Raw genomic sequence first — 57,671 nt, forward strand, 5'->3', positions numbered from 1 at the left:
GACATCACCACCCCGCTGAAAAACTGTTAATGTTTATTGAACCGCCGTATGCCGAACGGCACGTACGGTGGTGTGAGAGGACAGTAAGGGAAATAATCCCTTACTTCCTACTCGATTGCTGAAAAATTCAGTGTATCAGCTGATTAGTATGCAATTAATAATTTTCCAAATCATTTTTAACTATATCATCTGCTATTCCACGGCCTGCTGCCGGTATATTTACTATCGGCCTGGTTGGATTTAACGTTTCCTTTATCCTCGCCTGCAAATCGATATAGTGCGCTGTGGTTATTGCATCTCCGCCTTTTGGCAGTTTGGCTTGTATAACTTTCAGTTCGGCACGTACCATCGGGCGAATATCCGACAGCGTCATGTTAATGGGAGTTAAGCCAAAATTTGCCATGGCACTCGCCGGAAAGCCGGGGATACCCCTGAAATCGTCGTTCAACAGGCTTTTTAGATCTTCGATGTATGCCCTTTGCAGGTTACGTTTAAATGCGTCAGGGCGGCCGGCAGTAAAAATGCCATCGCGCAGATCATTAAATAAATCAGCTACCGAATAAGCCTTGCTCCCATTCCTGGTTTCGTTATCATACATACGCGATATCCTTGATTGCGACAGCACGTTTGCCAATGTATTGGTTTGCACGCTTTTAATCCGGTTTAGCATTACACCGTTGTCAAATTTTGATAATTCCTGGCTTTCAATCAACCACATTGGCGTTGTAAATACTTCTTTGTTAAAAAACGCTACGGCATCATGCTGTAAGCCTTTGGCAACAAAGTCGTAAACAGGTCCTTTCTGGTCGTACGTTTTAAAGTTCTCGTTCATCCCACCTATGTTTGTTGCCACATGGCCCATATAACGGCTAAACTGGTTTAACACCTCACCGTATAAACTTTGCAGATCATCATAGTCTTCGCCGGGCTGATAGGTCCACTTTTCAATGTTCGGCAAAATGCGTTTCAGGTTGGCAATGCCGTATGTGCTTGCTTTCATGGCGTTATCGCCTAAGTCTTCATTTTGCAGGCGAGGGTCGATACTTGTTCCCTGGCGGCCGTAATAATAAAGCGGGTTGCCTGCTTTTTCTTTTGTCCATACGTCGAGCATTTCTTTTTCCTGTTTAATGCTCTTTTTGCCGGGGAACCATGTATAGCCCCATTTTATTGCCCAAAGGTCATATTCGCCTATTTGTGGGTACAAATGCGTTACCCCATCGCCTGGCTGGGCAATGTAGTTAAACCGCGCATAATCCATAATTGAAGGGGCTGTGCCATGCTTGTCTGTAAATGCTTTCGAACGAAGCGAATCAACGGGGTAGGCGTAGCTTGAGCCAAAATTGTGTGGCAGGCCCAGCGTGTGGCCAATTTCGTGCGATGAAACAAAACGTATCAGCTCACCCATCTGCTCGTCGGTGAATTTAGCCTTACGCGCTTCAGGATTTACCGCGGCAGTTTGTACAAAATACCAATCGCGCAGCAATTGCATTACGTTGTGGTACCAGCCCACATGGCTTTCCAGTATTTCGCCGGTGCGCGGGTCAGATATATGCGGACCGTAAGCATTCTCAACATTAGATGCGAAATATCTGATTGCACTGTAACGGGCATCTTCTGTACTAAACTCGGGGTCTTCTTTTGCTGTCGGCGCTGCTTTACCGACAATGGCATTTTTAAAACCGGCTGCCTCAAATGCTTTTTGCCAGTCGTTTATTCCCTGTATCAGATACGGAACCCATTTTTTTGGTGTTGCAGGGTCAATGTAGTACACAATTTGCTTCTTGGGCTCAACCAGTTCCCCGCGGGCATAGGCCGCTTCGTCCTTTGGCTCCAGTTTCCAGCGATGTATGTACGCCGTTACTTCCGATTTTTGGGCATCTGTTCCGTAATCCGTTTGGCTTTGTCCAAAATAACCAACCCGTGGGTCCCGCAAACGTGCCTTTGTCGGTGTTTTTGGCAATAATAACATCGATGTATTTAATTCAAATGTTATCGCTGCGTTGGTATTATCGGTTGGAGATTCGGCGGAACGATATGTTTTTAAAGTACGCGCCTCGATATTTATCGGGAAACTTTTTATAGAATCGATGTATGAGCGCGTATTGTCAATAGCCGATATCTTATATGCCTTTTTCAATTCGTCAGAGATACCTATCGCCGCTATATCGCCGTTATAAAAGTCTGTTACGTCAATTACAACACCGGTTGTGTCTTTATTATAGGCTTTTATGTCAAACGAGGCAAGTACCACATCGAGGTTGGAATTTTTTACGGACTGGTACATGTCACTTGTGCTGTCGGCCCGGATAGAATAGCTTGGCACACGTATATAAACCTGTTTATCATGGCGTTCCCATTTCCAAACCTGGTCGTTCGCTTCTTCTCCGCCATATTGCTGATTGGATACCTTAATATTAGCGGGAGTTTTTGCAAAGCGGGTAACAACCAGCATTTCGCGGTTCGATAATGAATCGGGGATTTCATAATAATATTTACCGTCAACTTTATAAGTGTTAAAAAGCCCGTTATCAACTTTGGTTTTTGACGGGATAAGGTCGCCGAATTTTTTGATGCCCTCTTTTTTACCAGGGCCAATTGTAGCAGTAGCAGTCGAGCCGGCGGCTGTGGAAGTTGTTTTAACGGTTACAGTTTGTGCGGCAGCTTCCTTCTTGGTTTTGCACGAACCTGCTATTACGGCAATGGTAATAGCAGTTAAGCATAACCACGCGTTTTTACGTAATGGTTTAATCATATAGTTAATTATTAAATTTAGTCAGTTAAAGTGTAAACTTATGCAAAATACAAACCATTTGGGAATAGCAACATTTTTGTTACAAATATGGGTTTAAAATCGCCCCATACGGGGGATGCTTAAATGTCAAAAGCTGATTTGATGAAAGATTATATACGGCGCTTTAAGGTTAAAACAACCTCGTCCTTCTTTTTGTCGTGGTAAACCTCCAAAAGCAAGCTGCGGTCATTTTGCGATTTAAAAAGGTTGTCAATTTGTTCAAGGGTCATGTTTTTAACTGGCTTTAAGTTTATCGCCAGTATTTCGTCGTCCTTTTCAAGCCCTATTTCATCAGCGGGCGAGCCTGGTTCAACCCTGCTGATAACAATGCGGTTTAAGTCTTCGCCCGCACCATAGTACTCCAGGCCGCTCATATCGTGTTCAAAAGGGCGGGTAAAATCAGGCCCCTGCTTTAAATATACAGCGCTGTCGGGGTAGTCAATTATAACGCTAAACCGCTTAAGTATACCTATACCCAGGTTGCCATCGCGTTTTACAGCCAAGCCTTTATATTGGTCGCCCTGCGGAAATGAGGTAATGACATTGGGTATTTTAAACTTCCCTATGTCGAGCTCTTTTACGCGGCCTAAAAAGCCGCTAACCGGCCCGGTAAGCCCCAAGCCCAGGTTAGCTGCGATAAATTTTGATGGAAGGCCATGTTTTACGATAGCGTTTTCCAGCGATAGTGCATGGCCGGCGCCCAGGTCGAGCACTAGTTTTGCATCCACCTTGCTGCCATCGGTATAGGTAACCTTTGTATGTATATAAGGCTTCCGGTCTTGAACAGTCATTGGTATTTTTGTCCCCTTTTTATACAGCCGGATATCTTTTGCTTTAGAAACAGAAAGGGTGCTGTCAGAAAATTCAATCTTAACAGCCAGGTTATTAAAAAACTCGTAGCCCAGCAACCCGTGTATAGGTATACCCGCATAGTTGGAGAGGCCAAAATGGTCGGTCTTTAATATAGCCGCCGCAACATCATAACTTTTCAGGCCGCGAATTTGTATGTCTAAGGCAGATGTAACATAGGCTTCGTAAGCCTCGCCGTCGCCAATGCCATTTATTTTTAAGGTACGTTTGTTAACTATGTTTATCGAGTCGACCAATTTGGGGTCGGTTATCAGCATCAGACCGACGCCGGTGTCTAAAATAAAATTAAAAGGGCCCTTATTATTAATGTTAACCTGGATGACGATCATGTCCCTTATCATTTTAAAAGGAACGGTAACATGTTTTCTGTTATCTTTCAAGTCGAAATATTGGGCATTTGCAATTGAATGCCAACAGCAAAGCGACAACAGCAGCACAGTAAAATACAACGCTGCCCTAATTTGGATGGCGCGTTTTATGGTATGGAATAGCCTAATCAACAAACGTTTATATTTGGTTATCAAACGTACAAATTAATCATATAAAATTAACATCAATGCAGCGGAATGTATTTAAAATAATAACGCTTGGTTTCTGCCTTTTAATGTGTTTTGGCTATAGCTGTGCTGATAAAATACGTAAACGACCAATAAAAAGGCAGTTTGCGCATACCCCGGGAACAAGCGGCCATTTTACCGGCTTTGCATTGTACGACCTGGACAATAAGAAGATGGTGTATGAGCTTAACAGCGATAAATATTTTAACCCGGCATCAAACACCAAGCTGTTTACCTTTTATACCTGTTTGAAGATGTTGGGCGACTCGGTTCCCGCACTTAAATATATTACCAAAGGCGACTCGCTGATTTTTTGGGGTACCGGCGATCCTTCATTTTTGCATAGCGATTTAAAGGGGATAAACGGGTTTAATTTATTAAAGAACAGCGGAAAAAAACTATTCTTTTCGCCCGGTAATTATACCGGTCAGTTTTTTGGCCCGGGCTGGGCCTGGGATGATTATAACGACTATTACCAAGCCGAAATAAACGAGCTGCCGGTTGAAGATAATGTGGCCCTTATTTATGCCGATAAAAACGATTCGTTGCAAATAAAACCGGCTTACCTGAAGAAATATTTAAAATGCGATACACTTTATCGCCCCGCAACATACAGGGTAAAACGCGACCTTTTAAGCAACACGTTTGTTTACCCTTTTATGGCCTTGCCTAAAAACTTTAAGCAGGAGGTGCCCTGGAAGGTAAGTGCTGAACTGACGGCCGAACTATTACAGGACACGCTTAAGCAAACCGTTACCATAGTACACATCTCCTTGCCTGCCAATACCAAAACTGTTTATAATGCCAATGCCGATTCGGTTTACCGGCGCATGCTGCAACCGAGCGACAATTTTATTGCCGAGCAATTGCTGCTGCTTTGTTCGTCGGCTAAATTCCAGGTACTTAATACCGATTCAGTAATAAATTATTCGAAATCGGCCCTTTTAAGTGATTTGCCCGATGCGCCGCAATGGGTTGACGGATCGGGGTTGTCGCGTTATAACCTGTTTACGCCACGCAGCATTGTAGCCCTGTTATGTATGATATTGGAAGAGAAAAAAAACGACGACCTGGTGCATAGCCTCTTCCCGGCAGGCGGTTCAACAGGGAGCATCCGTAAGATTTACAAAACCGAAAACGGGCGACCTTTTGTTTGGGCCAAAACCGGCTCATTTTCCAATAATTATAACCAATGCGGTTATCTGATTACTAAAAAAGGGAAGAGGTTGGCATTCGCGTTCATGAACAACAATTTTACCCGTCCCGTTGCCGAAATTAGGGACGAAATAGTAAGGATAATTACATTTATACACGATGAATATTAGCCTATCGTTCATAGTTGATAGTTCATGGCCGCGGCAGTTTCCTTTTTTCGGCTATGAACTATCCCGCACGTGCGGGATCAACTTGTGCTTTCTTTCTTCTCCGGCTTCAACGTTCCTTTAAGCTGGGGGTTTTGAGCCGGCAGGGTGGCTACTTCTTTTAGCACCTCGGTTTGTTGCACGCTTACGGCGTAGTCTGCAGGTTCAATATGGCTGCCTATGGCTTCGGCATAAACCTGGGTAAACTCGGCGCCTATGTACAAAATTGCCGCAGTGTAATATATCCAGACAAGGATAATCAAAATGGATCCTGCAGCCCCGTAAGCAGAACTTTTAGCGTAATACTGTATATATAAAGTGATGAGCGATTGCCCTACCATAAACAGGATTGCTGTAAAAAATGCCCCCGAACGCACATCCCTCCACTTAATTTTTACGTCCGGCAAAAATTTGAATATTATACCAAACAGCACCGAAATAATTATCAGCGTAATACCAAGATTAACCAGGTTTAAAAGCACTGTGGTTAATGCCGGTAAAAAATGAGTAATCCATTGGCTTACCGCGTTCATTACAACACTTATCACCAACGACACCAGCATTAAGAACCCGAGACTGATAATCAGTGAAAAAGAAATAAACCGGTTTTGAATAAGCTTAAGCCACCCCTTTTTTGGTTTAGCCTTAACCCGCCATATGATGTTAAGCGAATCCTGTATCTCGATAAAAATACTGCTGGCGCCAACGAGTAAGGTTATTATTCCGATAGTTACTGCCGTATTTGATTTACCGGACAGCTGCAGTTTTGCTAATACATCCTGTATTTGCATCGCTGCGTCCTTGCCAACGTAATGAGCAATTTGCGGGTACAATTTGTTTGATGCGGCATCCTGCCCCCAAACTACACCCGCTATCGAAATAATCAGGATTAGAAGCGGGGCTATTGAAAAAATGGTATAGTAGGCTAATGACGCGCTTAATTTAAGGCCGTTATCACTGATGAACCCCATAAAGGTAGCCGCCAGTATTTTCCAGAGCTCTTTTACATACGCTAAGCTAAAAACTTTCATGCCTGCTTTAAATGCCATTGTGAATTAAATTCTGTTCCTGTTTATTAACTATTATATACTGAATATTTAATAGCCAAAAATGTTTGCCCCGAAATTTTAAATCGTCATTATTAAATTGTTGAGAAGGGGATATCAAGCAGCGGATATTTTGCCCATCCGTTAAAATCGTAATGCCACCATTCTGTAGCAATCACCTTAAAACCGTGGGCCTGCATAACGCCTTTTAGCAACTCACGGTTGGCTATTTGTAGCGGGGTTAAATCGGGGTAATTGGCTGCAGCTTTGCGGCTAAAGCTGTCAAAGCCAGTAGGCATGTCCAGTTCTTTCCCGGTTTTTAAGTCGATCAAGCTGAGGTCGATAGCGCAGCCCCTATTGTGTTTTGAACCTTTACGCGGGTCGGCAACAAAATTGGTATCGGCTGCTATCTCGTAAAATTTTTCGGTTATAGAGTAGGGGCGGTAACCATCGTATATTTTAAGACCGAGGCCTTTTGCTTTCAACTCGTCCTGCACATCCTTTAACGCCAATACTACCGGCAGCCGGGCAAAAGCCCGTGCCTGCGGGTACATGCGGTGGTTGGTAAAGTTATTGGTAGTTGCATATCGTATATCAAGCGCAATGCCCGGGATGTATTTTTTTATTTCAACCAGCCTGGTTTCCGGATTCCGTTTAATATCGGCTGCGTATTTTGCAGGGCCCATTACTTTCGCGCTGTCGATATATTTATAATGCTGACCGAATGTACTACTCATGATTAATGTAAAAATTGCGGGCAGAATAATATGTTTCATATTTAGCGGTGTGAAACAATCAGCAAGTCGAGGTCTTTGCAGGGAATTGAAAAACGCTCGCCGATATGTTTGTTGGTAAGCTGGCCTTTGTATATATAAACCGCATCGCGCATACCCGATTTTGCCCATATTAAATCTTTTAAACTGCCATGCTCACCTATATCAAGCAGTATCGGTGCGAAAATATTGGTAAGGGCATAAGTAGCAGTGCGTGCAACCCGCGACGCGATGTTTGGCACGCAATAATGTATAACATCGTGCTTGCGAAAAACCGGGTGGGTGTGGTTGGTTACCTCTGATGTTTCAAAACAACCTCCCTGGTCAATACTTACATCAATAATCACCGAGTTTGGTTTCATGCGGCTAACTGTAGCCTCTGATACAATGCATGGACTGCGGCCGTCTTCGGCGCGCATGGCGCCTATGGCAACATCACAAGTTGTAACAGCTTTTTGTAAAACAATTGGTTGTACAACTGATGTGAATACCCGTGTACCAATATTGTTTTGCAAACGGCGCAATTTATAAATAGAAGGGTCGAAGACCTTCACCTCAGCGCCAAGCGCAATAGCCGTGCGAGCAGCATATTCTCCAACCGTTCCGGCACCTAATATTACAATTTCTGTTGGCGGTACACCGGTGATGCCGCCGAGCATTAAGCCCTTGCCATCAAAAACATTGCTCAGGTATTCGCCCGCAATTAATATAGATGTGGCACCAACAATTTCGCTCATCGCCCGCACCACGCTTAACGAGCCGCCCTCGTCGCGCAGGTGCTCAAAGCAAAGTGCCGTAATTTTTTTGTTGATTAACGCATTTACAATTTCGGCCTTAAGGGTCGACATTTGCAAGGCTGATATAAGCGTTTGGCCGGGCTTCATCAATTCGATTTCGGCCAGTGTTGGCGGGGCAATTTTTATAATGAGGTCGGCTTCGTATACTTTTTTAGTATCGTAAACAATATGGGCGCCCTGCTCGCTGTAGTCCTTATCCGAAAAATTGGCGGCCTGTCCGGCATTGCTTTCCAGCATTACCTCGTGACCATTATTTATCAGCAAAGCCACAGATAATGGAGTAAGCGGGATCCTGTTTTCCTGGAAAGAAACCTCTTTTGGTATACCTATATAAAGTTTGTTTTTTTTGTTTTTAACCTCCAGCATCGATTCCTGGGGTTGCATCAACGCTTGTTTGGCAAGGTCCGAAAATCCACTATATTTCCCTAAGCTCATTGTGTATTATTTTCTGGCTGATGAAGTTAAACAAAAATCGCTTTAAGTGTAAATTAAATTTGCTCAATAGTTACCTGCCGCGAATTGTCGGCCTGTACATTTATGGTAACCCGGTTATAATGCACCGGCAATAGATCGGGTATTTTTTCGGGCCACTCAATAAAACAGTACGCATCCGAGTAAAAATACTCCTCATAGCCCATATCCAGCGCCTCAGTTTGATTTTTAAGGCGATAGAAATCAAAATGGTAAATTTTATTTTTCGTGCCGATGTATTCGTTCACAATTGAGAATGTGGGACTGGTAACCGCTTCGGTAGTTCCTAAACATTCACATAGCGATTTAATCAGCGTGGTTTTACCCGCCCCCATATCGCCATAAAAAAGAAAAATACGGGAGTTGGTTGCAAATGAAATTATTTCGGATGCAATGGCGGGGAGTTGAGCTGGAGTAGTTGCGGTCAGATGCATAAAATATTATTTACTTTTTATCTGAACCACAATACGTGATTCAGATAAAAAGCAATGGCAAATAGATGCCAAATTTAATAAATTTTACTTAGGCCCGTATACCGCAATAGGTATCAGCATCTCCTCTAACGAAATACCCCCATGCTGGAATGTCTCGTTATAAAAGTTAACAAAGTGATTGTAATTGTTTGGGTAAACAAAGTAACTGTCTTCCTTGGCAAATACAAAACTGCTGCTTACATGTAGTTTGGGTAGCATTGCGTCGTGCGGGTTGCGCACATGGAATACTTCTTTTGGGTTAAAATTCAAATTTTTACCCTGTTTGTAACGCAGGTTAGTATTGGTATTCCTGTCGCCGACAATTTTACTGGGGTTACGTACCCTTATGGTGCCATGGTCGGTTGTGATAACTACCCGTACTTGTTTCGACGCCAAAAACTTCAGCAAATCAAATAGCGGCGAATGCTCAAACCACGACAGTGTTAATGAGCGGTAGGCGGCATCGTCGCTGGCCAGCTCGCGTATCATTTGCATATCGGTACGGGCGTGGCTCAGCATATCAACAAAGTTGTAAACCACCACATTCAGCTCGTTTTGCATCAGGTTACTCACAGATTCGTTAAGTGCGCGGCCCTCGTCAATATTTAATATTTTATGATAGGAGTGTTTTACGTCCCTTCGCAGAACGCGTTTTATCTGGTCAGTTATAAAATCGCCTTCATACAGGTTTTTTCCACCTTCATCCTCGTCGTTCTGCCACATTTCTGGATAGCGTTTTTCCATATCCAAAGGCATCAAACCCGAGAAGATAGAGTTACGTGCGTATTGGGTAGCTGTAGGTAAAATGCTGTAATAGGCATCTTCCTCTTCCAGTCTGAAGTATTCGGTTAAAATTGGGTTGATGATTTTAAACTGGTCGTACCGTAAATTATCAATCAGGATAAAAAACACCGGGCCTTTTCCATCCAGCAAAGGGAAAACCTTCTTTTTAAATAATTGCGATGAATTGGTTGGGGCATTTTCCGGCTCTTTAAGCCAGCGCACATAATTACGTTCAACAAACTTACAGAACTGTACGTTCGCCTCAGCTTTTTGCAGGGTCAGTATTTCATGCATACCGGCGTCCTCCAGTTTCTCGAGGCTAAGCTCCCAGAAAATTAATTTCTTATATACATCAATCCATTCCTGGTAGCTTAAGTTTTCGTTAAGCGTCATCCCAAGGTTGCGGAAATCCTGCTGATAGGCCATGGTGGTTTTTTCGGTAACCAGGCGCTTGTTTTCAGTAAGTTTTTTTATGGTTAGCAGTATTTGTTTCGGGTTTACCGGCTTAATAAGGTAATCGTCTATTTTTGAGCCTATGGCATCCTCCATCAAATACTCTTCCTCGTTTTTGGTAATCAAAACAATAGGTACATCGTTATTGATGTTTTTTATCTGCGACAGCGTTTCCAGCCCCGTTAACCCCGGCATATTTTCATCCAAAAAAACCAAATCGAAATGGTTATTTTTGAAAGCCTCAACAGCATCGTTGCCATTGGTTACCGTTGTAAGTTTGTAACCTTTTTCGGTTAAAAACAATACATGGGGTTTTAAAAGGTCAATTTCGTCATCGGCCCATAATATGGTGGTATCCTGCATGGTATGTATATTTTGACCGGGATTAAAAGATTTTACTGATTTAATGGGATTAAGTCAGCTGATCATTGCCCAATCGGTGTAATATTTCAATCGGTGAAATCCCCTTGTAATCGGTGAAATCAGAGAAGTAATAACCGCAAAGCACGGCTTTTGTTATTAATTATTAAAGGTATTAACATAAATTAACAAATAGACGACACTGCTATTACCTTTATTTAACATTTTTGCACAGCTTATATCCAAATTGAATAAAAAGAAAATAATCAACGACCCGGTTTACGGTTTTATCAGCATCCCAACGGAACTGATATTCGATCTTATTGAACACCCCTATTTTCAGCGGCTGCGCTATATTAAGCAGGTGGGGATGACGCATTTGGTTTATCCCGGCGCACTGCATACCCGCTTTCATCATGCCCTGGGCGCAATGCATTTAATGAGTATGGCTATTGAAACGTTGCGCAATAAGGGCCATGCAATCAGCGATGACGAAGAGGAAGCGGTTACTATAGCCATAGTATTGCATGATATAGGCCACGGCCCATTTTCGCACGCGCTGGAAGAAAGCATAGTTGAACAAATTTCGCACGAGGATATTTCAACTATGATAATGCAGAGGCTTAACCGGCAGTTCAACGGTCAGCTAAGCATGGCTATTGAAATATTTGAGGATAAATACCCGCGACGCTTTTTGCATCAGCTGGTATCGAGCCAGCTGGATATGGACAGGATGGATTACCTTAACCGGGACAGTTTTTTTACCGGCGTATCCGAAGGTGTCATCAGTTCCGACCGTATCATTAAGATGCTCAACGTTGTTGACGATGCGATTGTGGTGGAAGAAAAGGGCATTTATTCAATCGAAAAGTTCCTCATCGCCCGCCGGCTGATGTACTGGCAGGTTTACCTGCATAAAACGGTAATTGCCGCTGAGCAGTTGCTGGTAAAAATATTAAAACGCAGCCGAGAACTGGCCCTGCGGGGTGAAGAGGTTTTTACAACGCCCGCATTGAGCATGTTTTTAAAGAAACCGATAAGCCGCGAGGCATTTATGCGCGAAGATCATTACCTGGAAACTTTTGCCAGTCTTGACGATACTGATATTATGGCAGCTGTAAAAATATGGGCTACGCACAAAGATTTTGTATTGTCGAAATTGTGTACCGACCTTGTTCAGCGCGATTTATATAAGGTTGATATCACCAACGAACCGCCTGACGCGGCATTTGTACGCAGCTTGATACAAAAAGCTATTAAAAAATACAATATCAGCGAGCACGAAGCATCATACTTTGTTTTTACGGATTCCATCCGCAATAAAGCGTACCGCTCCGACGATGGAAATATCTGCATCCTGATGAAGGACGGCTCGATAAAAGATATTACCCAAGCCAGCGATAATTCCAACCTCGAAGCGCTGGCAAAAACGGTGAAGAAGTATATTGTTTGCTATAAAAAAGAATTGGTGAACGGTTGATTAGGTTAGACTAAGTTGATTAGTTGTAGCTGAAAACCCATCACAATGAGGGTTTTCAGCCAAATTGAACACCCGCATAATCAACCAAATCAACTACTTGCTTGCTTGAATATTAACACATAAATTTGCCGGATGCAATTTACCGCACAGCAACTAGCTTTAATGCTTAATGGAACAGTTGAAGGTGATCCCTCGGTGCAGGTAAATCAACTGGGAAAAATAGAAGAGGCCCAGGCAGGCTCACTCTCATTTTTGGCTAATCCCAAATACGAGCAATACCTTTATACCACCGGAGCCTCAATTGTTATTGTAAATAACGACCAGGCGCTTGCCGAGCCAGTTAATACTACACTTATCCGTGTGGAGAACGCTTACATGGCTATATCCATGCTGCTTGATGTGTATAACAAGCTGAAGCTCGATAAATCAGGCATTGAACAACCCAGCTTTATCCACCCATCGGCAAAGCTCGGCGAGAATGTTTATGTAGGGGCATTTGCCTATATAGGGCCAAACGTAACTATAGGTAACAATTGCAAAATATACCCGCAAACTTATATTGCAGATGATGTGGTACTGGCAGATAATGTTACCTTGTTTGCAGGTGTAAAAGTTTATTTTGATTGCAAAATAGGGAACAATGTCATCATCCATTCAGGTACCATTATCGGCGCCGATGGTTTTGGCTTTGCGCCGGTTGGCGACGGCACCTACAGCAAAATACCGCAGATAGGGAATGTAGTTATCGAAGATGATGTTGAAATAGGCTCAAACACCACTATCGACAGGGCAACAATGGGCTCCACCATTATCCGCAAAGGGGTAAAGCTCGATAACCTGATACAGGTGGCCCACAATGTGGAAATCATGAGCAACACGGTAGTGGCAGCACAAACCGGTATTTCAGGCAGTACCAAGGTTGGCGAAAATTGCATTATCGGCGGGCAGGTTGGCATTGTTGGTCATATCAGCATTGCAAAAGGCACGCAAGTACAGGCGCAATCGGGCATAAGCCGCACGCTGGCCGAAGAAAATAAAAAATGGATGGGCTCACCGGCGCAGCCATACTCCAATCACATGCGATCGCAAATTGTAATAAATCGCCTGCCTGAGTTGGAAAAGAAAGTTAACGAGCTTGAAAAAATAATTGCAGAACTTAGGAAAAGTCACTAGGTCATTGAATCATTGTTCATTGGCTGTTTAATAGTAATATGCCAGGGCTAATGACCGAATGACTTAATGACCGAATGACAACTATAAGATGAACGTAAAACAAAAAACTATTAAAGCACCGGTTTCGGTTTCGGGTACCGGTTTACATACCGGGCAAAGTGTTACGCTTACTTTTAACCCGGCGCCAGAAAATCACGGCTATAAGTTCAGACGGGTTGATTTGGAAGGGTCGCCGATAATTGATGCCGATTGTGACAACGTTACCGATACTTCGCGCGGTACTACCATTACGCAAAATGGCGCGAGTGTAAGCACTATAGAACACGTGCTGGCCGCGTTGGTTGGACTTGAAGTGGATAACGTACTGATAGATATGGATGCCCAGGAAACCCCAATAATGGACGGCAGCTCGATTCAGTTTGTTGATGCTATCAAAGATATGGGGCTTGTTGAGCAGGAAGCCGACCGCGAATATTACCACATTCCCTATAACATACATTACTCAGAACCCGACCGTAAGGTTGAAATGGTAGCTATGCCTTTGGATGATGACTACCGCTTTACCTGCATGGTCGACTATAACTCGCAGGTATTAGGCAGCCAGCACGCCAGTATTTCAACTATTGCCGAATTTAACAAAGAAATAGCATCGTGCCGCACCTTCTGCTTTTTGCACGAGCTGGAAATGCTGTTACAACATAACCTTATAAAAGGTGGCGATCTTAATAACGCCATAGTAGTGGTTGACAAGGAAGTTGATGAAGAAGAACTGGCACACCTGGCAAGGGTATTTAACCGTAAAGATATTAAGGTTGCCCCGCAGGGTATATTGAATAATATAGAGCTTCGTCACCAAAACGAGCCCGCAAGACACAAACTGCTAGATATGATTGGCGATTTGGCGCTGGTTGGGGTTCCGTTGCGCGGGCATATTATGGCCGCAAGGCCGGGACATGCCGCTAACGTGGCATTTGCTAAAAAGATTAAGTCGTTAATTAAAAAGGAACGTAGCCGCAAGCATATAAAAATTTACGACCCGAATGCTAAACCGGTGTATGATACCGTTGATATCATGAAAATATTGCCGCACCGGCAGCCGATGTTGATGATAGACAAGATACTTGATTTAACAAAGAGCCACGTGGTAGGGTTGAAGAATGTAACCATGAACGAGGATATATTCCGCGGGCATTTTCCTGGTACGCCGCTGTTCCCCGGGGTGTTACAGATTGAGGCGATGGCACAAACCGGTGGTATATTGGTACTGAATACAGTGCCCGACCCGGAAAATTATATTACCTTGTTCCTTAAAATAGAAAATGCACGCTTTAAATCGCCGGTAGTACCTGGTGATACGATTATATTCCACTGCAATTTAATAGCACCGATAAGGCGCGGAATTGCACAAATGAAGGGGATAGGCATGGTTGGTGAACGTGTGGTTGTTGAGGCCGAATTAATGGCGCAAATAGTTAAAAAAACAAAAACTGAAGAAGCATGATTCAGCCTTTAGCATACATACATCCACAGGCTAAAATAGCCGATAATGTGGTAATTGAGCCATTTGTTACCATACACAAGGATGTTGAAATTGGCGAAGGCACGTGGGTGGGCTCAAACAGCACCATTATGGATGGCGCCAGGATAGGAAAAAACTGCCGTATTTTTCCGGGAGCCGTTATATCAGCCCCGCCGCAGGATTTAAAATATAAAGGTGAACAAAGTACCGTTTCGGTAGGCGATAATACGGTTATCCGCGAATGCGTAACCCTTAACCGTGGAACGGCGCTCGACAAAAACACTACTACTATCGGCAGCAACTGCCTGTTAATGGCCTACGTACACGTAGCGCACGACTGCGTAATTGGCGATAATGTTATTATTGCAAACTCGGTACAGCTGGCAGGTCATATTAACGTATACGACTATGCCTTCATCGGCGGTACATCTGCCGTACACCAGTTTGTTGAGATTGGCGCACACAGCATGATATCCGGCGGTTCACTGGTTCGTAAGGACGTTCCGCCTTTCACCAAGGCAGGTCGCGAACCATTGTCGTACATCGGCATCAACTCGGTAGGCCTGCGCCGCCGTGGTTTTTCGGCAGCTACAATTAACGAGATCCAGGAAATTTACCGGATCATTTTCCTTAAAAAGTATAACATGACCAAAGCCCTTGATATCATCGAGGCCGAATTTAACCCAACTATTGAGCGCGACGAGATCATTAACTTTGTGCAAAACTCACAACGGGGCATCATGAAGGGGTTTGGGAATTCTTAAGAAGTTCATAGTTGACGGTTCATAGTTCATGGTGGCTTCGCTCATCTTTAACTTACCGTCAATAAGCTATCAGCCAAATCGCTTCCGGCTATGAACCATGAACTATGAACTATGAACTCAATCTCCATCTCCCTCCAAAACATTGGCCGCCGCTTTAACCGCGACTGGATTTTCCGGGGGGTTGACTATACGTTTACCGGCACTAATTCGTATGCTATTCTGGGGCCCAACGGCTCGGGTAAGTCGACTTTGCTGCAGGTTTTAAATGGCAGTTTAGCGCCGTCTGTCGGGCAACTTAACTACACATTTAACGATGCTGAAGTTGAGGCAGGTGAGATTTACCAACACTTAAGCCTCGCTGCGCCATATCTTGAACTGATCGAGGAATTTACCCTTACCGAGGTAATTGATTTCCACTTTAAATTTAAAGGCTATAAAGCAGGAATTGACAAAAATGGGGTGATTGAGTTGCTGGGTATGCAAAGCAGCAAAAACAAAATGATACGCTACTTTTCTTCCGGCATGAAGCAGCGGCTTAAACTGGCGCTCGCATTTTGTTCGAATACCCCCATGCTGATGCTTGATGAGCCAACTTCGAACCTCGATACCCAGGGTGTTGACTGGTATTTAAGCCTGGTGCAAAAATTCGCTGCCGACCGTTTAACTATCGTCTGCTCAAACCAAGTGCACGAATATGGTTTTTGTAAAGAGCAATTGAATATATCGGATTACAAGAAAGAGGGTAAAGGCTAAAGGTAAAAGACGTCAAACCAAACAAAAAAGACTTGCAAAACTTTTAAATTTTGCAAGTCTTTTTTATATCCGGTAAAACCTATTACCTCAAAAAGCTATAGATATGTTTCTCTCAATCTTATCAGCCGTATCCAGTGCATAAATTTCATTACCGGGTAAACGGGGTCGAACTCAAACCACCTGGCGGCAAAGTTGGCATTGTTGGGGCGCTTGTGGTGGTTGTTCTGGAACAATTCGCCAAGCATAAAGAAATCAAGTGGCGTTGAATTTTTTGATTTGTCGCCGTTGTCAAAATTAGCGTAACCATATTTGTGGCCGCACCAGTTAACAATAGCGCCATGAATAGGCCCCATCATAAAATGGATTGGCAATAGTAAAAACATCCACCAATGAGTAGCGAAAAAAATATAAAATGTCACATATAACAAGCCGAATACAATGCGGGATAAAATAGTTGAACCCCAGTAATCCAGCAATTTCCACTCAGGATAGTTACCTTTAAATTGTGCTTCCGGTTCTTTTAAACGTTTTTCGTAAAGCTTATAACTCTGTGCGGTGCGCCACATCATCTGGAAAACGTCGCGGAAAAAATATGGCGAATGCGGATCTTTTTCAGTGTCGCTGAATGCATGATGTTCGCGGTGCATAATCGCATAAGCACGTGGGTTTAAAAACGACGATCCCTGGCAAATGAAGGTTAACAGGTGAAAAATACGTTCGTTAATTTTATGAGTGCTAAACATTTTATGAGATGCATAACGGTGCAGGAAAAATGTTTGAAAAAATAATGAGAGGAACCAATGGGCCAGGAAAAATATTAGAATAACCACAAGTATATAATATAATTGGTAATAAATTGTTTTTGTAACCAGCTGCAAAGATACGATTAATATAATTTGACATACATTATATTAGCGTGACCTTCGTCATTAATTACGTAGTAATTGCCCGGATGGATTTCGACCAGGCGCGGAGGTCGCTGATCTGCAGTTTTTTGAAAGCGTAAAGTTGAGTAAACAGAATCGTTTTTCTACAGGTCTTATGCCTGCCCCTGGTGGTATTTATAATGCAATTGTTTCAGGGTCTCCTCAGATGCCTCATCGGTTGAAATGCCATAGCCTGATACAAATATCCCCTTTACACCTGCGGGAGATGCCAGCGCATAAACTGTAGCTTCATCGCCGGGATCCGACGCACCTTCGTAGCGGTATAGATCAACTATTTCAAATTCATCGGCAGGGTATTGCTGTTCGCCCGCTACAAAATGATTTTCCTTTAAATTTAAATCGAGCGTGAAGCCTTGTTTTTTAAGCTCGTCGATAGCTTCGGTAACGGTGGCGTAATGGAATTTTTGTTTCATGGCGGTAAGTTTTGATGCGTTGTAAAATTAAGCATAAATTTTTACCGCTGCTTATTATTGTCAGCCAAGTGTTTCGCATATCAGCTTGTCTAAACTTCTCACGTCAACAAAATCATCCCCATTCAGGGAACCTGCGTTTACATGCGAATCGGTACAAATAAGCTTTTTAATGACACCGCAGTTTTTTAATTTTTGCAACCCGTCGTTTACAAATAAGCCGTGTGTTGTTATTACAAAAATATCGGCGGCTCCGGCGGCTTTATAAGTTTTAGCTGCATTGATTATGCTGCCGCCCGAGCGTATCATATCATCGTATATTATTACTGTTTTGCCGGCTACATCTGCATTTATCGCGCTAACTTCAGTCTGATCGCCTTTTAACCGCCGTTTTAGTATAAACGCTGCATTTACCCCCAGTTCATTGGCTAATGATTCAACCCATTTCGCCCTGCCCGCATCGGTACTGGCCATCACAAAATTATCGCCACCATACTGTAGCGCGGCTTGTATAACAATGCTTTTGCAATAAATATGAACGGGATAAAGTCCGTTTTCAAAGTAGTAAGGAATACCTTCGGAATGAATATCGAAAAGGTAAACGCGGTTGCCCCTGTTGCTGCGTGGTATGGCCGATAGCAGCATTGCCCTGGCCTTCGCGGTAACAATTTCGCCCGGTAAAACGGCCCTTTCCATTGTGGAGTAGCCGAAATATGGAATAACGAGTGACAGTGAACCTGCGCCGTAGCTAACCAATGATGATGCTAGGTCAAACAGCTCGAGCGTCGACTCATCGTTCACGGTTCCGCCGATAATCACCACATCCCGGTTGTTAACATTGGTAAGGATACGCTGGTAGCGTTCGCCATCGGTAAAATTATCCGTTTCAAGCAGACCTTGTTCAAACTGCCCGCAGGCCATAACTTTTTCGGCCAGGTATTTATATTGTTTTATGTTGAAGAGTATTTTTTTCATACAGAATGTTACCTGTTTAAATTGGCCTTCACCTCTTCAAACGTTAATTGTTTCACTATTTCGCCATTTTCAAAAACCGTATGCAGTTCATCCGCTAAATTTTCATTGCCGGCTTCCGTAACAGTAGTAAAATCACCGTTAATTTTAACCAGCTTTAAACGGCCGCTTTTGCTCTTTTTGAAACTGGAGGTAATATCGCCATTTACGTTCATTTCGGTTGGGCTTTTTGATACATTTACCTCTATGCCGTTTATTACGGCGCTGCTGCATTTTAACGCGAAACGCTGCGTATCCCTGTCGACTTTTTGTAATAGCGCCCCGCCCATCCCCAGTACCAGATTTTCGGCGCTGATGCTGGCTTGTTTAAGTGCGGCGTAAATTATTTTTATGGATTCATAATTTACACCATCGCCTTGTATCACCCTTAATTGGGGCGGCAAAACTTTGTATCCTTTTGAGTTTACTATATAACCGAATTTATTAAAAAGTATTTCGAATATTGCCAGGAGCGTCATTACCGGGTCACCGCTATCCGGGCGGATAACAAGTGTGCCGTCCCTTTTTAGTATCTCTTCTTTAAGGTCTTCACCCCAATACTCTTCACACGCCCTGAAAATATTGTAACTGTCGCTCACGCAGGCTATAATGCCGGTTGGGAAAGTCTTTAATACATGTTTAAATACTTCCAACTCACCCTCCTTACCCAATAAGGTGCAAATGCTATGCTCGGTGGCGGGTATACTCAGCCCGTATACTTTTTGAGCATCATAATAATTGATTGCCATTGCTGATCCTGCCAAATTATCGCTGCCGTTAAAATTTAACAAGTGTGCTGCACCGCCAATTTTGGCGCTTTCAACACTGCTAACCCCACGAAAACCGAAATCGTTAAGCACAAAATCGATCCCGGCCTCGGCCCCGTCAGTGGCAGTTTCTGCATAATAGCCGGTAACTAATTTTTTTACCTGGTTGCTTAATGTTGCTACGGTGCAGGGGTACCAAACCTGCATCAGCAGGGTTTCTAAAAAATTAGTCAACCAATAGCATTCCGGATCGGTGTTTTCAATAGTCATTAACACGTTGCCAAAGGGCACCCGGGTGCCTTCAGCTACTGCCTTAATTTTAACCGGCAGCCTGCCCTTGTACTTATCCAGGATGTATTGGAATTTACTTTTATCAAAAACATCGTTGCGACCAAAAACCTGTAATAAGAAACCTTCAGCCTCATCGAGGTCGGCCTGGGTAAAAGCTTCGCCGGCCAGGTATTCTTTCAAGAAATATTGCAGGCCAAAAAATACGGTTTCGTCAAACATACCGCCCCGGCTCTCCAAATAGCTGTATATTTCTGTGGTGCCCGGGTAATATAGTTTATGATGAGCATATTTATAAGCATCGGCCAGCAGGACCAAATTTTCGCGTTTCATAGTTTTACTTTAAGTATTTTTCAATTAATAAATTAAATAGCCCGGCATGCTCATCGCTAACTAGCCCTTTATTTATCATTTCAGTGAGGTCATGCAATGTAAACCAGGCAAGTTCGGCAATATCATCCTGTGCAACAGGTTCGCCGTTTATATAGTCACAGCTAAACAACAAGGTAATAATTTTGTCTGCCTCATTTCGATAGCGCCAGTCGTTAATTTTAGCCGATGTTTCATAAACCATTCCGGTAGTTTCCAACTCACCACATTCTTCCATAAGCTCGCGTTTGGCAGCACTTTCATAATCTGCATCTTCGGGATCGGCAAAACCGCCAACGAGGCGCCATTTATTATTGATAGCTTTTTTACCTAATAATATTTCTGTTTTTTCATTCCTGAAAAGCGCGATATCAACGGTGGGGTATACTTTGGTATACTGGTTATATAATGCATATAAAATCCCGGCCCTAAAGTCGGTTGAGTCGAACACTTTATCGGCATATTGCTTGCGTAATTCGGTTGCGTTATAATCACCATGATTCGGTAACTCTATCGTTTCAAACTTACCTTGATAATAAGGGATAAAGCTATCCCGGCTGCCATATAAGCTAAATTGCTCGTTGGGAAAAACGCCCTTTAATAAGTTGTCTAAATTCTCCGACCATATTTTGTCGCTTGGATGGTCGCTCACCGGCAAAACAATAATTTCAGGATAACTTGCCTTTATCATTTTTTCGCGGGTATAATAATCGTATGGGTTTTTCCGGCTGCCGGTAATGGGGCTAACGCCCAACAATATAATTACTCTTGAGTGGGTCTCTTTTACCTGGCTTATTAAACTTTTATGCCCCTCGTGCAGGTAAGGTGTCTGGAAGCGGGCGATAACAACTGCGGTTTTCAAAATAATTTGTGTTAATTATACGCAAATATAAATATGTGTCTTTAATACGCAAATTATTTTTTACTTTTTTTAAATTAAATTTCAAAATTGATGCCCTGCTTTTTGAGCTGGAAATATTTGGCTTCGTTAAAACAGAATAAATTGCCTGGTCGGCCGGCGCCGTCGAGCTGCTGTTTTTCGTTAGTTTCCTCCAGGAAACCGAACTTCAATACTTTCTTTTTAAAGTTGCGGCGATCTATTTCCCTGTCCAGCACAGCTGTATAGAGTTTTTCGAGTTCTGAGAATGGAAATTTTTCATCAAGCAATTCAAAGCCTACTGGTTCGTAAAGAATTTTGTTTTTTAACCGCTCGTGCGCAAGTGCTATAATTTCATGGTGGTCAAAAGCCAGGGTCGGGATTTTTTTTATATTAAACCAGGCTACATCGACAGCATCGGTGTCTGCCTGTAAATGAAACGCCCCGGGCTTTACAAGGCCGTAATAGGTTACGGAAACAACACGGTTGCGTGGGTCGCGACCGGGCTTTCCAAAGCTATAAAGCTGTTCAAGATAATTTATGTTGACGCCCGTCTCTTCTGTTAACTCTCTTTGAACTGCATCTTCGAGCGATTCGTCGTTACCCACTAACCCACCGGGCAGTGCCCAGCTATTTTTATAGGGATCGATATTTCGTTTAATAAGCAAAACCGACAGTCCTTCCTTCGAAGTGTATCCAAATACAACAGCGTCGACGGCTACTTTGATATTTTGAGAAACAGGCATATGCACAAAGGTATTAAATACGGGGAAATTTGTTTTGTCATTAACCTGCAGATAAATATGGACTCCCAAGAATGATAAAGCGGTTTTTGGTGCATGGCATAGGATTCCTGTTTTGCTGTCGCGATGGTGTCGTTGTAAAAAAATGCTATATTCCCTTCGGCAAAAAACAAATGAAAATATACCGGGTTTAAAATTAAGCACAACCAGTTTATTATGAACATTAAGCGCGGAGTAGTGATAGCGGCCATAGCAGTTATGGTAACAGCCGGCTGCACCTTCAATAAGCCTGACCCCACGAAAGCGGATAATGTAGTTACCGATGCCAAACAGCAGGTTAAACTGCCGCCGCCGTACCAAACAAAATCCACCCGGAATTTTTGCGAGGTTATTGGCTGGCCGAAGGGCAAAACGCCAGTTGCGCCCGCAGGGTTTAAGGTAAATTTATTTGCAGATGGACTGGATAACCCGAGGAATATTTTGGTCGCAGCCAATGGCGACATTTTTGTGTCTGAAGCCAATACCGAAATATCGGGTATTAAACGCGTAGGAGCCAACATTATCGGTGCAAGCGCATCGCAAAACTTTAACAAAAGCGCTAATCGTATTACTTTGCTGCGCGATACCAATGGCGATGGAACCGCAGATATTAAAAGCGTCTTTTTAAGCGGTCTAAACCAACCATACGGCATGCTGATTTTATACAATTGGTTTTACGTAGCCAACACCGATGCGTTATGGCGATATCCTTATAAAGCTGGTCAAACCCAAATAACCGGTGTCGGCCAAAAGCTGATGGATTTGCCTGCGGGAGGGTATAATAATCACTGGACGCGCAATTTAAGGGCAAGTAAAGATGGTAGTAAAATATACATCTCAGTAGGCTCGGGCACCAACGATGCTGAACATGGCACGGAGGTAGAGGCCCGCCGTGCAGACATTTTGGAAGTTGACCCGGAAGGCAAGCGCGAACGTATTTATGCCAGTGGTCTGCGCAACCCTGCGGGGATAGATTTTGAACCGCAAACCCAAGTTTTATTTACAACGGTAAACGAGCGCGATGATTTAGGCGATAACCTGGTACCCGATTATCTGACCAGCGTAAAACAAGGCTGCTTTTATGGCTGGCCATATGCTTATTTCGGCCAGCATGAGGACCCAAACCATGCGGGCGAAAATCCGAAGATGGTAAAAAAATCTATCGTGCCTGATTTAGCGCTGGGCTCTCACACGGCATCGTTGGGTCTGGCATTTTACACCGGCAACAAATTCCCGGCAAAATACCGGGGTGGTGCGTTTATTGGCCAGCATGGCTCGTGGAACAGTTCGAAAATAGTGGGTTATAAAGTGGTTTTCGCACCGTTTGTTGATGGTAAGCCGACCGGCGCCATCGAAGATTTCTTAACAGGCTTCATTGCCGACCAGGCCAGGGGGAAAGTTTATGGCCGCCCGGTGGGAATAGCAGTGTTGCCAGATGGATCAATATTAGTGGCTGATGATACCAGCAATAAAATTTGGCGGGTAGCGATGAAGTAGGGGCGAATTGCATTCGCCCTCGCCAGCCGATAATAAATACAATTATTATTGATCCGCAAATTCGCTAGTCTGAATTTGACATAAGTCTGCCCGTAAAGCGTTCCATTTTTACACGCGGAACACCCGGAACGCTGTGAAACACACTGTCTCGGGTCTTATACAGGTATAGGTTTACAGTTTTACCCCTCCAAAACTGTAAACCAAAAAGCGGACAAGACCATGTGTAAACCTATTTCAGGACGATACAATAATTCAAAATATCAATTTATAACCCACCCCCCGCATATTGATAATTTCAACCGCTGGATCATGTTGCAGGTGTTTGCGCAGTTTGGTTATAAAAACGTCCATAGTGCGGGTGTTGAAAAAGTTGTCATCGCCCCAAAGCTTTAGCAGCACGGCTTTACGGTCGAGCACCTCGTTTTTATGTTGAATAAGAAGAGACAACAGCTCGTTTTCGCGGTGGGACAGTTTGGCGGATAATTGTCCGTTAAACCAAAGTTCCTGTTTGGCGGTGTAAAAAGTGTACTGCCCAATGGCTACGCTGGCCGGGGCTGGGCTTGACGTTGAGCGGCGCAATAGCTCGTTCAGGCGTAGTATTAATTCCTCCAGACTGAAGGGTTTTTTAAGATAGTCGTTACCGCCGCTTTGGTAACCCTTTATTACATCCTCTGTTTGCGATTTTGCTGTCAAGAACAAAACCGGTAGCTGCTTATCTGTTTTACGCAGCTGTTCAACAAAGCTAAAGCCATCCATAAAAGGCATCATTACATCCACTATGCAAACATCGTATTCGCTTTTGCGGATGGCCTCCATGCCCAAAACACCGTTAGCCAGGTGGTTAACATTAAAGCCACGCGTTCGCATCGTTTCGCTTACAATTTTTGCAAGCTGCAATTCATCCTCCAACAACAGTACCCGTGCTTGCTTCATGATAAATTAGAGGTATGCTGATAATAAATTCCGTTCCGTTGCCGGGATTGCTCATTAAAGTAAGAGTGCCGTAGTGCCGCTCAATAATGCTTTTGGCATAGTTTAGGCCCAGGCCATAACCTTTAACGTTATGGATATCGCCCGAGGGAACGCGGAAAAAGCGGTCGAACACTTTATCCTGGTATTGTTGCGGGATGCCCGATCCGCTATCTGCAACCGATATGATAATATTGCCATTTTCCACCGATTGATTGATGTTGATTACCGAGCCGTTCCCGCTGTATTTTATGGCATTATCAAGCAAATTGGCTATTGCATTTTTAAGCAGGGATTCATCTGCCATGGTCGTTAACTCTTTATCCGCAATTTCACAATTTATGCTGACTCCGGCAGCGTCTGACTGTGGTTTATAATCCGTTATTATTTTATTTATTACTTGGCCGGTGTTTACCGCAACCAAATTAAGGCTGACGTTTTCCTGTTCGGATATTACATTCTTTAAAATCTGGTCAACAAGGTTAGCCAGGTTGCCTGCCTGTTGGCGTATAATGCCCACGTACTCGTCAGTCGAAACCTTGCTTAAATTAAAACCCTGTATCGCCTCGGCTGCTATATTAATAGTGGCTATGGGTGTTTTAAGCTCATGCGTCATGTTGTTTACAAAATCGTTTTTAAGCTCTGCCAGTTTTTGCTGCGATAGCAGGGTTTTAACGGTGTAGGCGTAGCAAAATATGGTGATGCCAATTAACAGGAAAGAAGAAACAAGCAGCCATTTCATCTCGCGTAAAAAAAATGAATCAGGGCTTTCAAAGCCGGCAAAAACCAGATCTTTTTGATGAGGCCTTTGCAGCCCGGCATTTATTGTACGGGTTAGAAATGAATTTTTGTTAGTTAGTTTGGCAGGGGCGATAACAAAAGGGGCATCAATCCCTTTTAACAGAAGCTCTTCTTTATAAAACCTATCCAGCGTGGCCCTATTGAGCCGGCTTTTATCAACTACTTTTTGCAGGCTGTCGCCAAGCCTTTGGGTGTAAAAATATACTATCCCATCTTTTAAATGATGCCGGAGGGTGGAATCGCCCATGTGATTGATAAATAGCTTTTTTGCTTCCGGGGTTACCTGGTGTAATTTCTCTTTAAAATCAGTTATCCCAAAATTTACTTCTCTATCTCCACCGGGGTATGGATGCGAGTCCTTCATGCGAAAAACAGTTGCGCTGTCCCTGTTTTGAACGTTACAGGTAATGGTAATGAATGCGGTATCCGCCAGCCAACCTTTAAACCGGGTTACTATCTTTTGCTCCCGTGCATCCATTTCCCGGTCAATAGCAACATTCAAAGCCTCGTTAATGTCATGCTTAAAAGCTATAACCGTACGGTTATAGTTCTGATAATTCCAGTACAGCTGCAATCCGGTAATGCCGGTAACACATACCGACATTAGTATCAAAATCAACTTGATGCGTTTTTTCACTGCTATAAAAGTACCACCTGTTTGTTTTATTAACGAAAACGTTAACACTAATTAACTGTGCTTAACTCGCGTTAACTTTTCTACCAGCATATTATACCGTTTTTTGAAAGAAAAACAACATGAAGAAGCTTACCCTGCTGCTAACTATAGTAACCAACCTCGCCCTTGCCCAGGTAAAAAATGGCGAAGCCGTTCCTGATATTGATTTCAAAACCGTTTTAAACGCGCCCCTTAAAACGGCTAACTTAAGTAACCTTAAAGGAAAGATTGTATTAATTGATTTTTGGGCAACCTGGTGCGGCTCGTGTATTGTGGCAATGCCGCATTTGCAGCAATTACAGAAAAAATATTCCGGCAAATTGCAAATCATTACAGTAACCGACGAAACAGTTAAGCGTACCGGGCAGTTTTTAACCAGCCGGCCATCAAACCTTTGGTTTGCTGTGGATACTGCCCGCGCAATAGCACAAGTCTTCCCGCACCAGTTGATTCCCCACGACGTGCTCATTTCGGCAGATGGCAAGCTCATTGCCAACACCAGTCCTGAATCAGTAACAGACAAAGTGATTGATAGCCTGCTGAACAACCAGGAGGTACACCTAGCTGAAAAGAAAGACAACACGATGGACTATGAGGAAATTATAAAAAAATACTTTTTTGCCGCCGATACGGTAAAAACCCGTTTCAATATGATGCCGGAAATAAAAGGTGCGCCGGGACTAAGCACAACGTGGATGCAGGATAGTACTTTTAAGGGCCGCAGGCTTACCTGTTTAAATTTAGGATTAACTACCCTTTACAGGCTGGCGAATGGTGATTTTCCATATTCAAGAATGGTAGACAAAACCGAAAAGGTGAAAAACCAGCCGGTATATTGCCTGGATATAATTGCAGCAAACAAAGCCGACCTTTTGCCAATGCTGCGAAAAGAACTTGCGAGGCGCTTTGATTTGCAGGCACGCGTTGAACAGCAAACCAAAGAGGTGTATGTGCTGAAAATAAACGACCCGGAGAAATTCAAAAGCATCCCCTTAAATACCTCGGGTAACCGAACTTACTACAGCCGGCATGGCGAAATTGACCAGCAGGACATGACAATGGCCGATTTTGCCGAATACCTGGAAAGCTATGGCATTGCGAAGTTGATACCTGTTATTGATGAGACTAAAAGCACCGGCAAGTTTGATATCAAATTTTCCTTTCAGCCGGAAAATTCGGCAAGCCTTACACAAATATTAACCAATATGGGGCTTAGCCTTGAAAAACAGCAGCGTAAGGTTGATATGCTGGTGGTGTATAAGGCAGGGGTGTGATTAGTGCCCATTCGTTTTTAACCACTGAGATACTGAGTAGCCACAGAGAGCACAAAGCCTTTTAATTTAAATAACGCAGATCAGCTAATCGCTTTTTTCTTCTCTGTGTACTCTGTGCCTTCTCTGTGACCTCTGTGGTTAAATTTTTACGCGCTGGTATTGTTATGATACACGAACAAACATTTTTCGTTAATTTTGCAGTAGCATGGGAGATTACCGCTTACAAGTTTCTATTGACCAGGATTCGGGCTTTTGCTTTGGCGTGGTATACGCCATTGATATGGCCGAAGAAATACTTGCCGAAGATGGTTACTTATATTGCCTTGGCGATATTGTGCATAATGACGAAGAAGTAGAACGCCTGAAAGCCAAAGGCCTGCGTATAATTGAGCACGCCGACCTGGTTAACCTGAAAAACGAAAAGGTGCTGATACGCGCCCACGGCGAAGCGCCGGATACCTATCGTACGGCATTAGAGAATAACATAACGCTGATTGATGCTTCGTGCCCGGTAGTGTTAAAGCTGCAAAACCGCATCAAAACCTCGTTCGACGCAAATGAGAAGATATTGATTTTTGGGAAACACGGCCATGCTGAAGTAGTGGGCCTGCAAGGGCAAACCAACAACGAGGCCCTGGTTTTCCAGGATATTGCCGAGTTGGACAATGTGGAGCTGCCGGAAAATATTACTCTTTATAGCCAGACCACCAAAAGCATGGAGAAGTTTTATAACATTAAAGACCAGCTTTTACAACGCGGCTACAACCTTAAAGCCAACGATACCATTTGCCGCCAGGTGTCAAATCGTGATAAAGATCTGCCGAAATTCGCTACAAAATTCAATAAGATTGTATTCGTATCGGGTCAAAAATCGTCGAACGGTAAGGTTTTGTTCGAGGTTTGCCGAAAGCATAACCCCGATACTTATTTTGTTTCGTCGGTTGGCGAGTTGCAAAGCTCCATGTTTTCGCCGGGTGATACAATTGGTATAGCCGGCGCTACCTCAACACCCATGTGGCTGATGCAGGATGTGAAGGCAGCCCTCGAAGCGTTTTAATTTTACTTCCTCATTCCAAATGCGGTGTTCATTATTAATATCAAATGATGAATGTTGAATATCCAATATCGAAGTGAACGAAATTATGTCTTCATCATCCTAAAGCTTCATTCAATTGTAACTAATTGCATAGCCATCAGCTCTATTTTCAACTAACCTCTAATCTCTAACCTCTAATCACTATTTTTGCTATGCAAAATAGATTATGATTAAAAAGGGAATTTTACTGGTTAATTTAGGTACGCCTGATAGCCCCGAAACAAAGGATGTTCGCAAGTATTTGAATGAATTTTTGATGGACCCGCGGGTTATCGATATCAACCCGATATCAAGGGCGTTGCTGGTGAAAGGAATAATTGCCCCGTTCAGGGCGCCAAAATCGGGCAAGCTTTATAAGCATATCTGGGACGATAAAACAGGCTCTCCACTGTTGCACTACAGCAAACTGCAGCACCAGGCATTACAGCAGCGTTTGGGCGACGAATACCAGGTTGAACTGGCGATGCGCTACCAAACCCCTTCCATCGAATCGGCATTAAACCGGCTAAAAACGGCGTTGGTTGAAAGTATACAGGTTATTGCCTTGTTCCCGCAATATGCATCAGCAAGCACCGGTTCGGTTTACGATAAGGTGATGGATATTGTACGCAAATGGCAAACCATCCCTACAATTTCATTCGTCAACTCGTTTCATAATAACCCGCTGATGATTGAAACCTTTGCCAATAACGGTAAAAAGCACAAGCCTGAAACCTATGACCATATCCTGTTCAGCTTTCACGGCCTGCCTCAAAGACAATTGATAAAATGCGATCATACGGGTAATCACTGCTTAAAATCTGCCGATTGCTGCCAAACACTTAGCAATGTAAATAAGTACTGCTATTCGGCGCAATCATACGATACCGCCCGTTTAATTGCCGAAAAATTAAATCTTCCGAAAGAAAAATATACCGTTTGCTTTCAATCACGCCTGGGCAGCGATCCATGGGTACAGCCATACACAAGCCAGGTAGTGGCTCAATTGGCCAAAGAAGGTAAAAAGCGCCTGCTGGTATTTTGCCCCGCTTTTGTTGCCGATTGTTTGGAGACTGTTTACGAAGTAACCGAAGAATACGGTGCCGAATTTAAGGCCCTTGGCGGTGAACACGTGCAATTGGTAGAAAGCCTCAACGATTCGCCAACCTGGATTGACGCACTGGAGGAAATGGTGCGGGGGAAGAAGTAGGCTGGGGTTCGTAGTAACAGCTTTCTTTTCGTCAATTGCGAGGAACGAAGCAACCTCTGCTAAGGACATTCAAGGTACGTTATGTTTGTGTAGAACTAAATGCGGCCAATAGATTGCCACAGCGCTTTTGCTTCGTTGATTGGCACGCGTAGAGGTTGCTTCGTTCCTCGCAATGACGCGTGGTGAGGCCAGTCCTGTCTATAATCGGTTTGAAAATCGGCTATCCCCTAAAACAACTGTTGAATAATATCATCTGCCGATAACCCTTCGGCTTCTGCATGATAGCTGCGTACAATGCGGTGACGTAGTATTGGTTTTGCAATAGCCTGCACATCTTCAATATCCGGCGAGTATTTACCATTGATGACGGCATGGCATTTAGCCCCAAGAATTAGAAACTGCGATGCCCGCGGCCCAGCGCCCCAGTTTAACAGGCGCTTTACCTGTGGCGCTGCCAATTCACCGTTAGGGCGGGTTTTTGCAACAAGCCTTACAGCATATTCAAGCACATTATCGGCAACAGGTATGTTTCGTACCAATTGCTGGAAATATATTATCTGCTCGGCATTCAGCAGTTTGTTAACTTTATGGGTATTAGTGCTGGTGGTATTTTTAACTACCTGCAGCTCCTCTTTAAATGTTGGATAGTCGAGCGCTACGTTAAACATAAAGCGGTCCAGCTGTGCTTCGGGCAATGGGTAGGTGCCTTCCTGCTCAATGGGGTTTTGCGTGGCTAAAACGAAAAACGGCTGCGAAAGTTTGTGTGTGATGCCCGCTGCGGTAACCGCCTTTTCCTGCATGGCCTCTAAAAGAGCAGCCTGTGTTTTTGGTGGGGTACGGTTAATCTCATCGGCCAGGATAATGTTTGCAAAAACCGGGCCCGGTATAAATTTAAAATTCCTGTCTTCGCCCAATATTTCAGAACCAATAATGTCCGATGGCATCAGGTCGGGCGTAAATTGTATGCGTTTAAAATCCAGGTCCAACACCTGCGATACGGTTTGTACCAGCAAAGTTTTTGCAAGCCCGGGTACTCCAACAAGCAGGCAATGACCATTGCTGAAAATGGAAATCAGCACAAATTTAAGCACTTCTTCCTGGCCTATTATTACCTTGCCAATTTCAGCAGTTATTTGCTGGTAAGCCTGCTTTAAAGCGTCAGCGGCTTCCACTTCCGAGCGGTGTTGCATATTTAACTTATTGTTTTACTTCGGCCGGTTTAGTATCGGCAGGTTTAGGCTCATCGGTTTTAACTTCTGATATTGTAGTTGCCGGCGTGCTCCAACCTTTTAATGTCGGGCAGCCCTGGTACTCCTGGTCAATACGCATAAATGTTTCTTTGCGCCTTTTTTCGAACCATTGGCTCACGGTAACATTCACTTTATTATTGTTGGCATATTCCTTCAGTTTCGGGTAATCCTGTGTAAGGTTAGCCTTGTGCGCATTGGTGGTTGATTTAAGGTACAAAATCTTATAGCCTTTTTTACCATCGGCACCTGTATATAAAAACGGTTTTGATATACTTCCAACCTTCATTGTATCCGTAATAAGCGCAACCTGTGGGTCGAGTTTATCGGTTGGAATATAGGTTGAACGGGCTTCAACATTTTCAGCATTCAGCAACATACCGCCATTAAACTTAGTTTCTTTATCATCAGAATAGGCCGCAGCCGCGTATGAAAAATAATCAAGGTTTTTTTGGCTCTTCATCATCAGGGCGTAAATACTGTCGGCCCTGGTTTTTGAGCGGTCTAAGCTTTCCTGCGTTACCACCGGTTGTATTATAATATGCCGCACGTGCACCTGTTCACCCCGCCGTTCAATCACCTGTAAAAAGTGAAAACCAAAGTCGGTTTCAAATACCGGTGAAATCTCTCCTGCTTTCAATTTAAATGCCATTGCAGTAAATTCTTTAACATAACCGGTACGGTCGTTAAAACCCAGGTCGCCACCTGCTGCTGCCGCCCCGTCCTGCGAATAGAGGCGGGCCAGCTTTCCAAAATCTTCCCCTGCTAAAACTCTTTTGCGCAACTCTTCGGCTTTGTTTTTGTACGCTTCCTTTTCAGCTGCGTTAAGCTTAGGCTGAAATACTATCTGGCCAACTTCCACCTCTTTGTTAAAAGTGGGCAAGCTATCCTTTGGGATGCCGTCAAAAAACTTTTTAACGTCCTGGGGGGTGGTATTTACGTTGGCAGTTATTTTTTGCTGCATTCTTTGGGCGATAAGGCCCTCTTTAATATCCGGACGAATCTCGTCCTTATATTGGATAACCGACCGGCCCAAAAACTGCTCCAGCCTGTCCTGTCCGCCGGCGCGCTGTATCATTTCGCGCATGCGGCGATCAACACTATTATCAACCTCGTCTTCTTTAACGTCAACGCTGTCGATGATTGCCTGTTGGGCGAGTAATTTTTGTGAAACCAATTGTTGCAATATATTACATTTAAAACTTGCATTAGGTGGCATACCCTGCGCAACATAAGTGGCATATTTTAGTTCAATGTCAGACTGAAGAATAATACCACTGCCTACAACGGCTGCAATTTTATCAAGCGTATGCTTTGGTTGGGCCTTAACGGCCGATATTAATAAAATAAAACTTAAAAGGGCTATCCCAAACTTTCTCATGTACCTTATGCTAATAAAAAACCGTCGCGCCAAAGGCGGACTAAAAACCTTCGAATTTCGGTAAAATTTATGAATTTTGAACTTTATAATTAACGCAATACCAGCAAACTAATTATAATTGTGCGAATATGCCCATAATGTATCAAACTGTTTAGCCGCATTTGGTTAAAAATTGTTAAAAATCACCTTAGGGCCGGCGGTATAATATTGTATTTAATTTTTTTACGCGGACTATCGTCATCTACTCCAGCCCATAATTTCCATCACTCTTAAAAACTCGTTGTGCAGTGGTGCTTTAATATGTACCTCCATTTTGGTAAGCGGGTGTGTAAAGGTTAATTCGGATGCGTGCAGCAGCATGGTATCCAGTTCCCATTGCTCCTTAAATAATTTGTTTTGTTTGTTGCAGCCGTGTGTGCGGTCGCCAATTATTGGGTGAAACACATGGGCGAAATGCTTGCGTAACTGGTGCATGCGGCCTGTTTGCGGATGAGCCTCAACCAGCGAGTAACGTGATGTAGGGTGATTGCCCAGCGGGATGTCAAGCTCGGCGCGGGCCAGGGTTTTGTATTTGGTAAACGCTTCCTGCAGGGTGCCGTTTTCTTTGCGCAGCGGGTAATCAATTTTTTCTTCATCCGGGGTATAGCCGCGTACAATAGCAAGGTATTTTTTGTTGACCAGGTTCTCCTGGAATTGCTGCTGCATCATTACCTCGGCCTCTTTATTTAGCGCAAATAGTAAAACGCCGCCTGTTTTACGGTCGAGCCGGTGGGCAGGGAATACTTTGTGGTTTAGCTGGTCGCGCAATATTTGCAGGGCAAATTCGGTAGCATCATTAGCAATTGAAGAGCGGTGCACCAACAATCCATGCGGTTTATTGATAGCCACTAAATCATCATCCTGGTATAAAATATCGAGCAATGCCATTATGGCGCGAAGGTAGGGCTTTTTGGCATCCTAACATCCATCATTTGCACACTCAACTTCATTCCACCGGGGTAAAAGTTGCAAACATATCGCCCGTCTCGGTCAGGGAGTTTAGCTGCGTAATATCACATACCTCAAAATATTCTTTCCACATTTTTAATACTTCGGGGTTTTGGTGCGCATTGGCAATGGCCTCGTCGCTCAGCCATTCAAAAACCTCTACAATGGTGCCATCTGCTGCCTCCATTACTACAGGTTCCCGGGTGGTCACCAGGCCTTCTTTCAGTAAACGCGAAACATGCGTTTTGGTCAGCTCCTTTAAAGCTTCGGCCTTGCCCGATTTGGGCTTGTAAGCTACTATAACTATTCGTCCCATAAGTGAATTTTGACAGCAATTTACGATTTTTAAAACCCGGCCCGGCTTATTTGGTTAGTGATTTATAGATTATTGAAGATTATGGCAAAGAGTGTGGCAGACCAGTTGGTGGAAATGCTGGTAAATGCAGGCATAAAGAGAATATATGCCGTTACCGGCGACAGTCTGAACCATGTAAACGATGCCGTAAGGCGCGAAGGGAGTATTGAATGGATACATGTACGCCACGAGGAAGCCGGAGCGTATGCTGCCGGCGCCGAAGCTCAATTAAACGGCCTTGCCTGTTGTGCAGGGAGTAGCGGGCCAGGCCATGTACATTTAATAAACGGATTATATGATGCTAACCGCTCTGGTGCTCCTGTTATTGCCATAGCCTCAACCCTGGCCAGTTTTGAGTTTGGCACCGAAGCTTTCCAGGAAACAAACACCATTAAACTTTTTGATGACTGCAGTAGGTACAACCAAATTGCCACTACTCCCAAACAATTCCCGCGCATGCTGCAGGCTGCTATGCAAGCGGCTATTCACCAAAAAGGGGTGGCTGTGCTGGGTTTGCCTGGCGATTTAACCATGCAGGATGCAGAAGAAATTACCACTGCCACGCAGGTTTTTACCTCAAGTGCAGTAGTTGTCCCATCAGCAGATGATCTGCACCAACTGGCTGGGATTATTGCCAAATACAATAAAATCACCATTTTTTGCGGCATAGGCGCTGCCAATGCGCACGATGAAGTTGTGGAGCTGGCTAAAAAAACAAATGCCACCGTAGCCTATTCATTCAGGGCTAAAATGGATATTCAGTATGATAACCCGAATGAAATTGGGATGACCGGATTACTCGGTTTACCCGCGGCGTTTCACAGTATGCACGAGAGCGACTTGCTGATTTTGCTCGGTACAGATTTTCCCTACACCCTTTTTATGCCGACCAAATGTAAGATCGTACAGGTTGATATTAAACCCGAGCGCATTGGCCGCCGGGCAAAGGTTGACGTGGGGTTGCATGGATCGGTTAAAGACACATTAATAGCCTTGCTCCCTTTGATCAAACAAAAAAAGGACAGCAGTTTTTTAAAAGCGCAATTAAAGCTTTATGCAGAAGTGAAGCAAAAGATGCAGACTTATGTGGACGATACCGGCAAAAAAGATTTGATACATCCCGAGTTTGTGGCGAGCCTGGTAAATAAGCTGGCTAAAAACGATGCCATTTTTACCGTGGATACCGGCATGTCGTGCGTGTGGGGCTCGCGGTATATAGAGGCCACCGGGCAGCGAAAAATGCTGGGCTCGTTCAATCACGGCTCAATGGCTAACGCAATGCCGCAGGCTATCGGTGCTGCTTTGGCTTGCCCCGGCATGCAGGTTATCGCCCTTTGCGGCGATGGAGGCCTGTCTATGCTGCTTGGCGATTTGGCCACCATCACCCAATATAAACTACCAATAAAAATCATTGTATTTAACAACCGCTCCCTGGGTATGGTGAAGCTGGAAATGGAAGTTGCCGGCCTGCCCGACTGGCAAACTGATATGTACAACCCTGATTTTGCAATGGTGGCCCAGGCAATGGGCATAAAAGGCTTTACTGTTAACGATCCTGATGGTGTTGAACAGGCTTTAAAGGAGGCTTTTATGTATAAAGGCCCAGCGTTGGTAAACATCATGACCGACCCCAATGCCCTGGCAATGCCGCCAAAAGTTGAATTTGAACAGGTAAAGGGCATGGCCCTATCCATGGGCAAGCTAATCCTTAGCGGCCGTATGGACGAAGTGCTGGATACTGTAAAAGGTAACTACAAACATCTGAAAGACTTGATCTGAGCCTTTATTTACGGCTTACTCAATGCAATTGTCCTTGCGCCTGGTATCTACAATGTAAATTATCTTCCAGCCTGCTGCGGTCTTCATCAGCGAGAAAACGTCTACGCCACAATGGCTGAATTTGTCGCCAAGGTAAAATTTGTAGGGCGCCCAAACGCTGGCCAGGTCGCCATCTATTTTTATATCGCCGTAAGTAATGCGCTCGTCGTACACGGAAGTGTGCGGAGTGCCGATTGCCTTTGCGAAATCGTTGGCGCTGTCGGTAGATATTACTGCTTTGCCTTCTTTATTGGTTGATATGCTTTGCAGCACCATTTCTTTCGCGAAAACAGATTTTAGTAATGTGCTGTCGCCTTTGCGCATGGCATCAAACATGGTATTGATGGATTGCTTAACGCCATCGGTAGCCGACTGTTGGGCGAATGCTGCAAATGCAGCTATCAGCATAAAATTTATTAGCAGTAATTTTTTCATAACTAATTATTTGATACAAATTAAGTAAATTTGTTTATGGCGCAAATTGATTATAAAAATTATATAGAAGTCGACCCTGAGATAAGGTTCGGCAAGCCTATAATAAAAGGCACCAGGATAACTGTTTATGACGTTTTGCAATGGCTTGCATCGGGGATGAGTCATGATGAAATTATTAGCGATTTTCCGCAGTTAAATAAGACACAAATATTAGCTTGCCTTGCTTATGCTGCTAATAAAGAGCGCGTTATTAAGGTAGCGTAACAATGCGTCTTATAACCGACGAAAATATTTCGTGGCGTATAAAAAAGCTAATTCCCGATTGGGAAATACTGCCATCCAACGAAATTTAATCAATACAAAAGCTATCCGATTTGTTTATATGGCGATTTGCGAAAGCTAATAATTACAATATCCTATCGTTCGCCGAGGATTTCTCGGAACTTCAAAATTTATATTCTTACCGCCTAAAATAATCTGGCTTAGAACCGGAAACATCAGCACAATTGAGATAGCGACTACCCTGCTAAAACTTGAAAAAGATATCAGTGCATTTTTAGTTAACAACGAGGCCGGTGTTTACGAAATACACCTATAATATCTTCATACGTTGAATGGGCTGTTAATGCCCATTCTTGACTTTAATTATATCCATAACAGTGGTCAAAAATATAAATGCCGCTATTAACCACACAGAAGCCTTGGTCAGCCTTTTCATTGGGAGTAAGAAATGATCCTTTAATTGGTCTTGCTCATCAGCATTAGTTACGCCATTAATTTCCCTGGCAACAATTTGGTTATTTATAAAATAGAAGGTAATAAATGCGTGGATAAGAAAGAATAAGATAACCCAACCTGAAGCCCTAAAGCCCGCTTTCCGGAGCGGCCCAAGATTATATTGGTGATTGTAATACTCCGGATTAATAAATGTGAAATAGATAACATACAGCAGGTACAGCACGAAAAACGACAAGGGTATCAGCGTATTCCATTTAAATAAAGTTGATTTGATACCGCACCACCTGATAAAGCCCAAAACAAGCAAAGCCTGGTAAGAAATTATTATGGTCAACCCCAGCACGGAAAGGAAGTTTGCTACGGCAAAATTTGTTTGAAAATTATCTTTAGCTGGGTTCGGAATATTTAATAAAGCAAAGCCCGCGATAAATGGTAAAAAAAGTGCAAATGTTTGCCAGGTGTTTAACTTAATATGCATGAATATAAGGGTAGTTATTATGCCATTAAAGGTAATCTTTCTATGTGGAAATGAAATAAAAAAGCCCCGCATTTACTGCGAGGCTCCAAATCATTATTATAAGATCAGTTAGGACATTTTAAGTTTCTTCTGAATATCGGCTACGTAGCCTTTGAATTTCTTATCTGTATCAATCAAATCTTCAACCGTTTGGCAGGCATAAATAACCGTCGAGTGGTCGCGACCGCCAAAGAAGTGGCCGATTGATTTTAATGAGCTTTTGGTGTGAGCCTTGGCCAGGTACATTGATATCTGGCGGGCTTGTACAATTTCACGTTTGCGGGTTTGTGATTTTACCATTTCTATCGGCACCTCAAAATACTCGCAAACCAGGTTCTGGATATACTCCATCGAAATCTCTTTCGATGAGTTCTTCACAAAGTTTTTCAACATTTGTTTAGCCAGGTTCAAATCAATTTCCTTACGGTTAAGGGTTGATTGTGCCAGCAGGGACACCATCGCGCCTTCCAGTTCACGTACGTTGTTGTCGATATTGTGGGCAACGTACTCAATAACATCGTTTGACAGTTCGATGCCGTCCTGGTAGGTTTTATTTTTGAGGATGGCCATGCGGGTTTCCAAATCAGGGATTTGCAAATCGGCAGAAAGGCCCCATTTAAATCTTGATAAAAGGCGTTCTTCTAAACCGGCCAAATCCTTAGGTGCTTTATCGGAGGTAATGATAACTTGCTTACCCGATTGGTGCAGGTGGTTAAAGATATGGAAGAAGAAATCCTGGGTTTTTTCTTTGCCGGCAAAGTTGTGCACATCGTCCATTATCAGCACGTCAATGGCCTGGTAAAAATTTACGAAGTCGTTAATGTTGTTATGCTTCAGGGCGTCAACAAATTGCTGGGTGAATTTTTCGCATGATACGTAAAGCACCAGCTTATCGGGTAGCGAGTTTTTAATTTCGTTGCCAATGGCCTGTGCCAGGTGGGTTTTACCCAAACCAACACCGCCGTATATCATCAGTGGGTTAAATGAAGTGCCACCCGGTTTGGCCGCTACCGCGTACCCTGCCGAACGCGCCAGCCTGTTGCAATCGCCTTCAACAAAATTGTTGAAAGTGTAGTTGCGGTTAAGCTGCGGATCAACATTCAGCTTTTTCAAGCCCGGGATAACAAAGGGGTTTTTTATGTCCTTATTTATTGAAATTGGTATCGGCATCGACTGATTTTTTGATTCAGCGCCATTCCCGTTAGAAGGTAAATTTGTGGTGTATGGCTTGCTGGATGATGACTGTTCTACTACTATGTTGTACTCCAAACGTCCATCGTCGCCTAATTGTTTTTTTATTGTTTTGCGCAGCAGGCTAACATAGTGTTCTTCCAGCCATTCGTAAAAAAATAAACTTGGAACTTGTATCGTTAAAACGCTCCCTTCCATCCTCAAAGCTTTTATTGGCTCAAACCAGGTTTTAAAGCTTTGTGCCGGTATGTTGTCTTTGATTATTTGCAGGCAGCTATTCCAAACGTTAGTACAAGTTTTTTCCATTCGTAAATTTTATTAAAATGTTGATTTCCAACCCCCAGCGAAACATCTTTTGGAACTGCTACGGAACACCGAATATTCAAAAAAAAGGTGGATTAAAAAATTTAATTTTACTTTTTTAGCAAAATAAATTTAACAAATATTAACGCGCTTTGTAGTATAAATTGAATATAAAATGTTATACTTCGTGGTTTAAAACGCAGGCAATATCTTGCCGTTTACTTATTCCAATACTTTTTTAATTATTTCTCCAGTCCTATTCTCCGCCATCCATTTCCTGCTTCGCGCAGGGGCTTAGCAGTTATCAATTTCTAAGCCATAATAACCAAAATTATTCCCTAAAGTTTTAAGATTTGTTTAACTGGCTGATAATGGTGTGAATAAAAAAAATCCGGTGTGGATAACATTCTGCCATGAAGATATTTTGGCAGTTTTTAGCTGTCAATACTCGCCAAAGACGTGGCGCAACGTGTCAGAGATTTCCCCAAGTGTGGCATAGTTTTCAACAGCGTCTAAGATAAACGGCATTAAATTGGCAGTTCCTTTCGCTGCGTTGTCAAGTTTTTGCAGGCAGTTATTAACAGCATTATTATCCCTGGAATTTTTAAGTGAGGAAATTTTCTCGCTCTGCATTTTGCGAATAGAGTCGTCTACCCTGAAAACATTGATCGCCGGGGCCTCGGCTTCGGTAAATTTATTAACACCCACCAATATCCTTTCACCGCTTTCAATTTCGGTTTGATATTCGTATGCCGAGCGGGCAATTTCCTGCTGGATATAATCCTGCTCAATAGCTTTTACCGAGCCCCCCATGATGTCAATTTTATCAATATAAACCTGCGCAGCTTTTTCAATCTCGTCGGTTAGCGCCTCTATAAAATAAGAGCCGGCCAATGGGTCGACAGTATCGGTAGCCCCGCTTTCAAAGGCGATAATCTGTTGTGTACGCAGGGCTATTTTTGCAGCTGCCTCGGTTGGCAGTGAAATGGCCTCGTCGTACCCGTTGGTATGTAATGACTGTGTGCCGCCTAATACGGCCGCCAGCGCCTGGTTGGTAACCCGCACTATATTATTCATAGGCTGTTGTGCGGTTAAAGTTGAGCCGCCCGTTTGGGTATGGAAGCGCAGCTTTTGCGCGCCGGCGTCGGTGGCACCCAGATCCTTTGTAATATGTGCCCACATGCGCCTCGCAGCCCTGAACTTGGCAATCTCCTCGAAAAAATTATTATGGCAGTTAAAAAAGAATGAAAGCCGTTTGGCGAATACATTTATATCAAGGCCCTTTTGCAGCGCTGCTTTTAAATAGGTTTTTCCATTGGCCAATGTAAATGCCAGTTCCTGTACAGCGGTTGATCCAGCTTCGCGAATGTGGTAACCTGATATGGATATGGTGTTCCATTTGGGCACTTCCTTGCTGCAATACTCAAACACGTCGGTTATCAGCCGCATTGATGCTTCGGGTGGGTATATATAGGTGCCGCGTGCAGCATACTCCTTTAATATATCATTTTGTATGGTTCCCGAAATTTGTTTTAAGTCGGCCCCCTGCTTTTTTGCCAGTGCAATGTACATCGCCAATAATATAGGTGCGGTAGCATTGATCGTCATGGAGGTGGTAATATTCTTCAGCTCGATGCCATCGAAAAGTATTTCGATATCTTTTAATGAATCTATTGCAACACCAACCTTGCCAACCTCACCTTCAGAAAGTTCGTGATCCGAGTCGTAACCAATTTGCGTAGGCAGATCAAACGCTACCGAAAGCCCCATGGTACCCTGACCAAGCAAATAATGATAGCGTTTGTTTGATTCTTCGGCTGTTGAAAAACCGGCATACTGGCGCATGGTCCACGGCCGGCCACGATACATGTCCTTTTGTATCCCGCGGGTAAACGGAAACTCGCCCGGAAGCTCATTCATCTCCGAGGGCTCGGTATAAACTTCCTTTATTTCAATGTTCGATGTAGTGGTAAACTTCTTTTCGCTCATATATAATATATATGCTTGGCCTTTTTTCCTAATCTCTAATCACCAATCAACTAACCTCAAAATATCTCCTCAACATCTTTCCTCAGCATACTGGCGCCAACTTCGTATGGATTGTCTTCCAGTTCGGCAATGATTGCCAGTATCATTTTGGCCAACTCAAGACCGGTCGCAGCTTCGGGCATGCCTTTGGCTGCATTATTAATAATGCCAAGTGTATTTTCCCGTACATGTTTTACTACGCCCCAGGCGCGGCTGCTTACATAAATTTGCTGGGTAATGTTATGCTGGTATTCGTTGCGGATTTCCTCTATTATAATACTGTACAACTCGTGCGCCGAATATCCCGAGGCGTTCAGGCGTACCAGCATATTGGCAGGGTTTACCCGTTCAATAAATAATACCAGGCGCTCATAGGCCTGCAGGCGCAATGGCAGGGTTTGCTGGCTGATGGTTTTTTTAAATTCGAGCAACTGTATTTTCTCGTCACGGTCTAAATACGGCTTTATTAAATAAAAGGCTATCCATACAATACCCAGGCCGGCAATGGTGTATTTTAAAATATCTAAAAAGTACGGTAAAAAATTCATGCAAGTGAATGTTAAATGCGGGTCATAAATATATTGGCTCGCGCAAAAATCCGCATTTTACCTTATATTTGTATAGTTAATTGAAAATAAGATGAGTACTGCTGTTGAAACTGCAACCGGCCCGGTAACCTTTACCACAGGCGCGGTAAAAGAGTTGAATAAATTGAAGAGCCAGCAAGAAATCGGCGACGATTTTGGCTTGCGAGTGGGTGTTGAAGGTGGCGGCTGTTCTGGTATGAACTACATTTTGGGTTTCGACCAGAAAAAGGAAGGCGACCAGGAGTATATTATTGATGGCATAAAGGTATTTATGCACAAGGCACATGGTCTGTACCTGGTAGGCATGCAAATTGATTTCCAGGATGGTTTAAATGCACGCGGGTTTACCTTTAATAACCCTAACGCGGCAAGTACTTGCGGTTGCGGAACATCGTTTTCGGTGTAAGCTAAAGTAAGGCTTTAAAATATAAAAGGCGAAATGTGGACAAACACGTTTCGCCTTTTTTTATGGCCCGGGCATTTTCCGGCGGTAACCCCGCGCCAATTGATTTGAATGGAGATTTACGGTTTGCATGGCGTAGGGGTTCAAAATTTTGAACCCCTACTGCGTTCCATTTTTACGCGGACGGATGGAACATGCTGATTATCCAAATAATCGCCATTGCTTACACCATCATCGCGCAGGGTATTACAGAAGGACCAAACTTTGGATATAATTGCGGAGGATATCATGATTGGTTGATTTTTTTTCTCAAATTAATTTTGCATCGTAAATTTACGATTGCACGGCGGGTAGGGGTTCAATATTTTGAACCCCTACCACGGATTACATTTTGAACCCAACCATTAAAACCTGCACAATAATATGAACTATAAAAAAAAATACAACCCGGCAATTCATCACCGCAAATCAATCAGGTTAAAAGGATATGATTATTCACAAAATGGGTTATATTTTATAACCATTTGCACCTATAACCGTGAATGTTTGTTTGGCGAGATTATCGGTAAAGAAATGATATTGAACGATGTCGGTAAAATAGCCAACGAATGCTGGGTAAATATACCCGAACATTTCCCCAATGCGGTTTTGCATGAATATGTTGTTATGCCTAACCATGTCCATGGAATTATCGAATTGTCAGGCACGGCGATGGCCAGGGATGAAAATAACGTTGGGGTTCAACACGTGGGGGAACAAACCGTAGGGGTTCAAAATTTTGAAACCCTACCACCGGCACCATCACCGCAAAATCAATTTCAACATATAATACCCCGTTCAATCGGGTCAATTGTTCGGGGATATAAGATTGGTGTGACGAAATTTTTTCGGGACAACACAGATGTTTACCATGTTTGGCAACGCAATTATCACGAACATATCATCCGGTCGGAACAATCATATTTGCGGATTTCAGAATATATTATAAACAACCCCGAGGTGTGGGAAAATGATAAATTCTATCGGCGATAAAAAAATACCTGCACGGCGTAGGGGTTCAAAATTTTGAACCCCTATCACGTATTACATTTTGAACCCCTGAGTTTGATATGATTGCGGGGATGGTGGCATGATTGGTTTATTTATTTTATTCCCCAATTAATTTGAATGGAAATTTATGGTTTGCATGGCGCAGGGGTTCAAAATTTTGAACCCCTACTCTTCAATAGGTTTTGTAATTTCTATTTGGGCACAACAGTTTGCCGCTATAAAAAATCCAATTAAAATAAGCAGGTGTTTTTTCATTTTGCGCTGTCAATAGCCTTTGCAAATCCATCCAATGTATAAGGCCCGTATCCCATCGAATGCAATTTCACTTTGCCATCTTTCCCGATAATAACATTAGTTGGATACCCTTTTATACCATATTTAGTTGCAAGCTCGCGACCATCACTAACAATGTGGTAGGCAAACGGGTTCTCCTTTAAAAATTCTTTTAACTTATCTTTCTCATCTGTTGCTACCGCGATAAAAACAATATCCGGATTGCCGGCGTATGTCGCAGCAATCTTGTTCAGCTCGGGGATTTCCTGGCGGCAAGGCGGGCAGTTTATAAACCAAAAGTTTAAAACCACTATCTTACCTTCTAAGCTTTTTGGGTCGAGTTTATAGCCTTCTATATCCTTTGCCTTAAAAAGTTCCAGCGGTTCGTTGGTTTTTATTACGCCGGTTTCGTCTGGTGACGAAATCATCATTTTCACCCTGGCTATGTCTGCGGCGCTTCTCTTCACCAGTGTAAACTCCGTTGCGCTGTCGGTTAGTTTATTGTTGCTTATGAGGTTGTATTGGCCGGTAAGTATTAATTTATGCCAATCATTATAGGCATACCTGGTACCGATAGAATCTTTAACAACCGTATTCGAATCGATATTTGCAGCTCTTTTAATAACTGTGGTAGTTGTGCCGGCCGCAGTTGTGCGGGTTGTTGTCCCGGTAATGGTTTCCGTCGCCACCTGTGCATTAGCTGCCATTGACGAGGCTATTAAGAACAAAAAGATTATTTTTTTCATAAATTAAGAAAGGCTTAGGTGCTATAGTTTTGTTAAAATCCAATATGCGGCAGGTGCGTCAGCAAATAAACACATCCCGAAAAAAACAGCAAAGCAATAGAATATGGTATCAGGTCGGGAAATTCAAATTGTTTGAAAAGCCTGCGTTTTGTTGTAGGGCTGTTGTGTAATACCATATTAGTTTAGCCGATATTAAATTGCTGATACTAAGTTATGTAAATTAAAACGGCAAATCAATTTATTATTAAAGGGATCTAAAACCCCCTTGCCGCGGCCTTAACCCACGTTTCCAAATCTACCATTGGCTGCGGGTTATTCTTAATCCATTGTGCGCTTTCAGGTGTGCTTGAACTTATCAGCCTTGCAAAGGCCGCCATATTTGGCGACAAGGCCATTTGATAAAAATAGGCAGCCATATATTTCCTGAAAAAATCGTTGCCGGTTTGCCTTTCGGCCAGTTGGCCGATATTGGTAAATATTGCTTTTAATTCTGCAGTCAGCAAATCACCGGCAGATGCGTATTTGCGTTTGCTAAAATCGGCGACCGCCTGGGTTATTGCCTGGTTAAGAGCATTGGTGTTAGCATCAATGCCATGCTGCGCCATTTCGCCTGGCTCGGGCTTTAAATTGCCGCCCTGTATAATATGCTGGATATTGCCATAGGCTTCGGAACTGCGGGGCGTGTTTGGTTCCTGCAAAATAAAGCTGCAGAAACCCAGCAATGCCTGGGCGCGTTTATTTTGATGAAAGCTTACCAGCGCATACATACGTTGCGTGCTGGCATGCTTTGGGTCAAGCTTTATTGCATCGATGGCTTTTGTCTCCGCCCCGGCGTATTGCTTATTTTTAAAATAGATTAAGCCTGATAAGTCGTAAGCTGCTACCCTTAATTTTTCATCGCCGATGATTACCTTTTGAAGATAAGGTAATCCATCCGTCCCTTTATCCGACAAAAACAACGAATAAGCCAGTTGATAATTCGTAAACATACTCCCGGTATCAATTTTTAAGGCCTGCCGGTATTTATCTATTGCTTCAGCATATTTTTTTTCATCATTCAGCTTTACGCCTTCTTTAACCAGTGCCCGGGCGTCATCTGTATTTTGCGCCGATGTTTCACCAGAGGCAACCGTTATAAAAATGCATATTATTAGGTATTTAATATATTTCATCTGCTAAAATTAGGAAGTGCGATTAACTAAAAGAAAAAATATTTAAAACATTACTTTATAACTGCTGTATAATTTCTGACTTTTGCACGTTAAAACGCGAACATCTGCTTTATGAAATTAGTATATACACCCATTATAATATTTGCTTTTTCCCTGTCTTCCCTAACATCGTGCTCGTCCAAACAAAGTGATAAAAAAACAGCTCCGTTACCCGGCCCTCAAGCCCCTTTTGATACGAAGGCGTTTTTAGCCTACAACCCGAAGGATGGGGATAAAAAAATTGATGCCGTGATGCAGAACCTGCATAAAACACGCGCTTTTAACGGCAATGTGCTGGTGGCCAAACATGGCAAAATAATATACGAAAAAGCGATTGGCTGGGCCGATTACCTGCACCGCGACAGCCTGAAAATAAACTCCCAATTTGAACTGGCCTCGGTTACCAAAACCATTACATCTACAGCCATACTGATGCTGTGGGAGCAAGGAAAACTAAAGCTGGACGACGATGTAAAGAAATTTTTCCCGGATTTCCCTTATGATGGAGTAACTATCCGTCTGCTGCTCACCCACCGCTCCGGGATGATGAACTATGTATATTTTACCGACGATTTATATCGCGCCGAACACCGCCTGCAACGCAAGGGGATTAGCAACGCCGACGAAATGGCGTTGATTGCCCAGTATAAGCCCCGTCCTTTTAATAAACCCAACGTCAGGTTTTTGTATAACAATTCAAACTTTATGGTGCTGGGCAGCATAATTGAAAAAGTAACCGGTCAATCATACGCTGATTTTGTAAAAACGCACATTTTTAAACCATCTGGGATGGAGCATACAGCCGCCTATTCAAAAGCGGTATACGATAAAATACCGGTTGATGTGGTGGGACACGACAGGGGGCAATGGCGCTACTCGGTAGCGCAGAACTTCCTGGATGGCCCGCTGGGCGATAAAGGCGTTTACAGCACAGTGGGCGACCTTTGGCTTTTCGACCGGTCGTTACGTAGCGGCAGGCTGTTGAAACAAGCCACTATGGATTCGGCATACGTACCGCGTAACCCTATGATCCATGGTCATTTTAGTTATGGTTACGGCTGGCGTATTTTTGAAGCCCCGGGTAAGCAGGTTATTTACCACACCGGTTGGTGGCATGGTTTCCGTCATATTTATTTGCGCGATATTAAAGATGACATTACCATTGTACTGCTATCAAACCTTTCAAATGGCAGCCTGTTAAAACTTGATGACCTGTTTAATGCCGCTGGTATGCCTATAGTGCGCAAAAGCGCTTATAAAGGTAATGGCGATACGAGTGATGACTAATTTTGTTGAAACGTTGTAATGTTTGAATGTTGAAATGTTAGCTTTATTTTTGCTTAAGTCAACATTACAACTTTTCACCGTTAAAACATTAAAACAACAAGACCATGTTCGATAAACTAATGCAGGCCCAGCAAAAGGCGGGCGAGGTAAAACAGCGCTTAGATGCGATAACTGTAACCGGCACCGCCGAGGGTGGAATGATTACCGTGACCGCCAATGCCAATAAAGCTATCCAATCGGTAGCAATTGACGACGATTTTTTTAAAGACGCAGATAAAGAGCAACTGGAGGAGCTTTTAGTTATTGCCATAAACAAGGCAATGGAGCAGGCCGAGAATGTAAGCCAGAGTGAGATGGGCGCCATGGCCAAAGATATGTTTGGCGGCCTGGGCGGTCTGTTTTAAGCGTTTTGATTTATACCTGTATTAATAAATATACCCTATGAAAACTACATTTTACGGGCAGTCAACCTTTATGCTTGAAGCCGGAGGGAAAAAACTATTGTTCGACCCATTTATTACCCCAAACCCTGAAGCAAAGGATATAGACATCCACAGTTTGAAGCCTGATTATATTTTGGTTTCGCACGGGCACGGCGACCACGTGGCCGATTTACTTGCCATACAAAAAAGCAGCGATGCCATAATAATCTGCATTGCCGAAATAGCGAATTGGTTGGGCAAACATGGCATAAATAATGCACACGGTATGAACATTGGCGGAGGCTTCAATTTTGAATTTGGCCGCGTAAAAATGGTAAATGCCATACACTCGAGTACATTGCCAGATGGTTCGCCGGGGGGAAATCCGGCGGGCTTTGTATTATATGTGGATGGAAAAGTTGTTTACTACGCAGGCGACACCGCCTTAACTTACGACATGAAACTGCTGGCCGACGAAAACCTGGATTGGGCCTATCTGCCTATTGGCGATAACTATACCATGGGCGTTGACGACGCAATAAAAGCCTCCGGGTTTATCAATTGCAAAAACATTATCGGTATGCATTATGATACTTTCCCGGTTATAAAAATTGATGTTGCCGAAGCAGAAGCAAAGTTTGTAAAGGCTGGCATCAATATTAAACTGCTAAAAATTGGCGAAAGCGTGGAGTTATAAAATTCCTCCTCGTACTTGTCAATGACAAGCTCTTTTAAAGCAAAAAGCCAGGAAAACTACCCCTGGCTTTTTGCTTTATTACGAGATCGTCTTTCGGACTAAATTAAATCACTGTCCCGTTTGCAATAACTGCACGTTTTTTCACTATCACAATGCCATCCTGCACTACGTAAGCGCCATAGTCGCCATTGGCAAGCGGCTCTCCTACGTTTATCGTAACGTCATCGCCGATGCAGGCGTTTTTATCAATAATGGCATTGCGGATATGGCATCTGTCGCCAATGCCCATAATAGGCGTCTGGCTTTCGTGCGATTCGGTAATTTGCTCCAGCGTTTGGTAGTTATCATTACCCATTACGTAGCAGTTTTCAATAACGGTTTCAAAGCCTATGCGGGTACGGATACCTATCAATGACCTGGTTAGCTGTTTTGCGTTGATGATACATCCATCGGCAATAATTACCTTATCCACATGTGTCCCCGACATTTTTGATGGCGGGAGCATGCGCGCACGGGTATAAATTGGGTGTTTATCAAACAAGTTAAATTGAGGGATGTCATCAGTTAAGCCGATGTTAGCTTCAAAAAATGATGGTATGGTACCGATATCTGTCCAATAACCCTCATATTGGTAGCTTAATACTCTGTGGTCGGTAATTGACTGCGGGATAATCTCCTTGCCAAAGTCGGTGCGTTCGTTACCTTCCAGCAATTCGTATAACAGCTTTTTATTAAAGATGTAAATACCCATTGAAGCCAGGTAAACACGGCCCTCAGCTTCCATTTGCGGACTAACCTCAGATGCCCAGCTCTCAAAGTTCGATTTCGGCTTTTCGATAAAGGCGGTTATCATGTTATTGTCGTCGGCCTTCAAAATACCAAAACCGGGAACATCATTTGCATGTACGGGGATGCTTGCTATTGAAATTTCCGCATTTGCAGCAACGTGTTTTTCAATCATATCGCCAAAATCCATCTGGTACAACTGGTCGCCCGATAGGATCAGTACGTATTCAAACTCATGTACGGCCAGGTGATGAAGGCATTGCCTAACCGCATCGGCAGTGCCCTGGTACCAGCCTACGTTGGTTGGGGTTTGCTCGGCAGCCAAAATATCAACAAACGCCTCGCTGAAATTGCTGAAGTGATAGGTGTTTTTTATATGCTTGTTCAGCGACGCCGAATTGAACTGGGTCAACACATACATGCGGTGGATGCCTGAATGAAGACAGTTTGAAATAGGGATATCCACCAAACGGTATTTACCCGCAATTGGTACCGCCGGCTTTGAGCGGGTGGTAGTTAACGGGGCCAAACGGCTGCCCTGGCCTCCGCCAAGAACAATGCAAATTACTTTAGAGGTCATATAGTTGGATTTAAGCTTTCGTATAAGGTTATATATTCTTTTGCTGAGCGGTCCCACGAAAAATCGAGCGCCATTATCACTTTGCGCAGGGCCTGGAAATGTTTGTCGTTATTATAAAGTGTTATTGCACGTGTAACTGCCATGCAAATATCTTCTACACTTGCATGATTATACCTTATGCCATAACCGCCTTCGTCGCCAAAATCAATTACGGTGTCATGTAATCCACCAGTGTTGCGCACCATTGGTAGTGTACCGTAACGCAACGAATATAGCTGGTTTAAACCACAAGGTTCAACGCGCGATGGCATCAGCAAAAAGTCGGCGCCTGCATAAATAGTATGGGCAAGGGCTTCATCATAGCCTATAAATACGTTGCATTGTTCGCTGTAAAAGTCGCGCAATTGCAGCAGTTCTATTTCGGTCTCTTTATCGCCTGCACCTAAAACAAGGAAGTTAAACTGGCCGGGGTGCTCGTTAAAGCTTTCCTCCATGGCAGTTGCAATCAGGTCGGCGCCTTTTTCAACAACCAGGCGGCCGATAAAGGCAATCAGTGGTTTATCTGTCGATAAGTTGAACCGGGTACATAAAACTTCCTTATTTGCCTGCTTGCCTTTTGGGAAAGTGTTGATGGTAAATTTTGCCGGCAGCATCGGGTCGGTTTTGGGGTTCCATACCGCCGTATCAATGCCATTTAGAATGCCCGTGCCTTTGCCCTTTTCGAGGTAAAATAAAAACTCCAGGCCATTTGAGTTAATGGTAAGCTCTTCCAGGTATGTGGGAGAAACCGTGGTGTAACGCCAACAGCATTTAACCGCGCAGGCCAAAGGGTTAATGGCTCCGGCCCAATCCAGCAACCCGGTTCTTGATAAATCAATCTCGGGAAGGTAGGATAGCTTGTCCCAGCCGAAGGCGCCATGATATTGCCCGTTGTGGATGGTAAATACAGTTGGCGTGGCAGCCAGCCGGGTGTATAATCTTGAATGTTGCAAAAGGAACGGCACCAGCCCCGAATGATGATCATGACAATGAATCAAATCGGGCGACTGCTGCGAATAGCTGATCCAATCTAAAAATGCTATCTGGAAAGCAATGAACTGCTCTGTTTCGTCGGGATAGCTGTAAATTTCGGTACGGTCGATAAGTCCCGGGATTTTTACCAGATAGAGTTCGAAACCTAGTTTATCAGTTTTCTCTTTTAATATCTCAAAAAACAAACGGCGTGTGCCTAATAAGGTCGAACTAACAAAAACGGTATCGAATTCGTTTTCCTGGACAAATTTACGGTCGTAATAAGGCATTACCACAGCAGCCTGGTGTCCGGCCTGGTTTTGATATTTGGGCAACGCGCCCACAACATCGGCAAGGCCGCCAACTTTTGCAACTGGGTAACACTCGGCACTTAGGTGAAAAACTCTCATAGGAGGAATTTATTGGCTCAATTTAAGCAAACAATTGTTTAAATATAGAACCCTGCGGCCTATAATCTGTTTAAAAAAATAATTTTTATTATTTGTTTACCCGATGTGGCTATTCATTTATAAAATACAAGGCTTAATGCTTGAATTTTATAATATTGATATTTTTTGGATGCGGATCAGTCCGGTTTTTAAGAAAATCGTAATGAGCTATTGGTTGAATTAGCTCCATCTTGTCCGAATTTTGCCTGTTTAGCCGGTCTGCTATCGCACCCGGCCGATCTTCGAATACGAAGGCGTCACCGGTCTGCAGGCATCCCACTTACAAAAATGGAACACTAAGCGAAGATGGCATAAAAATCAGAGTCGTTGATAATCAGCATATTTCACAGCGTTCCGGGTGTTCCGCGTGTGAAAATGGAACGCTTTGCCGGTGTAAAGATCACCTGTATGGGGAATATTACACGATCAATGCACCCCGCTGTTAACGGTCAAAAAAAGCCGCGTCGTTAAAACGCGGCTCAATTATTTATCGGTAAATGTAATTGCAGCTATACAATATAATTCCAGTTATGCGGGTCGGGCGCCAGGCCATACCTTATGTCATTCAGCGTTTTCAACATCTTTTTCGAAAACTCCCGGGTTTCAGGGTCAGTTAAAAAATACTCTTCGTCTTTGTAGTACAACGAGGCTATCGGTGCAATAGTAAAGGCAGTGCCGGCGCCAAATGCGTCGGTAAGTTTCCCGTTTTCGGCTCCGGCAATCAGTTCGGCTATAGCTACCGGGCGTTCCTCAACCGTGTAACCCATATCGCGGGCAAGGGTTAATATAGTATCGCGCGTAACGCCTTTTAAGATGGTGTTTTTATCAGTCGCCGGTGTTATCAGCTTACCATCGAGCAAAAACATAGCGTTGGCGGCGCCCATTTCTTCTACATATTTATGCTCTTTGGCATCGGTCCATATCAGTTGGTCAAAGCCTTCCTGCATGGCCTTACGGGCCGGAAGCATAGCACCTCCGTAATTTCCGGCTGCTTTGGCATAACCATACCCGCCCTCGGCAGCACGGGTGTAATTTGTTTCTATTTTAACCCTTAACGGTTTGGTAAAATAGGGCCCGACAGGACAAGTTAACACAATGTATTTGTAGGTTGTGGATGGAGTAACACCGAGGAAAGCCTCAGTGGCGAACATGTATGGCCTTATATATAACGAATGGTTAGGTTTTGAAGGAACCCAGTCGCGGTCGATATCAACCAGCGTAGCTATACTCTTAATAAATATTTCTTCGGGTAATTCCGGCATGCAAAGCCGCTCGGCTGATTTGTTAAACCGCTCCGCATTTTTGTCTATCCTAAAAATAGCAGCCTTGCCATCCGCTTGTTTAAAAGCCTTCAAGCCCTCAAAAAAGGCCTGCCCGTAGTGCAATGACGATGATGCCGGACTAAGACTGATTTCGGCATACGGCACAATTTGGAAGTTTTTCCACTCGCCATCGGCATAATCAGCCATAAACATATGGTCGGAAAATGTTCTGCCAAATTGCAGGCTATTAAAATCCGTTTCGGCCAGGCGTGAGTGGTCTGTTTTTTTAATGCTGATATCGATGGTTGCCGTCATAATTGCTAGTGTTGCTGTAAAATTAAAAAAAGGAACTGAATACATTGCCGGTCTATCGGTTATTTAAGTGCCTTTGTTACCTTTTATTTCCCAGCCCTTCTTTTTAAAACCCTGTTTCTTAACAGGAGGTTCAAACTTTTTAAATTTAACTTTTAGCTGGAAAAGGTGTAAATCCAGGCCGTCGGCCCAAAAATCGGGGTTAACGTCGAGCAAGGTAAAGTTAAATTTATTAAAAAATGCCGTAGAATGCTGCGACGCCAGTGCTTCGATAACTTCCGCATTTTTTCCGTCCCTTATTTCCTTGATAACCTGTCGCAAAACTAAAGTGCCAAGCTGCCGGTTCTGAAACTGCGGCTTAAACATCACCCACGATATAAAAGCTGTTTTCAAATAGTTTACACTATACCCGCCGCCGCCAACTATCTCATCGCCTATTACTACCACATAGTAGTTTTGAGCATTACGGTCCAAAAAATCAGACAGGTTGCGCCCCTGCGACTCAGCAAAATACGAAGGGCAATTTACCTGGAAGATTTTATGTATGGCCGGGTAATTGTGCCGTTTAAACTTCCTCAATACTATTTCATCGTCACCGGGCATGCTCATCTCCGTTCAGTCCCCTACCAATCGGGGTTAAATTTTACCCAATAAATATCGTCGAGCCCGTTGCCCGGTTCAGTTATCAAATTTTTCATTTCATCATAAGTAACGGCTTTGTCGCTATCCCATTCCTTACGCAGGCGGTTGCTGGTAAAAATTAAATACTTTTTATCCGCAGTAACATAAGGACAATAGTCGAGGCCCGTTGAATTAATAGGTACGGGTAACTGTCGCGCAGGTTGCCAAATGCCCGCATCATTTTTTTTACTCATGTACAGGTCACCGCTACCCACCCTGCCCGCGCGGCTTTCAGCGCCGAATATTATAAACTGCTCATCCGGGTCGACAAAGGCATTAAACTCGCCGGTTTTTGAATTGATGGCTTCGGGCAGGCTTTCGGGCGCAGCGTACCCATCGGCTGTTTTCTTGCAAACCACAATGTCCTCGCCGCCTTTACCATAAGGTGCTTCAACTGTGAAATATAAATTGCCGTTTTTTGCAACACTGGGGTAATATTCATTTTTGTCGGTATTAACCGTTGGCCCCAGGTTAACCGGTTCACCCCATTTACCATCTGCCCCGCGCGATACCTTCCAAATGTCGTAATCTTTCGGCTGACTGCCTTTTAATGGCCGGTTCGAAACAAAAAATATCGTATTGCCGTCGGCCGAAAAAGTAGCCTCCAGATCGGCAAAAACGCCCGAAAAAGGTGCCATCTCCGGTTTGCCCCAAACCCCTTTTACTTTTGCCACTCTGAGGATAAAGCTTGCAAACCTCAAATGCTGAACGGTAAAAAATATCTCGTCGCCTTTGGGCGAGATTGTAAAATCGCGGTTGGCCAACCCGTCGGTCAAAATTCCGCGGGCAAATAGTTGCGGGGTGTCTCCGGGCAGATTATTGTCCGGGTAGGTGCTTTGAGAAAACGCACAATGAGTGGAAATGAATAACAGGCATAGCGCTGTAAACTGTTTTATCATTTAACAGGGTGTTTAATTGGTTTATTTATAATCCAACGGAAGCTTATATGCGGTTTTAATCACCCATCAGGTCGGCAAAACTAGTTAAAATGCCCACGGCTAAAATCCCCCTGCGCGGGGGATTTTACTGTTGAATAATTTGCAGCATATTGTATATTTAAAGTTAAATATTATGCAACTAAAAAAAGCCGGCATTAAGGGCTTTTACGCCCTATTGATAGCGCTCCCGGTATTTACATTCGCACAATCAGACTTTAAAAACCTGGTTGCTGCCGAGAAGACTTTCGCGCAGTATTCTGTGGAACACAGCACACAGCAGGCGTTTATGCGTTTTTTAGCTGACGACGGCCTTTTTTTTAAAAAAGGCCAGCCGGTTAACGGTAAAGAACGCTGGGCAACCATAAAACCCGACAGTTCGAAACTGAGCTGGTACCCTGCGTTTGCCGACGTCGAAGCATCTAGCGAGTTGGGTTTTACAACAGGTCCCTGGGAGTACCGGGAAAACAAAGCCGACAAGGATGCCGGGGCCTTTGGTAACTACATCACCATATGGAAAAAGCAGGCCGATGGCACCTGGAAAGCCGCTATTGACCTTGGTATATCACATGCGAAACCCAGGGCTGAAGAATTACCGGCTTACGGTACCCCAACTTTTGCCGTAGCCGGCCATTCCACCAACAAGGCGTTACTGGCCGCCGAATCAAAATTTATTGCCGCAACAGGCAGCGTCTATCAGCAAAACAGCAATTCTGCCGTTAAAATTTTTCGCCCGGGCCAGCCTTATATTACCACCCAGGCTGCCGATGCTGAGCGGGCTGATTTTACCTATACACTAATAGGCAGCGGCATCGCCAAGTCGGGTGAACTGGGCTATGTTTACGGGCAAGCTATTGTTAAAAACGGCGATAAAATATCAAACGGCTCGTACCTGCGTATCTGGAAACTGCACGACAAAAAATGGGAACTTAATGTGGAGGTAGTGGGTTTACAATAGTTGCCTGGCAGGCTGTGTCGCATTAAGTTAAATAAATGTTTTATTTTAATACTTAATGTAATATATTTGCCCTCCGCAAAACGGGGGATTAGCTCAGCTGGCTAGAGCGCTTGCATGGCATGCAAGAGGTCATCGGTTCGACTCCGATATTCTCCACTTAGATAATCAGGGCTTTACGATACATCGTAAAGCTTTTTTTCTTTCAAGTAAAACACAAGTAAAACATAACATAGGTTTAAATGGGTGAAAATTCCACTCTTTAGCTTTTGATTTTATTTTAGGCCACGTTCAGCGGTATTGCTACACCCTATAACTTCTCCGTAGATTGCATCTACGGACAACTATGCCTGTAGTTTCTAACTACAGGCATATTATTTATATTTACCACAACCTAATTTATCATTTCATGGCACGCAAAGGTTATATCATAGGCGATCAGCTGGCAATGTATTATCTTACTTTTACGGTTGTTGGCTGGATTGACATTTTTACCCGCCAATCCTACCGCGAAATTGTGATTGAATAGCTGAAACACTGTCAGCAAAATAAAGGACTGCATTTGCATGCTTATGTCATCATGTCGAACCATATACATTTAATTGTATCAGCAGATGAAGGTTTTACCGTAAGTGGCTTTATAAGAGATTGCAAAAAACATACATCAAAGAGCATACTTGATGATATTGAAAACAGTGGCGTTGAAAGTCGCCGCGAATGGATGCTTCATCAATTTAAGTATTATGCGTCGCGGAACGCACGTAACGACACGTATCAATTATGGGAGCACGATAATCATCCAATTGAATTAATATCACGCGAATTTATACAACAACGAATAGACTATATTCATCAAAATCCGGTTGTGGCTGGCCTGGTTTATCGTGCGGAAGACTATATTTATTCCAGCGCGTCCAATTATGCCGGGCTTGATCAGATTATTGATGTAGATTGTTTGTTTGATATACTGTAGTTAGAAACTACAGGCATAGTTGTCCGTAGATGCAATCTACGGACAGCGGGGGGACGCTTGCGGCAGCGAAAGCAGAAGAAACTAAAATGCACAAAAATTAATCTAAAGAATAACAATTTATGGAAACATATGAATCAATAAAACAATTGATAATTGAAAATGCTGATATAATAAATTTTGGAGAATTTAGTCAAGGCGTTTCTAAAGCATGGATTAAGAAAGCACAAGATCGTTTAAACGTCACATTCCCGCCGTCCTATACCTGGTGGTTAGAAAACTATTCTGGCGGTGAAGTGCTTGGAGAAGAAATTTTTAGTGTGTACGAAATGGATTTTGATGAAGTTGTAGGGGGAGATATCGTTTATATTAACGAGCTTAATAGAAGAAATCAATCATCTAATCTCAACCAATTGGTTATTCAGGAAACAGACAGAGCGGAGGTTTTTTATTTTGATTTAACGAAATTCGATAAAAATAGAGAGTATCAAGTTTATCTTGATTTTGCAGATTACAACGGCAAATATGCTGATAACTTTTTAGAATTTCTTGCAAAGAGAATAAGAGATATTCAATAGTATTTTTCAACTTCACAAGCTGCTGCAAGGCTAGAGCCTGGTGGTCCGCTGATATGTAGCCCGCGTTCTTAACAACATCCAGTTAGCCCGCTTTACAAACAAAGCGGGCTATTTTTACAACACAAAATTTGTAGTTTTAAAACAAAAGCCGTAACTACAAATTCCATAATCCGGAAGGAATATATTTTATAAGTTTTGCCACCGTGTTTTAGGTTGATGTATTTGGCCGCAGGTTATCATCGGCTAATTATATTTACGATAAAATTGGAGCGCCTGATAATCAGCGTGTTTCATAGCGTTCCGAGTGTTCCGTACAAAAATGGAACGCTTTGCGCGTTTACCGCTATACCCCCGAATAAATCAACATCCCCAACCCGGCAATAAACAACACGAACATTGCCGTAATCAACCCGCCCGTTGAAGTGTCCTTTTGTTTAAATTCTTTCCAAATAAAAACACCCCAAAAAGCGGCAACCATGGTTGCACCCTGGCCGAGGCCATATGATATGGCGGGCCCGGCTTTGCCGGCGGCGATCAGGTTAAATGAATTGCCGACGCCCCAAATTAGTCCACCGAGTATGCCTGTAAGGTGCAGCGTGAATTTGCCTTTAAACCAGGCGCGGTAGCTGGTTGGGGCGCCTTCAAAGGGTTTGTAAATAAGGATGCTGTTGAATACAAAATTGCTGATAAATATGCCGAGCGAAAAAATAAACACGGCGGTATAAGGCGTCATTTTTCCAACGGCGGGTTGCTCAAAATTCGACAGGTCCATTGAGGACGCAATAAACCGGTAAAACAGCGACATCAGCAAGCCCGCCAAAACGGATAACAGCAGCCCTTTAAACGAGAGTTTTTTGTTGCTTTTGTTCGATTTTTGATAAGCAATGGCGTTTACAATTATGGCGGCCATAATTAAAACTATGCCGATTATAATATACTGCAGGTTCCCCTGCGGCACCGATGCATAATTGACCACAACCCCCACCACCAGCGCAATCCCAATACCCACCGGGAAAGCCACCGCCATACCCGCAATAGAAATGGCCGCCGACAATAAAATATTCGCCGCGTTAAATATTAGGCCACCTATTAAGGCTTTGATCAGGTTGCCGCTGTCGGCTTGTTTTAAGTCGGCTAAAAAGCTGCGGCCGCCGTGCCCATAGCTGCCCAGCGTTAATGCCGAAAGCAGCGAAAACAGCACGACGCCGATAACGTAATCCCAATAAAACAGCTCGAAGCGCCAGTTTTTGCCAGCAATTTTCTGGGTGTTGGCCCACGAGCCCCAGCAAATCATAGTGATGACACAAAATAACACGGCTACAGGATAGGTTGAAATGATAAACATATCGTAATTAATTAGGTTTAAAATCAGTTCAATTCGTGCAGGTACGGCGCCGATGCCTGCGCCCCCATACGGCACACCGAGATGGATGCCGCTCGGATGGCAAATGGCACAGCTTCCAAAATGGTTTGTTCGTTAAAAAGTGCTACAACCAGGGCTCCGTTAAAAACATCGCCGGCGGCGGTGGTATCAACAGCATCACAAACCGGTGCATCAAAAAAATCACACACGCCATTGTGCAGCAGTAAGGCCCCTTCGGCGCCCATAGTAATAATAACCGTTTCAATACCCTTTGCAGCAAGCGCCCTGGCAGCCGCCTCAGCGCTGTCGCGACCGGTAACTTTAATGCCGGTAAGTAATGCGGCCTCAGTTTCGTTAGGGGTGATGATAGAAATATTGCGCAGCAGATCGTCAGGTAGCGGGCAAGCCGGCGCAGGATTAAGCACTACCGGTACATTTTTTGCCGCCGCCAGGTTTACAACATATTCGACCGTTTCCAGGGGGATTTCGAGCTGTACTAATACCAGGCTGGCATTTTCAATAATGTGTTCTGCCGGTTGCAGATCGGCGGGTTTTAAAGCGGCATTGGCGCCCGATGCCACCACGATACAGTTCTCGCCATTGGCATCAACCGTTATCAGCGCCACTCCCGATGGGTTTTCAGTATCCGGGATAATAAAACCGGTATCAATTCCTTCCTGCTTGAATAATTCAATGGCCTGTCTCCCAAAAATGTCATCGCCCGTTTTGGCGATAA

Annotated in this window: 55 protein-coding genes and 1 tRNA gene (1 of these 56 running past the window's edge); 22 read left to right on the forward strand and 34 right to left on the reverse strand. The window is 43.6% G+C overall.

The window, feature by feature from the left end:
- Nucleotides 1-154 precede the first annotated feature (154 nt).
- The gene (locus NAF19_RS26290) at nucleotides 155-2,752 is read right to left on the reverse strand and encodes a zinc-dependent metalloprotease (protein WP_252793350.1); all 2,598 of its coding nucleotides are present in this window, start codon (nucleotides 2,750-2,752) and stop codon (nucleotides 155-157) included.
- A gap of 149 nt (nucleotides 2,753-2,901) precedes the next feature.
- Nucleotides 2,902-4,164, reverse strand: a complete 1,263-nt coding sequence (locus tag NAF19_RS26295; protein WP_252793351.1) for an aspartyl protease family protein — start codon at nucleotides 4,162-4,164, stop codon at nucleotides 2,902-2,904.
- A gap of 53 nt (nucleotides 4,165-4,217) precedes the next feature.
- On the opposite strand from NAF19_RS26295, the gene NAF19_RS26300 reads away from it, so the two are divergent.
- Entirely contained in the window at nucleotides 4,218-5,543 is a 1,326-nt protein-coding gene (locus NAF19_RS26300; protein ID WP_252793352.1) for a D-alanyl-D-alanine carboxypeptidase/D-alanyl-D-alanine-endopeptidase, read from the forward strand.
- Nucleotides 5,544-5,620: 77 nt separating this feature from the next.
- Here the strand turns inward: NAF19_RS26300 and NAF19_RS26305 are convergent, their stop codons facing one another.
- The 5 genes from NAF19_RS26305 to porX all read right to left on the reverse strand — a co-directional run bounded on the left by NAF19_RS26305 (nucleotide 5,621) and on the right by porX (nucleotide 10,738).
- Complete coding sequence (locus NAF19_RS26305; RefSeq protein ID WP_252793353.1) at nucleotides 5,621-6,628, reverse strand: YihY/virulence factor BrkB family protein; 1,008 nt, start codon at nucleotides 6,626-6,628, stop codon at nucleotides 5,621-5,623.
- Nucleotides 6,629-6,720: 92 nt separating this feature from the next.
- On the reverse strand, nucleotides 6,721-7,362 hold the full coding sequence (locus tag NAF19_RS26310; protein WP_252793354.1) for a M15 family metallopeptidase: 642 nt from the start codon (nucleotides 7,360-7,362) through the stop codon (nucleotides 6,721-6,723).
- A gap of 41 nt (nucleotides 7,363-7,403) precedes the next feature.
- A complete protein-coding gene (locus NAF19_RS26315; RefSeq protein ID WP_252793355.1) occupies nucleotides 7,404-8,630 on the reverse strand; it encodes an alanine dehydrogenase in 1,227 nt (408 codons plus the stop codon).
- 53 nt (nucleotides 8,631-8,683) lie between these two features.
- Nucleotides 8,684-9,100, reverse strand: coding sequence for a tRNA (adenosine(37)-N6)-threonylcarbamoyltransferase complex ATPase subunit type 1 TsaE (gene tsaE / locus NAF19_RS26320; RefSeq protein ID WP_252793356.1), 417 nt, complete (start codon nucleotides 9,098-9,100; stop codon nucleotides 8,684-8,686).
- Between the two features lie 84 nt (nucleotides 9,101-9,184).
- The gene (gene porX, locus NAF19_RS26325) at nucleotides 9,185-10,738 is read right to left on the reverse strand and encodes a T9SS response regulator signal transducer PorX (RefSeq protein WP_252793357.1); all 1,554 of its coding nucleotides are present in this window, start codon (nucleotides 10,736-10,738) and stop codon (nucleotides 9,185-9,187) included.
- A gap of 244 nt (nucleotides 10,739-10,982) precedes the next feature.
- Here porX and NAF19_RS26330 point away from each other — a divergent pair, with 244 nt between their 5' ends.
- The 5 genes from NAF19_RS26330 to NAF19_RS26350 all read left to right on the forward strand — a co-directional run bounded on the left by NAF19_RS26330 (nucleotide 10,983) and on the right by NAF19_RS26350 (nucleotide 16,424).
- Entirely contained in the window at nucleotides 10,983-12,215 is a 1,233-nt protein-coding gene (locus NAF19_RS26330) for an HD domain-containing protein (RefSeq protein WP_252793358.1), read from the forward strand.
- 132 nt (nucleotides 12,216-12,347) lie between these two features.
- Nucleotides 12,348-13,388, forward strand: coding sequence for a UDP-3-O-(3-hydroxymyristoyl)glucosamine N-acyltransferase (lpxD, locus tag NAF19_RS26335; RefSeq protein WP_252793359.1), 1,041 nt, complete (start codon nucleotides 12,348-12,350; stop codon nucleotides 13,386-13,388).
- Nucleotides 13,389-13,476: 88 nt separating this feature from the next.
- The gene (locus NAF19_RS26340) at nucleotides 13,477-14,889 is read left to right on the forward strand and encodes a bifunctional UDP-3-O-[3-hydroxymyristoyl] N-acetylglucosamine deacetylase/3-hydroxyacyl-ACP dehydratase (RefSeq protein WP_252793360.1); all 1,413 of its coding nucleotides are present in this window, start codon (nucleotides 13,477-13,479) and stop codon (nucleotides 14,887-14,889) included.
- Nucleotides 14,886-15,671 (forward strand): acyl-ACP--UDP-N-acetylglucosamine O-acyltransferase, encoded by a 786-nt coding sequence (lpxA, locus tag NAF19_RS26345; protein ID WP_252793361.1) that lies wholly within the window; start codon nucleotides 14,886-14,888, stop codon nucleotides 15,669-15,671. Before NAF19_RS26340 ends, lpxA begins: the two co-directional genes overlap by 4 nt.
- 120 nt (nucleotides 15,672-15,791) lie before the next feature.
- Nucleotides 15,792-16,424 carry an ABC transporter ATP-binding protein gene (locus NAF19_RS26350; protein ID WP_252793419.1) on the forward strand — a complete coding sequence of 211 codons (633 nt, stop codon included), beginning with the start codon at nucleotides 15,792-15,794 and terminating at the stop codon, nucleotides 16,422-16,424.
- A gap of 95 nt (nucleotides 16,425-16,519) precedes the next feature.
- On the opposite strand, the gene NAF19_RS26355 is transcribed toward NAF19_RS26350, so the two are convergent.
- From NAF19_RS26355 to NAF19_RS26380, 6 genes are all read right to left on the reverse strand, one after another.
- Nucleotides 16,520-17,254, reverse strand: coding sequence for an acyl-CoA desaturase (locus NAF19_RS26355; RefSeq protein WP_252793362.1), 735 nt, complete (start codon nucleotides 17,252-17,254; stop codon nucleotides 16,520-16,522).
- A gap of 209 nt (nucleotides 17,255-17,463) precedes the next feature.
- On the reverse strand, nucleotides 17,464-17,784 hold the full coding sequence (locus NAF19_RS26360) for a phosphoribosylpyrophosphate synthetase (RefSeq protein ID WP_252793363.1): 321 nt from the start codon (nucleotides 17,782-17,784) through the stop codon (nucleotides 17,464-17,466).
- 60 nt (nucleotides 17,785-17,844) lie between these two features.
- Complete coding sequence (locus NAF19_RS26365; RefSeq protein WP_252793364.1) at nucleotides 17,845-18,756, reverse strand: ribose-phosphate diphosphokinase; 912 nt, start codon at nucleotides 18,754-18,756, stop codon at nucleotides 17,845-17,847.
- A gap of 8 nt (nucleotides 18,757-18,764) precedes the next feature.
- The gene (locus NAF19_RS26370) at nucleotides 18,765-20,180 is read right to left on the reverse strand and encodes a nicotinate phosphoribosyltransferase (RefSeq protein ID WP_252793365.1); all 1,416 of its coding nucleotides are present in this window, start codon (nucleotides 20,178-20,180) and stop codon (nucleotides 18,765-18,767) included.
- Nucleotides 20,181-20,184: 4 nt separating this feature from the next.
- Nucleotides 20,185-21,078 (reverse strand): NUDIX domain-containing protein, encoded by an 894-nt coding sequence (locus NAF19_RS26375; RefSeq protein WP_252793366.1) that lies wholly within the window; start codon nucleotides 21,076-21,078, stop codon nucleotides 20,185-20,187.
- A 74-nt stretch (nucleotides 21,079-21,152) separates the two neighbouring features.
- Nucleotides 21,153-21,839 (reverse strand): NUDIX hydrolase, encoded by a 687-nt coding sequence (locus NAF19_RS26380; RefSeq protein ID WP_252793367.1) that lies wholly within the window; start codon nucleotides 21,837-21,839, stop codon nucleotides 21,153-21,155.
- A gap of 213 nt (nucleotides 21,840-22,052) precedes the next feature.
- Here NAF19_RS26380 and NAF19_RS26385 point away from each other — a divergent pair, with 213 nt between their 5' ends.
- On the forward strand, nucleotides 22,053-23,372 hold the full coding sequence (locus tag NAF19_RS26385; protein WP_252793368.1) for a PQQ-dependent sugar dehydrogenase: 1,320 nt from the start codon (nucleotides 22,053-22,055) through the stop codon (nucleotides 23,370-23,372).
- 252 nt (nucleotides 23,373-23,624) lie between these two features.
- Here NAF19_RS26385 and NAF19_RS26390 read toward each other — a convergent pair whose 3' ends face one another.
- Both NAF19_RS26390 and NAF19_RS30865 read right to left on the reverse strand, forming a co-directional pair.
- A complete protein-coding gene (locus NAF19_RS26390) occupies nucleotides 23,625-24,305 on the reverse strand; it encodes a response regulator transcription factor (RefSeq protein ID WP_252793369.1) in 681 nt (226 codons plus the stop codon).
- Complete coding sequence (locus NAF19_RS30865) at nucleotides 24,271-25,779, reverse strand: sensor histidine kinase (protein ID WP_252793370.1); 1,509 nt, start codon at nucleotides 25,777-25,779, stop codon at nucleotides 24,271-24,273. Before NAF19_RS30865 ends, NAF19_RS26390 begins: the two co-directional genes overlap by 35 nt.
- Before the next feature lie 119 nt (nucleotides 25,780-25,898).
- Between NAF19_RS30865 and NAF19_RS26400 the strand changes: the two genes are divergently transcribed.
- From NAF19_RS26400 to hemH, 3 genes are all read left to right on the forward strand, one after another.
- A complete protein-coding gene (locus tag NAF19_RS26400; protein WP_252793371.1) occupies nucleotides 25,899-27,092 on the forward strand; it encodes a TIGR03435 family protein in 1,194 nt (397 codons plus the stop codon).
- A gap of 205 nt (nucleotides 27,093-27,297) precedes the next feature.
- Nucleotides 27,298-28,149: a 4-hydroxy-3-methylbut-2-enyl diphosphate reductase gene (locus NAF19_RS26405; protein ID WP_252793372.1), complete on the forward strand. Its 852-nt coding sequence runs from the start codon at nucleotides 27,298-27,300 to the stop codon at nucleotides 28,147-28,149.
- Between the two features lie 205 nt (nucleotides 28,150-28,354).
- On the forward strand, nucleotides 28,355-29,377 hold the full coding sequence (hemH, locus tag NAF19_RS26410; protein ID WP_252793373.1) for a ferrochelatase: 1,023 nt from the start codon (nucleotides 28,355-28,357) through the stop codon (nucleotides 29,375-29,377).
- A 227-nt stretch (nucleotides 29,378-29,604) separates the two neighbouring features.
- On the opposite strand, the gene NAF19_RS26415 is transcribed toward hemH, so the two are convergent.
- The 4 genes from NAF19_RS26415 to NAF19_RS26430 all read right to left on the reverse strand — a co-directional run bounded on the left by NAF19_RS26415 (nucleotide 29,605) and on the right by NAF19_RS26430 (nucleotide 33,308).
- On the reverse strand, nucleotides 29,605-30,567 hold the full coding sequence (locus NAF19_RS26415) for an AAA family ATPase (RefSeq protein WP_252793374.1): 963 nt from the start codon (nucleotides 30,565-30,567) through the stop codon (nucleotides 29,605-29,607).
- 7 nt (nucleotides 30,568-30,574) lie between these two features.
- Nucleotides 30,575-32,005: a peptidylprolyl isomerase gene (locus NAF19_RS26420; RefSeq protein WP_252793375.1), complete on the reverse strand. Its 1,431-nt coding sequence runs from the start codon at nucleotides 32,003-32,005 to the stop codon at nucleotides 30,575-30,577.
- A 237-nt stretch (nucleotides 32,006-32,242) separates the two neighbouring features.
- Nucleotides 32,243-32,926: a pseudouridine synthase gene (locus NAF19_RS26425; protein WP_252793420.1), complete on the reverse strand. Its 684-nt coding sequence runs from the start codon at nucleotides 32,924-32,926 to the stop codon at nucleotides 32,243-32,245.
- A 64-nt stretch (nucleotides 32,927-32,990) separates the two neighbouring features.
- Nucleotides 32,991-33,308, reverse strand: coding sequence for a hypothetical protein (locus tag NAF19_RS26430; protein WP_252793376.1), 318 nt, complete (start codon nucleotides 33,306-33,308; stop codon nucleotides 32,991-32,993).
- Nucleotides 33,309-33,389: 81 nt separating this feature from the next.
- On the opposite strand from NAF19_RS26430, the gene NAF19_RS26435 reads away from it, so the two are divergent.
- Nucleotides 33,390-35,126 (forward strand): thiamine pyrophosphate-dependent enzyme, encoded by a 1,737-nt coding sequence (locus NAF19_RS26435; protein WP_252793377.1) that lies wholly within the window; start codon nucleotides 33,390-33,392, stop codon nucleotides 35,124-35,126.
- Between the two features lie 15 nt (nucleotides 35,127-35,141).
- On the opposite strand, the gene NAF19_RS26440 is transcribed toward NAF19_RS26435, so the two are convergent.
- A complete protein-coding gene (locus NAF19_RS26440) occupies nucleotides 35,142-35,600 on the reverse strand; it encodes a nuclear transport factor 2 family protein (RefSeq protein WP_252793378.1) in 459 nt (152 codons plus the stop codon).
- A gap of 36 nt (nucleotides 35,601-35,636) precedes the next feature.
- On the opposite strand from NAF19_RS26440, the gene NAF19_RS26445 reads away from it, so the two are divergent.
- Both NAF19_RS26445 and NAF19_RS30870 read left to right on the forward strand, forming a co-directional pair.
- The gene (locus NAF19_RS26445) at nucleotides 35,637-35,864 is read left to right on the forward strand and encodes a DUF433 domain-containing protein (protein WP_252793379.1); all 228 of its coding nucleotides are present in this window, start codon (nucleotides 35,637-35,639) and stop codon (nucleotides 35,862-35,864) included.
- 208 nt (nucleotides 35,865-36,072) lie between these two features.
- The gene (locus NAF19_RS30870; RefSeq protein ID WP_370362919.1) at nucleotides 36,073-36,198 is read left to right on the forward strand and encodes an immunoglobulin domain-containing protein; all 126 of its coding nucleotides are present in this window, start codon (nucleotides 36,073-36,075) and stop codon (nucleotides 36,196-36,198) included.
- A gap of 24 nt (nucleotides 36,199-36,222) precedes the next feature.
- Here the strand turns inward: NAF19_RS30870 and NAF19_RS26450 are convergent, their stop codons facing one another.
- The 4 genes from NAF19_RS26450 to NAF19_RS26465 all read right to left on the reverse strand — a co-directional run bounded on the left by NAF19_RS26450 (nucleotide 36,223) and on the right by NAF19_RS26465 (nucleotide 40,925).
- A complete protein-coding gene (locus NAF19_RS26450) occupies nucleotides 36,223-36,816 on the reverse strand; it encodes a hypothetical protein (RefSeq protein WP_252793380.1) in 594 nt (197 codons plus the stop codon).
- Nucleotides 36,817-36,924: 108 nt separating this feature from the next.
- A complete protein-coding gene (gene dnaA / locus NAF19_RS26455) occupies nucleotides 36,925-38,352 on the reverse strand; it encodes a chromosomal replication initiator protein DnaA (protein ID WP_252793381.1) in 1,428 nt (475 codons plus the stop codon).
- Between the two features lie 438 nt (nucleotides 38,353-38,790).
- The gene (locus NAF19_RS26460; protein ID WP_252793382.1) at nucleotides 38,791-40,338 is read right to left on the reverse strand and encodes an acyl-CoA mutase large subunit family protein; all 1,548 of its coding nucleotides are present in this window, start codon (nucleotides 40,336-40,338) and stop codon (nucleotides 38,791-38,793) included.
- A gap of 56 nt (nucleotides 40,339-40,394) precedes the next feature.
- Nucleotides 40,395-40,925: a DUF7935 family protein gene (locus NAF19_RS26465; protein WP_252793383.1), complete on the reverse strand. Its 531-nt coding sequence runs from the start codon at nucleotides 40,923-40,925 to the stop codon at nucleotides 40,395-40,397.
- A gap of 91 nt (nucleotides 40,926-41,016) precedes the next feature.
- Here NAF19_RS26465 and NAF19_RS26470 point away from each other — a divergent pair, with 91 nt between their 5' ends.
- Complete coding sequence (locus tag NAF19_RS26470; protein ID WP_252793384.1) at nucleotides 41,017-41,370, forward strand: HesB/IscA family protein; 354 nt, start codon at nucleotides 41,017-41,019, stop codon at nucleotides 41,368-41,370.
- A 140-nt stretch (nucleotides 41,371-41,510) separates the two neighbouring features.
- Here NAF19_RS26470 and NAF19_RS26475 read toward each other — a convergent pair whose 3' ends face one another.
- A complete protein-coding gene (locus NAF19_RS26475) occupies nucleotides 41,511-41,657 on the reverse strand; it encodes a hypothetical protein (RefSeq protein ID WP_252793385.1) in 147 nt (48 codons plus the stop codon).
- 133 nt (nucleotides 41,658-41,790) lie between these two features.
- Here NAF19_RS26475 and NAF19_RS26480 point away from each other — a divergent pair, with 133 nt between their 5' ends.
- A complete protein-coding gene (locus NAF19_RS26480; protein WP_252793386.1) occupies nucleotides 41,791-42,399 on the forward strand; it encodes a transposase in 609 nt (202 codons plus the stop codon).
- Between the two features lie 269 nt (nucleotides 42,400-42,668).
- Here NAF19_RS26480 and NAF19_RS26485 read toward each other — a convergent pair whose 3' ends face one another.
- A complete protein-coding gene (locus NAF19_RS26485) occupies nucleotides 42,669-43,436 on the reverse strand; it encodes a TlpA family protein disulfide reductase (RefSeq protein ID WP_252793387.1) in 768 nt (255 codons plus the stop codon).
- A 254-nt stretch (nucleotides 43,437-43,690) separates the two neighbouring features.
- On the reverse strand, nucleotides 43,691-44,608 hold the full coding sequence (locus NAF19_RS26490) for a tetratricopeptide repeat protein (protein WP_252793388.1): 918 nt from the start codon (nucleotides 44,606-44,608) through the stop codon (nucleotides 43,691-43,693).
- Between the two features lie 111 nt (nucleotides 44,609-44,719).
- On the opposite strand from NAF19_RS26490, the gene NAF19_RS26495 reads away from it, so the two are divergent.
- From NAF19_RS26495 to NAF19_RS26505, 3 genes are all read left to right on the forward strand, one after another.
- Entirely contained in the window at nucleotides 44,720-45,934 is a 1,215-nt protein-coding gene (locus tag NAF19_RS26495; protein ID WP_252793389.1) for a serine hydrolase domain-containing protein, read from the forward strand.
- Nucleotides 45,935-46,038: 104 nt separating this feature from the next.
- Complete coding sequence (locus tag NAF19_RS26500; RefSeq protein ID WP_252793390.1) at nucleotides 46,039-46,338, forward strand: YbaB/EbfC family nucleoid-associated protein; 300 nt, start codon at nucleotides 46,039-46,041, stop codon at nucleotides 46,336-46,338.
- Between the two features lie 37 nt (nucleotides 46,339-46,375).
- Nucleotides 46,376-47,053, forward strand: coding sequence for a metal-dependent hydrolase (locus NAF19_RS26505; protein WP_252793391.1), 678 nt, complete (start codon nucleotides 46,376-46,378; stop codon nucleotides 47,051-47,053).
- 103 nt (nucleotides 47,054-47,156) lie between these two features.
- Here the strand turns inward: NAF19_RS26505 and NAF19_RS26510 are convergent, their stop codons facing one another.
- The 5 genes from NAF19_RS26510 to NAF19_RS26530 all read right to left on the reverse strand — a co-directional run bounded on the left by NAF19_RS26510 (nucleotide 47,157) and on the right by NAF19_RS26530 (nucleotide 53,033).
- Nucleotides 47,157-48,419: a glucose-1-phosphate adenylyltransferase gene (locus tag NAF19_RS26510; protein ID WP_252793392.1), complete on the reverse strand. Its 1,263-nt coding sequence runs from the start codon at nucleotides 48,417-48,419 to the stop codon at nucleotides 47,157-47,159.
- Complete coding sequence (locus NAF19_RS26515; protein ID WP_252793393.1) at nucleotides 48,416-49,840, reverse strand: glycogen synthase; 1,425 nt, start codon at nucleotides 49,838-49,840, stop codon at nucleotides 48,416-48,418. Before NAF19_RS26515 ends, NAF19_RS26510 begins: the two co-directional genes overlap by 4 nt.
- Nucleotides 49,841-50,388: 548 nt before the next feature.
- Nucleotides 50,389-51,456, reverse strand: a complete 1,068-nt coding sequence (locus NAF19_RS26520; protein WP_252793394.1) for a branched-chain amino acid aminotransferase — start codon at nucleotides 51,454-51,456, stop codon at nucleotides 50,389-50,391.
- Between the two features lie 63 nt (nucleotides 51,457-51,519).
- The gene (locus tag NAF19_RS26525; RefSeq protein WP_252793395.1) at nucleotides 51,520-52,062 is read right to left on the reverse strand and encodes a GNAT family N-acetyltransferase; all 543 of its coding nucleotides are present in this window, start codon (nucleotides 52,060-52,062) and stop codon (nucleotides 51,520-51,522) included.
- A gap of 14 nt (nucleotides 52,063-52,076) precedes the next feature.
- Nucleotides 52,077-53,033 carry a hypothetical protein gene (locus NAF19_RS26530; protein ID WP_252793396.1) on the reverse strand — a complete coding sequence of 319 codons (957 nt, stop codon included), beginning with the start codon at nucleotides 53,031-53,033 and terminating at the stop codon, nucleotides 52,077-52,079.
- Nucleotides 53,034-53,205: 172 nt separating this feature from the next.
- On the opposite strand from NAF19_RS26530, the gene NAF19_RS26535 reads away from it, so the two are divergent.
- The 4 genes from NAF19_RS26535 to NAF19_RS26550 all read left to right on the forward strand — a co-directional run bounded on the left by NAF19_RS26535 (nucleotide 53,206) and on the right by NAF19_RS26550 (nucleotide 55,572).
- The gene (locus NAF19_RS26535) at nucleotides 53,206-54,027 is read left to right on the forward strand and encodes a YybH family protein (protein ID WP_252793397.1); all 822 of its coding nucleotides are present in this window, start codon (nucleotides 53,206-53,208) and stop codon (nucleotides 54,025-54,027) included.
- An 82-nt stretch (nucleotides 54,028-54,109) separates the two neighbouring features.
- Nucleotides 54,110-54,183, forward strand: a tRNA-Ala gene (locus tag NAF19_RS26540).
- A 370-nt stretch (nucleotides 54,184-54,553) separates the two neighbouring features.
- Nucleotides 54,554-54,997: a transposase gene (locus NAF19_RS26545; RefSeq protein ID WP_256484493.1), complete on the forward strand. Its 444-nt coding sequence runs from the start codon at nucleotides 54,554-54,556 to the stop codon at nucleotides 54,995-54,997.
- 119 nt (nucleotides 54,998-55,116) lie between these two features.
- Nucleotides 55,117-55,572 carry an SMI1/KNR4 family protein gene (locus NAF19_RS26550; RefSeq protein ID WP_252793399.1) on the forward strand — a complete coding sequence of 152 codons (456 nt, stop codon included), beginning with the start codon at nucleotides 55,117-55,119 and terminating at the stop codon, nucleotides 55,570-55,572.
- A 343-nt stretch (nucleotides 55,573-55,915) separates the two neighbouring features.
- On the opposite strand, the gene NAF19_RS26555 is transcribed toward NAF19_RS26550, so the two are convergent.
- Both NAF19_RS26555 and rbsK read right to left on the reverse strand, forming a co-directional pair.
- Nucleotides 55,916-56,917 (reverse strand): GRP family sugar transporter, encoded by a 1,002-nt coding sequence (locus NAF19_RS26555; protein ID WP_252793400.1) that lies wholly within the window; start codon nucleotides 56,915-56,917, stop codon nucleotides 55,916-55,918.
- Between the two features lie 23 nt (nucleotides 56,918-56,940).
- Nucleotides 56,941-57,671: the 3' portion of a ribokinase gene (gene rbsK / locus NAF19_RS26560; RefSeq protein ID WP_252793401.1), read on the reverse strand. The gene runs 172 nt beyond the window's last position; only the last 731 of its 903 coding nucleotides appear in the window; its start codon lies off the right edge, out of view; it ends in the stop codon at nucleotides 56,941-56,943.

The sequence above is a fragment of the Mucilaginibacter flavidus genome, assembly GCF_024055575.1.
Classification (GTDB): domain Bacteria; phylum Bacteroidota; class Bacteroidia; order Sphingobacteriales; family Sphingobacteriaceae; genus Mucilaginibacter; species Mucilaginibacter flavidus.

Excerpts from the sequence above, each read along its gene's own strand:
- NAF19_RS26290 (WP_252793350.1), bottom strand. The coding sequence starts at position 2,752 with ATGATTAAACCATTACGTAAAAACGCGTGGTTATGCTTAACTGCTATT.
- NAF19_RS26300 (WP_252793352.1), top strand. The coding sequence starts at position 4,218 with ATGCAGCGGAATGTATTTAAAATAATAACGCTTGGTTTCTGCCTTTTA.
- NAF19_RS26305 (WP_252793353.1), bottom strand. The coding sequence starts at position 6,628 with ATGGCATTTAAAGCAGGCATGAAAGTTTTTAGCTTAGCGTATGTAAAA.
- NAF19_RS26310 (WP_252793354.1), bottom strand. The coding sequence starts at position 7,362 with ATGAGTAGTACATTCGGTCAGCATTATAAATATATCGACAGCGCGAAA.
- NAF19_RS26315 (WP_252793355.1), bottom strand. The coding sequence starts at position 8,630 with ATGAGCTTAGGGAAATATAGTGGATTTTCGGACCTTGCCAAACAAGCG.
- tsaE (WP_252793356.1), bottom strand. The coding sequence starts at position 9,100 with ATGCATCTGACCGCAACTACTCCAGCTCAACTCCCCGCCATTGCATCC.
- porX (WP_252793357.1), bottom strand. The coding sequence starts at position 10,738 with ATGCAGGATACCACCATATTATGGGCCGATGACGAAATTGACCTTTTA.
- lpxD (WP_252793359.1), top strand. The coding sequence starts at position 12,348 with ATGCAATTTACCGCACAGCAACTAGCTTTAATGCTTAATGGAACAGTT.
- NAF19_RS26340 (WP_252793360.1), top strand. The coding sequence starts at position 13,477 with ATGAACGTAAAACAAAAAACTATTAAAGCACCGGTTTCGGTTTCGGGT.
- lpxA (WP_252793361.1), top strand. The coding sequence starts at position 14,886 with ATGATTCAGCCTTTAGCATACATACATCCACAGGCTAAAATAGCCGAT.
- NAF19_RS26360 (WP_252793363.1), bottom strand. The coding sequence starts at position 17,784 with ATGAAACAAAAATTCCATTACGCCACCGTTACCGAAGCTATCGACGAG.
- NAF19_RS26365 (WP_252793364.1), bottom strand. The coding sequence starts at position 18,756 with ATGAAAAAAATACTCTTCAACATAAAACAATATAAATACCTGGCCGAA.
- NAF19_RS26370 (WP_252793365.1), bottom strand. The coding sequence starts at position 20,180 with ATGAAACGCGAAAATTTGGTCCTGCTGGCCGATGCTTATAAATATGCT.
- NAF19_RS26380 (WP_252793367.1), bottom strand. The coding sequence starts at position 21,839 with ATGCCTGTTTCTCAAAATATCAAAGTAGCCGTCGACGCTGTTGTATTT.
- NAF19_RS26385 (WP_252793368.1), top strand. The coding sequence starts at position 22,053 with ATGAACATTAAGCGCGGAGTAGTGATAGCGGCCATAGCAGTTATGGTA.
- NAF19_RS26390 (WP_252793369.1), bottom strand. The coding sequence starts at position 24,305 with ATGAAGCAAGCACGGGTACTGTTGTTGGAGGATGAATTGCAGCTTGCA.
- NAF19_RS26400 (WP_252793371.1), top strand. The coding sequence starts at position 25,899 with ATGAAGAAGCTTACCCTGCTGCTAACTATAGTAACCAACCTCGCCCTT.
- NAF19_RS26405 (WP_252793372.1), top strand. The coding sequence starts at position 27,298 with ATGGGAGATTACCGCTTACAAGTTTCTATTGACCAGGATTCGGGCTTT.
- hemH (WP_252793373.1), top strand. The coding sequence starts at position 28,355 with ATGATTAAAAAGGGAATTTTACTGGTTAATTTAGGTACGCCTGATAGC.
- NAF19_RS26415 (WP_252793374.1), bottom strand. The coding sequence starts at position 30,567 with ATGCAACACCGCTCGGAAGTGGAAGCCGCTGACGCTTTAAAGCAGGCT.
- NAF19_RS26420 (WP_252793375.1), bottom strand. The coding sequence starts at position 32,005 with ATGAGAAAGTTTGGGATAGCCCTTTTAAGTTTTATTTTATTAATATCG.
- NAF19_RS26430 (WP_252793376.1), bottom strand. The coding sequence starts at position 33,308 with ATGGGACGAATAGTTATAGTAGCTTACAAGCCCAAATCGGGCAAGGCC.
- NAF19_RS26435 (WP_252793377.1), top strand. The coding sequence starts at position 33,390 with ATGGCAAAGAGTGTGGCAGACCAGTTGGTGGAAATGCTGGTAAATGCA.
- NAF19_RS26440 (WP_252793378.1), bottom strand. The coding sequence starts at position 35,600 with ATGAAAAAATTACTGCTAATAAATTTTATGCTGATAGCTGCATTTGCA.
- NAF19_RS26445 (WP_252793379.1), top strand. The coding sequence starts at position 35,637 with ATGGCGCAAATTGATTATAAAAATTATATAGAAGTCGACCCTGAGATA.
- NAF19_RS26450 (WP_252793380.1), bottom strand. The coding sequence starts at position 36,816 with ATGCATATTAAGTTAAACACCTGGCAAACATTTGCACTTTTTTTACCA.
- dnaA (WP_252793381.1), bottom strand. The coding sequence starts at position 38,352 with ATGGAAAAAACTTGTACTAACGTTTGGAATAGCTGCCTGCAAATAATC.
- NAF19_RS26460 (WP_252793382.1), bottom strand. The coding sequence starts at position 40,338 with ATGAGCGAAAAGAAGTTTACCACTACATCGAACATTGAAATAAAGGAA.
- NAF19_RS26465 (WP_252793383.1), bottom strand. The coding sequence starts at position 40,925 with ATGAATTTTTTACCGTACTTTTTAGATATTTTAAAATACACCATTGCC.
- NAF19_RS26470 (WP_252793384.1), top strand. The coding sequence starts at position 41,017 with ATGAGTACTGCTGTTGAAACTGCAACCGGCCCGGTAACCTTTACCACA.
- NAF19_RS26475 (WP_252793385.1), bottom strand. The coding sequence starts at position 41,657 with ATGATATCCTCCGCAATTATATCCAAAGTTTGGTCCTTCTGTAATACC.
- NAF19_RS26480 (WP_252793386.1), top strand. The coding sequence starts at position 41,791 with ATGAACTATAAAAAAAAATACAACCCGGCAATTCATCACCGCAAATCA.
- NAF19_RS26485 (WP_252793387.1), bottom strand. The coding sequence starts at position 43,436 with ATGAAAAAAATAATCTTTTTGTTCTTAATAGCCTCGTCAATGGCAGCT.
- NAF19_RS26490 (WP_252793388.1), bottom strand. The coding sequence starts at position 44,608 with ATGAAATATATTAAATACCTAATAATATGCATTTTTATAACGGTTGCC.
- NAF19_RS26495 (WP_252793389.1), top strand. The coding sequence starts at position 44,720 with ATGAAATTAGTATATACACCCATTATAATATTTGCTTTTTCCCTGTCT.
- NAF19_RS26500 (WP_252793390.1), top strand. The coding sequence starts at position 46,039 with ATGTTCGATAAACTAATGCAGGCCCAGCAAAAGGCGGGCGAGGTAAAA.
- NAF19_RS26505 (WP_252793391.1), top strand. The coding sequence starts at position 46,376 with ATGAAAACTACATTTTACGGGCAGTCAACCTTTATGCTTGAAGCCGGA.
- NAF19_RS26510 (WP_252793392.1), bottom strand. The coding sequence starts at position 48,419 with ATGACCTCTAAAGTAATTTGCATTGTTCTTGGCGGAGGCCAGGGCAGC.
- NAF19_RS26515 (WP_252793393.1), bottom strand. The coding sequence starts at position 49,840 with ATGAGAGTTTTTCACCTAAGTGCCGAGTGTTACCCAGTTGCAAAAGTT.
- NAF19_RS26520 (WP_252793394.1), bottom strand. The coding sequence starts at position 51,456 with ATGACGGCAACCATCGATATCAGCATTAAAAAAACAGACCACTCACGC.
- NAF19_RS26525 (WP_252793395.1), bottom strand. The coding sequence starts at position 52,062 with ATGAGCATGCCCGGTGACGATGAAATAGTATTGAGGAAGTTTAAACGG.
- NAF19_RS26530 (WP_252793396.1), bottom strand. The coding sequence starts at position 53,033 with ATGATAAAACAGTTTACAGCGCTATGCCTGTTATTCATTTCCACTCAT.
- NAF19_RS26535 (WP_252793397.1), top strand. The coding sequence starts at position 53,206 with ATGCAACTAAAAAAAGCCGGCATTAAGGGCTTTTACGCCCTATTGATA.
- NAF19_RS26550 (WP_252793399.1), top strand. The coding sequence starts at position 55,117 with ATGGAAACATATGAATCAATAAAACAATTGATAATTGAAAATGCTGAT.
- NAF19_RS26555 (WP_252793400.1), bottom strand. The coding sequence starts at position 56,917 with ATGTTTATCATTTCAACCTATCCTGTAGCCGTGTTATTTTGTGTCATC.